This is a genomic window from Streptomyces sp. CB01201, from assembly GCF_002803085.1.
Lineage (GTDB): Bacteria > Actinomycetota > Actinomycetes > Streptomycetales > Streptomycetaceae > Streptomyces > Streptomyces hundungensis.
Genome location: NZ_NNBJ01000009.1, coordinates 282,479 through 340,149, shown reverse-complemented (window position 1 = coordinate 340,149; position 57,671 = coordinate 282,479). Strand labels below are relative to the sequence as shown.

49 protein-coding genes and 1 pseudogene (2 of these 50 running past the window's edge) are annotated in these 57,671 nt (G+C 70.1%); 30 read left to right on the top strand and 20 right to left on the bottom strand.

The features are described 5' to 3' along the window. Positions 1-331, bottom strand: partial view of a sensor histidine kinase gene (locus CG740_RS20620; RefSeq protein WP_234376394.1) — the beginning only. 869 nt of this gene lie to the left of the window's left edge; only the first 331 of its 1,200 coding nucleotides appear in the window; the start codon lies at positions 329-331; the stop codon falls past the left edge of the window. A gap of 188 nt (positions 332-519) precedes the next feature. Between CG740_RS20620 and CG740_RS20615 the strand changes: the two genes are divergently transcribed. Further along, complete coding sequence (locus CG740_RS20615) at positions 520-999, top strand: hypothetical protein (RefSeq protein ID WP_100576644.1); 480 nt, start codon at positions 520-522, stop codon at positions 997-999. Between the two features lie 8 nt (positions 1,000-1,007). On the opposite strand, the gene uvrA is transcribed toward CG740_RS20615, so the two are convergent. Beyond that, on the bottom strand, positions 1,008-3,476 hold the full coding sequence (gene uvrA, locus CG740_RS20610; RefSeq protein WP_100576643.1) for an excinuclease ABC subunit UvrA: 2,469 nt from the start codon (positions 3,474-3,476) through the stop codon (positions 1,008-1,010). Between the two features lie 322 nt (positions 3,477-3,798). Between uvrA and CG740_RS20605 the strand changes: the two genes are divergently transcribed. Then, the gene (locus tag CG740_RS20605; protein ID WP_376214033.1) at positions 3,799-4,239 is read left to right on the top strand and encodes a DUF7144 family membrane protein; all 441 of its coding nucleotides are present in this window, start codon (positions 3,799-3,801) and stop codon (positions 4,237-4,239) included. Between the two features lie 15 nt (positions 4,240-4,254). On the opposite strand, the gene CG740_RS20600 is transcribed toward CG740_RS20605, so the two are convergent. Then, entirely contained in the window at positions 4,255-5,319 is a 1,065-nt protein-coding gene (locus CG740_RS20600; protein WP_324901133.1) for a serine hydrolase domain-containing protein, read from the bottom strand. A 1,458-nt stretch (positions 5,320-6,777) separates the two neighbouring features. On the opposite strand from CG740_RS20600, the gene CG740_RS41070 reads away from it, so the two are divergent. After that, positions 6,778-7,071 carry a hypothetical protein gene (locus tag CG740_RS41070; RefSeq protein WP_234376393.1) on the top strand — a complete coding sequence of 98 codons (294 nt, stop codon included), beginning with the start codon at positions 6,778-6,780 and terminating at the stop codon, positions 7,069-7,071. A gap of 228 nt (positions 7,072-7,299) precedes the next feature. Here CG740_RS41070 and CG740_RS20585 read toward each other — a convergent pair whose 3' ends face one another. Beyond that, complete coding sequence (locus tag CG740_RS20585; protein WP_100576640.1) at positions 7,300-7,686, bottom strand: peptidase inhibitor family I36 protein; 387 nt, start codon at positions 7,684-7,686, stop codon at positions 7,300-7,302. Positions 7,687-8,918: 1,232 nt separating this feature from the next. Here CG740_RS20585 and CG740_RS20580 point away from each other — a divergent pair. The 3 genes from CG740_RS20580 to CG740_RS20570 all read left to right on the top strand — a co-directional run bounded on the left by CG740_RS20580 (position 8,919) and on the right by CG740_RS20570 (position 15,839). Further along, a complete protein-coding gene (locus CG740_RS20580; protein WP_100576639.1) occupies positions 8,919-10,019 on the top strand; it encodes a helix-turn-helix domain-containing protein in 1,101 nt (366 codons plus the stop codon). Positions 10,020-10,745: 726 nt separating this feature from the next. Further along, the gene (locus CG740_RS20575) at positions 10,746-15,089 is read left to right on the top strand and encodes a golvesin C-terminal-like domain-containing protein (RefSeq protein WP_159030369.1); all 4,344 of its coding nucleotides are present in this window, start codon (positions 10,746-10,748) and stop codon (positions 15,087-15,089) included. A 303-nt stretch (positions 15,090-15,392) separates the two neighbouring features. Beyond that, positions 15,393-15,839, top strand: coding sequence for a peptidoglycan-binding domain-containing protein (locus CG740_RS20570; RefSeq protein ID WP_100576637.1), 447 nt, complete (start codon positions 15,393-15,395; stop codon positions 15,837-15,839). A gap of 156 nt (positions 15,840-15,995) precedes the next feature. On the opposite strand, the gene CG740_RS20565 is transcribed toward CG740_RS20570, so the two are convergent. Together CG740_RS20565 and CG740_RS20560 are read right to left on the bottom strand one after the other, a co-directional pair. Then, positions 15,996-16,811 (bottom strand): class I SAM-dependent methyltransferase, encoded by an 816-nt coding sequence (locus tag CG740_RS20565; protein WP_199846525.1) that lies wholly within the window; start codon positions 16,809-16,811, stop codon positions 15,996-15,998. Between the two features lie 209 nt (positions 16,812-17,020). Further along, positions 17,021-17,431, bottom strand: coding sequence for a DUF3592 domain-containing protein (locus CG740_RS20560; protein ID WP_100576636.1), 411 nt, complete (start codon positions 17,429-17,431; stop codon positions 17,021-17,023). A gap of 137 nt (positions 17,432-17,568) precedes the next feature. On the opposite strand from CG740_RS20560, the gene CG740_RS20555 reads away from it, so the two are divergent. The 4 genes and pseudogenes from CG740_RS20555 to CG740_RS20540 all read left to right on the top strand — a co-directional run bounded on the left by CG740_RS20555 (position 17,569) and on the right by CG740_RS20540 (position 22,148). Then, positions 17,569-18,678 carry a hypothetical protein gene (locus CG740_RS20555; RefSeq protein ID WP_100576635.1) on the top strand — a complete coding sequence of 370 codons (1,110 nt, stop codon included), beginning with the start codon at positions 17,569-17,571 and terminating at the stop codon, positions 18,676-18,678. A 266-nt stretch (positions 18,679-18,944) separates the two neighbouring features. Beyond that, a pseudogene (locus CG740_RS20550) lies at positions 18,945-20,184 on the top strand (ATP-binding protein). Further along, a complete protein-coding gene (locus CG740_RS20545; RefSeq protein ID WP_324901131.1) occupies positions 20,181-21,305 on the top strand; it encodes a tetratricopeptide repeat protein in 1,125 nt (374 codons plus the stop codon). The pseudogene CG740_RS20550 and the gene CG740_RS20545 overlap by 4 nt, the downstream one beginning before the upstream one ends. A 123-nt stretch (positions 21,306-21,428) precedes the next feature. Next, on the top strand, positions 21,429-22,148 hold the full coding sequence (locus tag CG740_RS20540; RefSeq protein ID WP_199846521.1) for a hypothetical protein: 720 nt from the start codon (positions 21,429-21,431) through the stop codon (positions 22,146-22,148). Between the two features lie 267 nt (positions 22,149-22,415). Here the strand turns inward: CG740_RS20540 and CG740_RS20535 are convergent, their stop codons facing one another. Further along, entirely contained in the window at positions 22,416-22,874 is a 459-nt protein-coding gene (locus tag CG740_RS20535) for a MarR family winged helix-turn-helix transcriptional regulator (protein ID WP_100576633.1), read from the bottom strand. 118 nt (positions 22,875-22,992) lie between these two features. Between CG740_RS20535 and CG740_RS20530 the strand changes: the two genes are divergently transcribed. The 4 genes from CG740_RS20530 (at position 22,993) to CG740_RS20515 (ending at position 25,227) form a co-directional block, all read left to right on the top strand. Continuing rightward, positions 22,993-23,325, top strand: a complete 333-nt coding sequence (locus CG740_RS20530) for a rhodanese-like domain-containing protein (protein ID WP_100576632.1) — start codon at positions 22,993-22,995, stop codon at positions 23,323-23,325. Positions 23,326-23,380: 55 nt separating this feature from the next. Continuing rightward, on the top strand, positions 23,381-23,959 hold the full coding sequence (locus CG740_RS20525; RefSeq protein ID WP_100576631.1) for a YceI family protein: 579 nt from the start codon (positions 23,381-23,383) through the stop codon (positions 23,957-23,959). A gap of 220 nt (positions 23,960-24,179) precedes the next feature. Further along, a complete protein-coding gene (locus CG740_RS20520; RefSeq protein WP_100576630.1) occupies positions 24,180-24,374 on the top strand; it encodes a hypothetical protein in 195 nt (64 codons plus the stop codon). Positions 24,375-24,786: 412 nt separating this feature from the next. After that, positions 24,787-25,227, top strand: a complete 441-nt coding sequence (locus tag CG740_RS20515; RefSeq protein WP_100576629.1) for a DUF6228 family protein — start codon at positions 24,787-24,789, stop codon at positions 25,225-25,227. Between the two features lie 290 nt (positions 25,228-25,517). Here the strand turns inward: CG740_RS20515 and CG740_RS20510 are convergent, their stop codons facing one another. Then, positions 25,518-26,237, bottom strand: a complete 720-nt coding sequence (locus CG740_RS20510; RefSeq protein ID WP_100576628.1) for a hypothetical protein — start codon at positions 26,235-26,237, stop codon at positions 25,518-25,520. 37 nt (positions 26,238-26,274) lie between these two features. Further along, the gene (locus tag CG740_RS20505; RefSeq protein WP_159030368.1) at positions 26,275-26,634 is read right to left on the bottom strand and encodes a DUF4190 domain-containing protein; all 360 of its coding nucleotides are present in this window, start codon (positions 26,632-26,634) and stop codon (positions 26,275-26,277) included. 141 nt (positions 26,635-26,775) lie between these two features. Here CG740_RS20505 and CG740_RS20500 point away from each other — a divergent pair, with 141 nt between their 5' ends. Next, entirely contained in the window at positions 26,776-27,483 is a 708-nt protein-coding gene (locus CG740_RS20500; protein WP_100576626.1) for a hypothetical protein, read from the top strand. A gap of 186 nt (positions 27,484-27,669) precedes the next feature. Here the strand turns inward: CG740_RS20500 and CG740_RS20495 are convergent, their stop codons facing one another. Both CG740_RS20495 and CG740_RS20490 read right to left on the bottom strand, forming a co-directional pair. After that, positions 27,670-27,894 (bottom strand): hypothetical protein, encoded by a 225-nt coding sequence (locus CG740_RS20495; protein WP_100576625.1) that lies wholly within the window; start codon positions 27,892-27,894, stop codon positions 27,670-27,672. A gap of 26 nt (positions 27,895-27,920) precedes the next feature. Next, positions 27,921-28,340: a winged helix-turn-helix transcriptional regulator gene (locus tag CG740_RS20490; RefSeq protein ID WP_100576624.1), complete on the bottom strand. Its 420-nt coding sequence runs from the start codon at positions 28,338-28,340 to the stop codon at positions 27,921-27,923. Positions 28,341-28,440: 100 nt separating this feature from the next. Between CG740_RS20490 and CG740_RS20485 the strand changes: the two genes are divergently transcribed. Further along, positions 28,441-29,304: an alpha/beta fold hydrolase gene (locus tag CG740_RS20485; protein WP_442802838.1), complete on the top strand. Its 864-nt coding sequence runs from the start codon at positions 28,441-28,443 to the stop codon at positions 29,302-29,304. 164 nt (positions 29,305-29,468) lie between these two features. Here CG740_RS20485 and CG740_RS20480 read toward each other — a convergent pair whose 3' ends face one another. Then, complete coding sequence (locus CG740_RS20480) at positions 29,469-29,864, bottom strand: winged helix-turn-helix transcriptional regulator (protein WP_100576623.1); 396 nt, start codon at positions 29,862-29,864, stop codon at positions 29,469-29,471. 155 nt (positions 29,865-30,019) lie between these two features. Here CG740_RS20480 and CG740_RS20475 point away from each other — a divergent pair, with 155 nt between their 5' ends. The 5 genes from CG740_RS20475 to CG740_RS20450 all read left to right on the top strand — a co-directional run bounded on the left by CG740_RS20475 (position 30,020) and on the right by CG740_RS20450 (position 37,268). After that, the gene (locus tag CG740_RS20475) at positions 30,020-30,760 is read left to right on the top strand and encodes an alpha/beta fold hydrolase (RefSeq protein ID WP_100576622.1); all 741 of its coding nucleotides are present in this window, start codon (positions 30,020-30,022) and stop codon (positions 30,758-30,760) included. A 294-nt stretch (positions 30,761-31,054) separates the two neighbouring features. Next, complete coding sequence (locus CG740_RS20470; protein WP_234376392.1) at positions 31,055-32,242, top strand: outer membrane protein assembly factor BamB family protein; 1,188 nt, start codon at positions 31,055-31,057, stop codon at positions 32,240-32,242. A gap of 576 nt (positions 32,243-32,818) precedes the next feature. After that, positions 32,819-35,188 carry an ABC transporter ATP-binding protein/permease gene (locus tag CG740_RS20465; RefSeq protein WP_234376391.1) on the top strand — a complete coding sequence of 790 codons (2,370 nt, stop codon included), beginning with the start codon at positions 32,819-32,821 and terminating at the stop codon, positions 35,186-35,188. An 11-nt stretch (positions 35,189-35,199) separates the two neighbouring features. Next, positions 35,200-36,252 (top strand): hypothetical protein, encoded by a 1,053-nt coding sequence (locus CG740_RS41935; protein ID WP_442802837.1) that lies wholly within the window; start codon positions 35,200-35,202, stop codon positions 36,250-36,252. Continuing rightward, the gene (locus tag CG740_RS20450; protein ID WP_100576620.1) at positions 36,252-37,268 is read left to right on the top strand and encodes a serine/threonine-protein kinase; all 1,017 of its coding nucleotides are present in this window, start codon (positions 36,252-36,254) and stop codon (positions 37,266-37,268) included. Before CG740_RS41935 ends, CG740_RS20450 begins: the two co-directional genes overlap by 1 nt. Before the next feature lie 12 nt (positions 37,269-37,280). Here CG740_RS20450 and CG740_RS20445 read toward each other — a convergent pair whose 3' ends face one another. Beyond that, entirely contained in the window at positions 37,281-38,582 is a 1,302-nt protein-coding gene (locus tag CG740_RS20445; RefSeq protein ID WP_100576619.1) for a streptophobe family protein, read from the bottom strand. A gap of 162 nt (positions 38,583-38,744) precedes the next feature. Here CG740_RS20445 and CG740_RS20440 point away from each other — a divergent pair, with 162 nt between their 5' ends. From CG740_RS20440 to xdhC, 4 genes are all read left to right on the top strand, one after another. Beyond that, positions 38,745-40,118, top strand: a complete 1,374-nt coding sequence (locus tag CG740_RS20440) for a DUF6777 domain-containing protein (RefSeq protein ID WP_234376390.1) — start codon at positions 38,745-38,747, stop codon at positions 40,116-40,118. A 348-nt stretch (positions 40,119-40,466) separates the two neighbouring features. Next, positions 40,467-41,987 carry a xanthine dehydrogenase small subunit gene (locus CG740_RS20435; protein WP_442802836.1) on the top strand — a complete coding sequence of 507 codons (1,521 nt, stop codon included), beginning with the start codon at positions 40,467-40,469 and terminating at the stop codon, positions 41,985-41,987. Beyond that, the gene (gene xdhB / locus CG740_RS20430) at positions 41,984-44,395 is read left to right on the top strand and encodes a xanthine dehydrogenase molybdopterin binding subunit (protein ID WP_100576618.1); all 2,412 of its coding nucleotides are present in this window, start codon (positions 41,984-41,986) and stop codon (positions 44,393-44,395) included. The genes CG740_RS20435 and xdhB overlap by 4 nt, the downstream gene beginning before the upstream one ends. A 1-nt stretch (position 44,396) precedes the next feature. After that, on the top strand, positions 44,397-45,206 hold the full coding sequence (xdhC, locus tag CG740_RS20425; protein ID WP_100576617.1) for a xanthine dehydrogenase accessory protein XdhC: 810 nt from the start codon (positions 44,397-44,399) through the stop codon (positions 45,204-45,206). 21 nt (positions 45,207-45,227) lie between these two features. Here xdhC and CG740_RS20420 read toward each other — a convergent pair whose 3' ends face one another. After that, positions 45,228-46,403, bottom strand: a complete 1,176-nt coding sequence (locus CG740_RS20420; RefSeq protein WP_100576616.1) for a hypothetical protein — start codon at positions 46,401-46,403, stop codon at positions 45,228-45,230. A gap of 162 nt (positions 46,404-46,565) precedes the next feature. Then, a complete protein-coding gene (locus CG740_RS20415; RefSeq protein ID WP_100576615.1) occupies positions 46,566-47,381 on the bottom strand; it encodes an ABC transporter ATP-binding protein in 816 nt (271 codons plus the stop codon). A gap of 268 nt (positions 47,382-47,649) precedes the next feature. Here CG740_RS20415 and CG740_RS20410 point away from each other — a divergent pair, with 268 nt between their 5' ends. Both CG740_RS20410 and CG740_RS20405 read left to right on the top strand, forming a co-directional pair. Then, complete coding sequence (locus CG740_RS20410; protein ID WP_100576614.1) at positions 47,650-48,339, top strand: FadR/GntR family transcriptional regulator; 690 nt, start codon at positions 47,650-47,652, stop codon at positions 48,337-48,339. A gap of 240 nt (positions 48,340-48,579) precedes the next feature. After that, complete coding sequence (locus CG740_RS20405) at positions 48,580-49,677, top strand: LacI family DNA-binding transcriptional regulator (RefSeq protein WP_100576613.1); 1,098 nt, start codon at positions 48,580-48,582, stop codon at positions 49,675-49,677. On the opposite strand, the gene CG740_RS20400 is transcribed toward CG740_RS20405, so the two are convergent. From CG740_RS20400 to CG740_RS20390, 3 genes are read right to left on the bottom strand one after another with little or no spacing between them, the layout of a single operon-like run. Then, positions 49,661-50,371 carry a sulfite exporter TauE/SafE family protein gene (locus CG740_RS20400; RefSeq protein WP_100576612.1) on the bottom strand — a complete coding sequence of 237 codons (711 nt, stop codon included), beginning with the start codon at positions 50,369-50,371 and terminating at the stop codon, positions 49,661-49,663. The two genes, CG740_RS20405 and CG740_RS20400, sit on opposite strands and share 17 nt — an antisense overlap. Beyond that, complete coding sequence (locus tag CG740_RS20395) at positions 50,368-51,807, bottom strand: amidohydrolase family protein (protein WP_100576611.1); 1,440 nt, start codon at positions 51,805-51,807, stop codon at positions 50,368-50,370. The genes CG740_RS20400 and CG740_RS20395 overlap by 4 nt, the downstream gene beginning before the upstream one ends. Further along, positions 51,804-53,105, bottom strand: a complete 1,302-nt coding sequence (locus CG740_RS20390; protein WP_100576678.1) for a uracil-xanthine permease family protein — start codon at positions 53,103-53,105, stop codon at positions 51,804-51,806. The genes CG740_RS20395 and CG740_RS20390 overlap by 4 nt, the downstream gene beginning before the upstream one ends. 366 nt (positions 53,106-53,471) lie before the next feature. Here CG740_RS20390 and CG740_RS41560 point away from each other — a divergent pair, with 366 nt between their 5' ends. Continuing rightward, positions 53,472-53,594, top strand: a complete 123-nt coding sequence (locus CG740_RS41560; protein ID WP_267895416.1) for a hypothetical protein — start codon at positions 53,472-53,474, stop codon at positions 53,592-53,594. Between the two features lie 244 nt (positions 53,595-53,838). Here the strand turns inward: CG740_RS41560 and CG740_RS20385 are convergent, their stop codons facing one another. Continuing rightward, entirely contained in the window at positions 53,839-54,528 is a 690-nt protein-coding gene (locus CG740_RS20385; RefSeq protein ID WP_100576610.1) for a DJ-1/PfpI family protein, read from the bottom strand. A 99-nt stretch (positions 54,529-54,627) separates the two neighbouring features. Here CG740_RS20385 and CG740_RS20380 point away from each other — a divergent pair, with 99 nt between their 5' ends. Beyond that, positions 54,628-55,596, top strand: coding sequence for a GlxA family transcriptional regulator (locus CG740_RS20380; RefSeq protein ID WP_100576609.1), 969 nt, complete (start codon positions 54,628-54,630; stop codon positions 55,594-55,596). Between the two features lie 43 nt (positions 55,597-55,639). Here the strand turns inward: CG740_RS20380 and lysA are convergent, their stop codons facing one another. Next, positions 55,640-56,926, bottom strand: coding sequence for a diaminopimelate decarboxylase (gene lysA / locus CG740_RS20375; protein WP_100576608.1), 1,287 nt, complete (start codon positions 56,924-56,926; stop codon positions 55,640-55,642). 138 nt (positions 56,927-57,064) lie between these two features. Here lysA and CG740_RS20370 point away from each other — a divergent pair, with 138 nt between their 5' ends. Beyond that, positions 57,065-57,671: the beginning of a helix-turn-helix domain-containing protein gene (locus CG740_RS20370; protein WP_100576607.1), read on the top strand. 1,025 nt of this gene lie beyond the right edge of the window; 607 of the gene's 1,632 nt are visible here — the first part of the coding sequence; the start codon lies at positions 57,065-57,067; the stop codon falls past the right edge of the window.

Genomic DNA, 57,671 nt, shown 5'->3' with positions numbered 1-57,671 from the left:
GCACGGCCGGTGTCGCGCCGAGCACGAACAGCACGACCACCATGGCGGCGCGCCCCCGTCGCAGCGCCGACGGTCCGTACCAGGACGCCAGGACGCAGCCGATTCCGTAACAGACCACAAGGGCGATGGCGAAGGAGATGACCAGGGGAGCCCCGGTGCTCCGCGCGATGTCCTCGGCCCGTGCGATCAAGGTGAGGGAGGCCAGCGCCATGGCCGTGGCGAGGGCCACGCGACCTCGGCCGTGGGCTCGATGGCTGTCCGGTTGATCCTTCCAGAAGCTCCAGTCCGGCCACTGGCCTGCGGAGAACTCGTCCGGATCGCGTGTGCTCACATCGATCACTCTAAGGTCCGGCGGCCACCAGGGGCGTACAGGCGTACAAACGGCGGCCCGGGAAGGGGTGCGGGGTTCATGGAGGAAGCGTGGCCCCTCAGTGTTCGACGCGCCAGGAGGGATTGTCACCCGGTCATGCATGACAAATGGCATGGGCCTGCTCGGCGGGCCGACGCTGTAATGAAGTCATGTTGCACGCGAAGAAGATCCAACGGTTGGGCCAGGAGTACACGCTGACCGAGGACGGCCGACCGCTGACGACGTTCTCGTTGCGCAGAGGCCGCATCGGCGCACGGTTCACGCTGGGCGGCGCCGACTACCTCGTCCGCACCCACCGTTTCAGTGGTGTCTACGAACTGCTCGAAGCCGACGGCACCGTTGTCGCGTCCACCGACCGGGTGCGCCGGAGTTGGAACATGACGTGCCGCGAGCGGGTCATCCCGTTCCGTCGGACCGCCGCAGCGGACCGGGCATACACCATGATCGGGGACGATGGAGAGCCCGCCGGCACGCTCCGCCGCACCGGCCACGCCCACTCCGAGACCACCGCCGATCTGCCGGGCCTGGAGCTCGTCCTTCAGGTCTTCGCACTCGTCGTCGTGCTGCTGCGCAGGCGGCGCAGGCGGACAGCGGCGGCGGTCCGCTCCACGGCCTTCGCAGGTGGCTGACGCCGCGGTCAGGAGCGCGCGAGCCGGGCCGCGAGATAGGGGGCGGTCGCGCTGCGGCGGGCCTTCGCCACCTTGGCGGGTCGGCCCGCCGCGACCACTCGGCCACCCGCGTCGCCGCCGCCCGGCCCGAGGTCGATGACCCAGTCGGCGATGGCGATCGTGTCCAGGTCGTGCTCCACGAGCACAACCGTGTTGCCGGCGTCGACCAGCCGGTGCAGCTGACGCAGCAGCAGCGCGATGTCCGAGGGGTGCAGCCCTGCCGTCGGCTCGTCGAGCAGGTAGAGCGCGTGCCCACGGCGGGCCCGCTGTAGCTCGGTGGCCAGTTTGATGCGCTGCGCCTCACCACCGCTGAGTTCCGTCGCGGGCTGGCCCAGCCGTAGGTACCCGAGCCCCACCTCGCGCAACGTTTCCAGACTGCGGGAGGCGGCCGGCACGGCGGACAGGAACTCCGCGGCGACGTCGACCGACAGGGCCAGCACCTCCGCGATGTTCTTGCCGCGGTAGGTGACTTCCAGCGTCTCGGCGTTGTAGCGGGCGCCCAGACAGGTCGGGCACGGCGCGTAGGTGCCGGGCAGGAACAGCAGTTCCACCGCGACGAACCCTTCGCCCTGGCATGTCTCACACCTTCCTTCAGGCACGTTGAAGGAGAACCGTCCGGCCGAATAGCCGCGCGCCCGGGCCTCGTCCGTCGCCGCGTACAACTTCCGCACGGCGTCGAACATCCCCGTGTACGTGGCCAGGTTGGACCGGGGAGTCCGGCCGATGGGCCGTTGGTCTACCCGGACCAGCCGGTCGAACGATTCGAGGCCGGACGCGCCCTGGACGTCGACCTCAAGCCGCGCCTCGTCGGGCTCCTCGGGTACGAGTCCGAGGTGGCCGCGGACGACCTCGGCGAGCACCTGCGTCACGAGCGTCGACTTTCCGGAACCGGACACGCCGGTCACCGCCGTCAGCACGCGGAGCGGTACGTCGACGGAGACGTCGTGCAGATTGTGGCGGGAGACGCCGTGCAGGCGCAGCCAGCCCTGCGCGGTCCGCGGTCGGTGGTCGAGCGGCTTGGCGCGCCCGAACAGGTACTGGCCCGTGGCCGACTCCCCGACCCCCTCAAGCCCGGCGACCGGGCCGCTGTACAGCACGCGTCCGCCGCCCTCGCCCGCGCCGGGTCCGATGTCGACCACCCAGTCGGCCCGCCGTACGACGTCCATGTCGTGCTCCACGACGAACAGCGAGTTGCCCGCCGTCTTGAGCCGGTCCAGCACGTCGAGCAGCGGTTCCGCGTCCGCCGGGTGCAGGCCCGCGGAGGGTTCGTCGAGGACGTAGACGACGCCGAAGAGCCCCGATCGCAACTGGGTGGCGATGCGCAGGCGCTGCGCCTCGCCGGGCGACAGGGTCGTCGAGCGGCGCCCCAGGCTGAGATACCCGAGGCCCAGGTCGAGCAGTACGTCGACCCGCGCGACCAGGTCGCCGCAGATCCGGACCGCGACCTCGGTCGTCTCCCCGGACCGGGCGGTCGACGTGGTGGCGTCGGCCTTGGACCGCTCCGCGGCGGGCCGCAGCAGCGCCACGAGCTCGCTGAGCGGCATCGCGTTGATCTCCGCGATGGAACGTCCGGCGAAGGTCACGGCGATCGCCTCGGGCCGCAGTCCGCTGCCGTGGCACTCGGGGCAGGGCACACTCCTGACGAACCGCAGCGCCCGGTCGCGCATCCTCTCGCTCTTGGAGTCGGCAAGGACGTGCATGACGTGCTTGCGGGCGCTCCAGAACTTGCCCTGATAGCCGTAGTCGATGCGGTCCTCCTCCGGCTCGATGTACACGGAGGGCTGATCGTCGGTGTACAGCAGCCAGTCGCGGTCCTTCTTCCTGAGCCTGCGCCACGGTCGGTCGATGTCGATCCCCAGACCGCTGACGACACTGCGCAGGTTGGCGCCCTGCCAGGCGCCCGGCCAGGCCGCGATCGCCCCCTCGCGGATGCTCAGGGACGGGTCCGGGACCAGTAGATCCTCAGCGACGTCGTGCACGAGGCCCAGCCCATGGCACTCCGGGCAGGCGCCGGCCGCCGTGTTGGGTGAGAACGACTCGGCTTCCAGCCGTGCGGCCCGGGGCGGATAGGTGCCGGCGCGGGAGTACAGCATCCGCAGCAGATTGGACAGCGTCGTGAGGGTGCCGACCGTCGAACGCGAGCTGGGTGCCCCACGGCGCTGTTGCAGCGCCACAGCCGGTGGCAGCCCGGTGATCTCCTGGACGTGCGGTGCGCCGACCTGTTGCAACAGCCGCCGCGCGTACGGCGCCACGGACTCGAAGTAGCGGCGCTGGGCCTCCGCGTAGAGCGTGCCGAAGGCGAGCGAGGACTTGCCCGAACCCGAGACGCCGGTAAAGGCGACCATCGCGTCGCGCGGCACGTCGACGTCGATGCCCCGCAGGTTGTTCTCACTGGCGCCCCGGACATGCACGAAGGGGTCGCTCGCGTCCGTGTCCATCATTCCTGGTTACCTGATCGCGCCGGGAACCGCGCGTTGGGCGCGATCACGGGCTCTCGCGAAAGGGAGGCCACGGTTGCTCGGGTGGTTGCTCAGGTTCGTTGCTCGGGCTTGATGTGCTGGTCAGCGGGAGCAGAGACCGTGGTGAACGGGCTTGAGGACATGCCATGGGGCAGGGGCAGGGGCAGGGGCAGGGGCAGGGGCAGGGGCAGCCGGCACAGGGAGCGGAGCCGGCTGCATCGTGCGAGCCTGGGGGAGTAGTGCCGACAGGCCTACTGAGACTGAGTGGGCCTGAGCGACTCTCCGCACCGTGGAGGCACCTATGGCCGACAACGTGAATCAGCCGCATGCCGGGCGGGCCCGCGACGCGGGGCCGCCCGAATTGCAGTCCGGGTGGATCTTCTTCGCGGCGGTCATGATGATCATCGGCGGAGCCATGGCCATCCTCGAAGGTATCGCCGCCATCGCCAAGGACGACCTGTTCGTGAGGACGAGCAACTATGCCTTCACGTTCAACCTGACCAGCTGGGGATGGATCCATCTCATTGTGGGGATCGTTGTCCTCCTCGCTGGATGCGCACTGTTCTCCGGTGCGCTGTGGGCACGGGTGGTTGGCATCTTCGTCGTCGGCGTGAGCTTGATCGCGCACTTCCTGTGGCTGCCGTACTACCCGTTCTGGTCGGTCATCCTGATCGCCATCGACACGTTCGTCATCTACGCCCTGTGCACGGCGCACCCTGAGCGGGCTGACACCCGCGCCTGACGTCAGAGTTCATGGTCAGGTGGTGCGGCACAGAGCGTGGTCGATGAGGTTGTGCAGTGCGTCCTCCTGGCGGGCTGTGATCTGCGGGTCGGCGGAGCGGCTGTGCGCGGAGACGGTGATTGTGCGTCGACCGTCCGTGGTCGTCGCTGACCGGATGACGTACCCGAAGCCGCTTCCTCCGTGCCCGAGGTAACTGCCGCCGCAGGACAGCGGGGTACTGAACAAACCCAGGCCGTCCCTGGTGCCTGCCGGTTGTCCGCTGTCCTGCGGCACCGGGACCGTGGTCCGCATGGCAGCGAGCTGTGCGGGCTTCAGCAACTGTCCGTTGGCCAGGGCGGTGAAGAAGCGGTTGAGGTCGCGGGCCGTGCCGGTCATCGAGCCGTCGGCCCCGCTGTCGAAGGGACGGTAGGGGATCGTGGTGTCGACCATCGGGCCGTCCTTGGCGAACTGCTGGTAGTTGGCCGTGTGCGGCTGCGGGAGCATGGGCTCTGTGCCAGGGGTGTCGGTGTCCTGCAAGCGGAGGGGGCTCAGGATGCGATCGTGGACCTGCTGTTCCCAGGTGCGGCCCGTGATCTTCTCGATGATCATTCCGGCGAGTAGGTAGTTCGTGTTGGAGTACGCCCAGCGGGTGCCGGCTGGGAAGTCCGGTTGGTGGCGCATGGCCAGCGCGACCAGCTCTTCGGGCCGGTAGGAACGCCACCGGTTGGCGAAGTAGGTCTGGGCGCTGGGCTCGGGGAAGACGTCGTAGACGTAGTCGGACAGGCCGCTGGTGTGCTGGAGCAGGTCGCGGACGGTGATGGTCCGGCCGTCGTTTCCGTTCCCGGACACGACTCCGGGCAGCAGTTGCCCAACCGTCTGGTCAAGGGAGATCCGCTTCTCGCCCACCAGTTGCAGCATGACGGTGGCGACGAACGTCTTGGTGGTACTGCCCAGACGCAGGAAGCCGTCGTCCGGGACCGGGCGATGAGTGACCAGGTCCCCCACCCCGGAGCGGGCCGTGACTGTCCCACGCGGGGTGTCCAGGCGGACCGCTACTCCGGTGACCCCGGTATCCCGCAGCGCGTCGGCGTCACGCTGCACAAGCCGACCCGTGTCGGAAGGGCGTGTCGGAGCCGAAACCGCAACGGATGGGAAAGACGACACGGCCAGCGCGAGCACCGCAGTTGATAGCCACAGACGACGAAAGATCATGACCTGAGGCTAGGAACAACAAGGGGCACCATCCATCCGGGATACGCCCCCTGTGAACGGGGGTCAGCCGGATGGACAAGCGCACCGGGCATCCCGCCTTCCCACAGCTTCTTGATCTCCCCTGGAGCTCGTCAATGTCCGCTGGGGCTGCGAGCCACGATCCCTGCCATGCCTGAGCTCCCAGCGCCTGCGAAAGTCGCCTTGCGGCAGCTGAATGGGGGCGGCCAGGCGGGTGTTGCGGGCCTGGGCACTGGCGAGTGCCAGTTCAACACGGGCCGCCCGGTCCGGCACGGACTGTACTTGTCACCGCTCCGCACTTACGTCCAGGCCCTTCGCTCGCCGACGGGCTGAGGAGGTGATCTGTCGGTAGCCGATCACCGCGCGAACCAAGGCTGTCGACAGGACGGTACCGGCCACGCCGAGGACGCCCCGTTCCGACCACGCGATACCCGGGCCCCGAGTATCGAACGCCCTGATCAGCAGGAAAGGACCAAAGAGGAGCAGAACGAACGTTCGCCAGTTCGTCCACTGGCCCCAGGACTGTCGGAGACTGCCGTCAACGTTCACTGGAAAGATCCAGGCAGCAAACCGCATGGACCTCGATGGCTTGGAATCGTGTGGTTGGACATCAGACATGGAGCAAGTGTCCCAGACGGCACAAATCGGTGAATGAGACGCGAGAACGGTAACTCGCGCAGGCAAGTCCCTACCGTGTGCGTGGTCATGGGCTGCAGGGTGTCCTCCCTCTTGCAGGAGTTGGCCGTTCCGCTCAATTCGCTTCAACTGTCCGTGAGTTGAGTGAATCCAACGGACAACGGACTCAACGCCGAACGCGGAAAACGACGCCCGCTCGCCATCCGGCCCCGAGCGATGTGGTGCGTGACGTCGTGGAGTGGGCCAAGTCGGTGGCAGCCGTGGTGGAGGTCATGGTGTCGCTCGATCACGGCGCCCGGGGCATGCGGTTCGTTGCGGAGGGGCAGACGGCCGTAGCGCCCAAGGAGGCGTACGCGTTGTCGCGGCCGGGGACGGTGAGCGCGTTTCGCGGCACGGCAGGCACGCGGGACGCCTACGATGGGAAACCGCGGGCCAGGTCTCTGAACATCCGTGCATGGGGAGGCAGTTGTGGCTGTGCCGCTGAATGCCGAGGACGGGCACCGTCCGGACTATCCGCCGAGGACTCCGCCTCCGCCCAAGCGGCCCGTCGAGCCACCCCACCCTGACAGCGCCATGTCCAGCGCCGTACGAGTGCGGCCACGGCTGTCAGCGCGGATCGCGAACCGTAGGGCGGCGAACTGGACACTGGAGAACGCCCCTTGGACACCTGCGAAAGCAGCCCGACACGTCACGGTGAAACTGGGAGAGTGGGGCTATCTCCTCACCACGGCCAGGAACGACGACATCACCGCCATGACGGAACTCCTGGCTCGCGCGGCCTTGAAGGACGGTGGCCGACGCATCAGTCTCCACCTGGCCGATCAGGACCACCAGGCCCTCATCCTGCTCTTGTCCCACCAGCACGGTCAGGCGCCGGACGGCGAGGACCTGCTTCGCCAAGTGACAGCTCTCGGGGTGGTCTCCTGCGGGACGGACACCGACCAGACTGACGGCGGCTGCCGGCGGTGGGCGGTTACGGACTTGTAGGCATACGGCCGGGACGGCGGAAGCTGGGCTCTGGCACCTGGGCGTGCGGTTGGCTCCGGGGGGCACCGGCTCAGCGACCCGCAGTGGACCGCCAGTTGATCGCGATGGGGGCACATCGAAGGTGCTGCTGCCTACGCGTTGCCGTGGCCGGCGGTCCTGGATGGGACGCGCGGGGAACGGTCCCTACGTACCAGTCCTCGCGCGGGCCGAGCGAGCCGACTGTGCGGATTACCCGTTGATGACACGGTAGGCGCTGACCCACGCTCCGATGCTGCTGTAGCCGGAACCGTCGATGATGATCGCGCCTCCGGTGCAGTCGTAGTTGTCCCACAGCTCCACCCTTCGGGTGGCAACGTCGGTGCGGGCGGATCGGATCCTGTCGTTCCAGTTGTCGCCCACGTACTTGCACTCTCCTGGGTTTCCGGAGAAGTAGGTGTCCGGACCCGAGAAGCCCGTCGCGGCGAAGGCGTGCCAGGTCGCGGCCGCTGGCCGGGCAGAACCGGTGGAGGAACCGGGCAACGAGTGTGTGACGGACTGAGCGGACGACGGCTGAGCGAGGACGACCGTGCCGGCCAGGGCCACAGCCGTGAGCAGAAGCTTACGTAGGACGGACATGACGTCTCCTTCGACCATGCATAAGGGAGGGTGTCCGCGGTGCGTGGACACAGGGTGCCCGCGGTGCGTGGACACGGTCGGCGGCTGTTGCCGGACTGAGGAGGCCATCCCCGAGGCATGCCCCCTCGAAGCCTGTTTCCCGTTGCCTGGCACGTACGGGAAACGGGAAACGGGCTCCGACGTGCTCGGCGTTTGGGGCCAAGGGGCGCGGTCACGGGCAACCTGGCGGGCGTCCGACAGCGCCGATGTCGAGCGCGGGCACGGCGTAGAAGTGTGGCGATCCACACACCACGCCTCGCTGCCGCAGGTGTTGGGAGTGCGCGCCCAACGCCCGCTGTGGGAATCGTGTTTGTCGGCTGCCTCATGGATTGGTAAGAAGCGCGGGACCGGTCGACTCCGGATCCTGGATGGATCACCGGGGAGAATCCCGGCGCAACCGATGGACGGACCTCCCGGGTTCCAAGGGAAAAGCGATTTCGCCACGCGCCGGAATCGTGCCGCGCATACACATAGGCATCCTGGACTCCATGGGTGACCCGTGGGTGAAGGGTGCGGGGGTGCTGGGACGTCCAGTTGTGCGTTGCGTCGGCGAATCTGCACAATGCGCGGCAGACCCGTCCCGTTACGGTGACTTGCCGGACGTCTCGGCTGAGGGACGACGCTCCGTGGGACGCCCGGGACGTCCCTGGGATGCCCCTCAAGGCTCTGAAGTGCCGGAAATCTACTGCCTACCAGGTCTTCGCCGGTCGCCGTCGGCTCCCGTCCCATGGCAGGGCGACCAAGGGCGCGCGTTTCTCTCCAGCCGTCGAAAGCACTGATCGTGGATCCCGCCCCGAACTCGTCGGCGGCGCACGGATGAAGACGTTCGGATCAGGGCGTCCGGTGGCGATCCGAAGCATTCATTCCCGCCGCCCAACGTAATTCCTTGAGACCCATGCGTAAGCCATCTAGTGGCCCCAGGTGTGAATCTCGGCGCACCGAAGGTCCGAAACCCTGGAAATGCCCGAGGGTAAGCCGGTGCCTGACTCATTTGATTCGGCCGACGCTTGTGCTCACGTTCTTGGTGGCAAGCAAGGGCGGGCAGTCCGTCGCCACGCTCGATGTACCCCCTCCAGGGCGCGGCGGGACCGGCTCCCCAGGTGTCGGGAAACCGTTCGGTGCTGCCTTACTCTTTGGTCCGCGCGATGGCCAGGGGAGTTGCCGTCCGCCGCGAGTCATGACGGGGGTGGCACATGTCCAACCAGGCCGATGCGTCTGCGGACACGCTGGAGCAGCTCTTCGTGGAACTGCGCCGCATCAAGCAGGCGTCCGGGTTGAGCTACGGGCAGTTGGCGGACAGGACGCACTACAGCCGCTCCTCCTGGGAACGCTTCCTCAACGGGAAGCAGCCTCCTTCCAAGGTCGCCGTCGAGCAGTTCGCGGCCGCCACTGGGATCGACCCGCTCCCTCTGCTCGGCTTGCTCGAACCGGTGGAGCAGCCGGCGGCCCGGAGTCGAGAGCTGACCGCGGGCGACGCAGCGGACGCCCTGCCGTCCGCTGCACCGTCGGCCGTCTCCATCGCTCCAGGTTCCTCCGGTGCTCCCGCCGTTCCTGTCGCTCCCGTCCTTCCTGCCGCTTTCGAGTCCGCAGAGGTGACGCGGAGCCCCTTGACGGCACAGGCGCTGGACGCCGCCATCGCGGGGGTGTTGGAGCCTGCCCGTCCAGCTGAGGGCTCGGGCCACCTCACGCGCCGGGCACCGCAGTTGACGCGGGGATTGCTCGCCAGACGCGACATCGCGCCCCGTCCGTCATGGCAGCGCCAGTTGAGGGCCGCGGGTCTCATTTCGGCCGGAGCGGTCATGGGCGCGGTTGCCGCGGTGCTGGCCATCGGTTCGGGATCCGGCGCGCACGTTGGTTCCGCCAATGCCACCGGCGCCCAGGCGTCGAGCCCCGCCATCGACCACGGAGCGTCGGTGGTCCCCGCGGCAGGGAAGGTCGACGTCCGCTGCTCCGGGGACACTTGTCTGCGGCGCGATCCGCAGGCCATGGACTGTCAGTGGGATGCGACCACCGCGCACGACACCTGGCTGCGCGGCATGCACATCGAACTGCGCTACAGCCCCGCCTGCCATGCCGTGTGGGGGCGGATCGAGAACGGTGCCGTGGGGGACGTCGTCACGATCAAGGACCGGACCGGGCTGGAACTGCAAGCCACGATCCGGACTGACCGGGACACCTACACCCAGATGCTCGCGGTCGCCGACGACGCGCCGGCCGAGACCGTGACGATCTGTGGAGCGATACCGAGCCAGAAGCAGGTGGAGTGCTCGCCCAGTTCCCACGTACAGCCCTAGCCCGGCCGCTGCTCCTAATCGCGCCTGCCCCTGTGCCTGCCCCTGCCCCTGCCCCTGTTGCTGTCTCAGCCTGTACGGGGACGGCCGAGGGGGCAGATTCAGGCATGCGCAGGGGCATATCCGGCCCTGGCCCGTCCCTGGCCCCGGCGGCCGGGGCGCGGGCCCTAGACGAGATGCTTCCCGGAGCGCGGGCACCCCGATAAGAAAGCCTCCCGAGCCGCCCAGCTCGCCACGCCAGTAGCGGCGTTGAGGCTGTACGTCGTCCCTTGGTCGTCGCCCCCAGGGCCAACTGGCCACCCCGGGCGGGTGGGTAGCCATCCGCAGGTTGGCCGCACCGTACCGCGGCGCCGGTACCTGCGCCGCTGATAGGCGGGGAGGCGCGGCCCCTTCCGTCCCGGCGTCCGCCCAGACGTCCGTCTCCGGCGTCCGCCCAGACGTCCGTCCCGGCTACCGTCCTGCCTCCGTCTCAGCCCTCCTCAGTCATCGTCTCAGGCCTCGTCCCGTCAACGCCCCTGTTCCCAGGCACGTTTCAGGGACACCCGGGACGGACCAGAGGCGTCGTCACGGGGCTAGCGTGCGGTTCGCTTGAGACCCCGAAGGTGCCGGCTCGGCGCTTCGGGCCTCAACTCCCCCCAGATCAATGGCAGGGCACAGCTCTGCCCTCGTTCGGTGGATCTCCACCGCGTACCGCCAACACGCGTACCCCTTACAACACCGGGATTCCCTTTGAGACTTCATAGACCCACCCGTACCGCCCGGGTGCCGCTGCTCGTGTCGGCAGCCCTCGCCGTGGTGGCCGGGCTGTTGCAGGGCACCGTCGCCTGGGCAGGACAGGCCGAGGCCGGCGCCCCGCCGCCCGCCGGCTCGCAGCCCAACACGGTGGCCCCCGAACAGCGCGCCGACGTGCTCGGCAAGGACTGGAAGAACTCCACCGACCGTGCCTGGACGACGGCAGGCGACTCCACCGGCTTCCACGTGCTGGTCGCGGACGGCAACACCGGCTACACCTGGCGGACGGTGGCCACGTTGTCCGAGCCGGGGCTTGAGACCGATCAGTGGATCGGTAACGCCTGTGTCACCGGATCGGGCAAACGAGCCGTGGCCGTGTACGCGCCCCGGGCGTTCACGAATCGGCCGGAACTCTTCGACCGCGGTGCCTTCACGGCAGTGGTGGACCTGGAGTCGGGGAAGGTGACCAAGCTGGCCCTGAACGCGAGCCTCGCCTACTTCGACCCGGGTTGCGGCGTCGGCGAGAACGCGGTGGTCACGCAGGCGAGCTCCGAAGCGAAGGGTGAGCAGACTCAACTCCAGACGGTCGACGCCACCTCTGGGACGGTTGTCTCCACGCGTACGGTCGACGGCCAGGCGACCTCCGCGATCCCGATGGGCAAGGACGTCGTGGCCGCCGCGGGGCCGCACGTGATCAAGGTCGCGCCGGGCGGCAAGGCGCAGGTCGTCGCGACCACGCACGGGACGGCGACGCGCCTGCACCCGGACGCCGACGGCAATGTCACCTTCCTGGAGCCCGCCCCCGGCGGGACGGTCCACGTCCAGCATCTCCAGGGGCACACCGTCACCACCTTGGCCGAAGGCGGCGCCGGACAGGTCGGCCTGGCCCAGGGCGCGGCCGGCAAGGTCTTCGTGACGGGCCGGTCGAAGTCCGCGGGCAAGCTTCCCCACTCCGTGCTCCGCCTCGCCTCCGCGCCGGCCCAGTCGGAGCTGTCCACGGACGGCAAGCTGGCGGTGGTGCAATCAGCTCCGCAGCACCTCGCGGACAAGGTGGCCTCGCCGTTGCGGGCCGGTACGGGAACCGCCGAGCCCGTTGACATCAAGGCGACGGCCACCGGCGCCGGCAAGCCGCTGGGCTTCACGGTCACCACCCGGCCCACCGCTGCCCAGACCGCCACCGGTGCGAAACCCTCACCGTTGCTCCCGTTCATCGCGGGAGGGCGGACAGCCGTGAAGAAGGCGCTCGTGGCATCGGGGGCGAAGAGCGCGGCTGCCGGAGACAGTGCCGGCGACCCGGTGGACGGGGAGCGGTCCTGCTCGGTTCCGCGCAACGACGTGAACACACAGGTCTACCAGCCGACCCCCGCTCAGGTGGAGTGGGCGGCTGACATGGCCATCCGGGGGCTCCTCACCTCCGACCACATCTCCCGTCCCGCCAACTGGCACAACTCGGGCCTGCCGGCCTGGTCGCCCCAGGGCATGTTCCCGCCGCGCCAAGTGGCGGGCGGCGGCCGGATTCCCGCCCAGGTCATGCTGGGCATCCTGACGCAGGAATCCAATCTCTGGCAGGCCAGCTCACACGCCGAACCGGGGGAGTACGGCAACCCGCTGATCGGCAACTTCTACGGGACCAACATCTATCCCGGGACAACGGGCTACGACCCGAACCGCGTCTGGAAAATCGACTGGGACAAGGCCGACTGCGGCTACGGCATCGGCCAGGCCACCGATGGCATGCGCCTGGCCGGGCACCCCAAGCCGGGCGAGTCGCTGCTGCCTCCCGACCAGCAGCGGGCCGTTGCCCTCGACTACGCCACCGGGATCGCGTACTCGGTACGCATCCTCCAGGACAAGTGGAACGAACTGCACACCGCCGGAACGCAGATCAAGCTCAATGACGACGACGCGGCGCGCCCGGAGAACTGGTTCGCCGCGGTCTGGGACTACAACGGCGGCCTGAACCCGCGCGGCAGCAACGCGGACGACCCTTCCGCCTGGGGCCTGGGCTGGGCCAACAATCCCTCCAACCCCAAGTACCCGATGGACCGTGGGGCGTTCCTGGACAACAACCACTACGCGGACGCCGCCAAGCCACAGAACTGGTCCTACGAGGAGAAGGTGATGGGATGGGGAGCGTTCCCCATCGACACCGGGCACTCCTACGACGACAACGGCAACCTGAACAAGGGCAACACCCACGGCTTCGCCGCGGCATGGTGGGTCAACACCTCCGAGCGCACCTACGGCATCAAGCCGCCGGCCACGACGTTCTGTGACACCACCAATGGATGCGACCCGCTCAACCCTCCCGTGTGCCACACCGTGGCCTGTTACAACCAGCACTGGTTCAACCACGACGTGACCTGGAAGAACTGCGGCACCAAGCCGACGGTCCCCGGCGGCCCGGTCGGCGAGTGCGGCAACGAGTACCTCACCTACAAGACGGTGCGCGGCGAGCCCGGGGACGCCCATCCGAAGCTCGGGCCCTGCGACTCGGGGGCGCTGCCCAGCGGCACCGTACTCGTCGACGACGAACCGGACGGGGCCCCGCAGAATCGCTGCGCCACCCGGGGCTGGTCCAGCAACGGCTCGTTCTCGTGGGAATTCCGTCCCGATGACATGGGACGGTACGAGGCCAAGGAGGACCTGCACCAGATCGGCGGCGGCTTCGGGGGGCACTACTGGTTCTCCCATGCCCGTCAGCCCAACAACTGGGACAACTACCTGACGACCAGCGGTACTTGGACGCCGCACCTCGACGATCACATCTACCGGATTCAGGCCTTCGTCCCCTACCCCTCACACACGACGAAGAGCGCGCACTACGAGATCACCACGAAGGACGGCAAAGTCCGTGAGCGGGTCATCGACCAGTCGAAGGCCAACAACGACTGGGTGACCGTCGGCTACTTCCAGCTGGGGTCCAATGCCAAGGTCTCTCTCACCAACGTCACCGGCGACGCGACCTCCGGCGACCTCGATGTCGCCTATGACGCACTGGCTTTCGTTCCGGTGGCGGGGACCTACGAGCACCACACCTTCGACGCGGCCGCGATCTTCGAGAGCAACCAGAACCTGGACACCGACACGCCCTGGCTCATGAACACCCCCATGCGCACGCGTCAGACCATCTACGACTGGGCGCACTCGCGCACCACGGGCGGCCCGACCTTCGACAGCCGCGGCAGGCTGGTGGGTCTGTCCAACTTCCAGGTGTGCAACAACGCCGTGTACAACGACCTCTGCCTCGGCAGCAACGTGTCCACCGCCGTCAAGGCCTGGGGCGCGGACGTCGAAAAGGCGGGAACGGACCCCAACAACCACCCCTCCCAGTCCGACTGGCTCGGCTTCGCGATACCTGCGCCGCCGGCCACGATCGACGAGCACACCTTCGACGACGACCGCTCCTACAAGATCAGGACACACATCGACACGTCGTACGTCGTCGGTCCGGACGGCAAGATCATTCCAGGGTCCGAGGAGTTGAAGGACTCCGGCAGAACAGGAAACACCGAAATCGCCCCATTCGCGCGGGACTTCATCCAGGCCACGGTCAAGGACTACGGATCGCTCGGCGTCACCCTGCCCGACCTGTCCTTCGACGCCAAGGACGGCAACGTCACCGGTCAGACGACCCATGTCGCCAATCCGCTGGAGACCGGCGTCACCCCCGGCCAGGCGTACCGCTCGGGTCAGCAGCCGACCGCCATCGACTCCACCGGCACATGCCTGACCACCAAGTACGTCAGCGGCGGCAGCATCGGCTACCGGCCGCTCGATGAAGCGCCCAACACCGACGCCCAGATGAGTGCGTGGGTGGGCAAGCTGAAGAGTCTGGCGGACCAGCGCTCGATCCCGGCCGAGGTCGCGGACACGGCCGGCGACATCTACAGCCTGTTCTTCCGCAAGCCGGCACTGGACAGTGGTGGCAACCCGCAGGGATCGCTGTTCAACATGGCACCGCCGATCTGGCAGAACGTCAGCATGGGCTTCTGCGCCGGCGGAACGGTCAAGTCCACCGCCGCGGCCAACATCGACGACACTCCGGCCACAGGGCTCGTGTACCAGAGCTACATGCCCAATCTGTACCTGTACCTCGACGGACACATGGTCGACCAGAACGGGCGGCCCGCGAACGGTCCCGTCCAGCGCGGAGACTTCCGGTCCTTCTCCAACCTGCCGCTGGGCGACGATCACCACACCGGATACGGATCCTGCGGCACGGAGGTGAAGGGGAACGGAGGCAACCCCTGGAGCCTCAAGGCCGTACCCTCCGGCTTCCCGGGCGGCACCCCCAGCATCCCGATGTTCTGCGACGACGGGAGCCACGCCAGCTCCTGAACCCGATCCGGCGGGGTCCGCGCCCGCGGACCCCGCCGAGCGATGCCCCCGCAGGCATCTTCCCTGCCGTCCTCCCCTTCCTGCCGTCCTCGCCGTCCCTGGGACGCGGTGAGGGAAAGCGGCGCCGATGTGGGAAGAACGGGCGCGGAGGCTGTGCGGTGGTGTCCCGTCAGTTGGTGGGACGGGCGGGACGGCTGGGACGGGGTGGGAGAGGGGCGACGGCGGTCGGTGATGCGTTGTTAGCTTTCGGTCGTCGCCCTCCGGCGGCCCGTACCGACGACGTCTTTCAAGGGGAACCCAGCCATGAAGCGCCTACTCGCCAGCTTCGCCGCCATCGCCACGATCACGCTCAGCGCGGTCGCCACCGGAGCCACGCCGGCGTCTGCCGCGATGCCGGTCTGCTCCAGCTTCGCCGGGTACACCGACGCCGCCGGCTACGTGACCGTGGTGCCGCTCGACGCAGCCCAGAGCAACTTCTGTTCGTTGCAGGCGGGCAACCGCGGCGAGAGCGTCCGCGCGCTCCAGCAGACCCTGAACGGGTGCTACTACGACGGAGTCACCCGCCTGGCCGAGGACGGCGACTTCGGCCCCGCAACCACGAAGGCCCTCAAGCGGGCACAGCAGATGGCGGGCGTTACCGCGGACGGCGTCTACGGTCCGAACACCCGCGACGCGATCCGCTGGTACTGGAGCCAGAACTGGCAGCCGCGCTGCCTGCGTCTGAGCGCCGCGCCGCAGCCGGTGCGCTAGGGCATCTCCCGCGCGCCAAGGTTCTGGCGAGTCCGGGCTCGTCGACGCGCCGGTCTCCGCTCGTCTCTCCGGCCAGTTGGAAACCGAGTCCAAGATGCGCCTCCCCGGGCCGTCGACGAGTCCGCCGTGTTGCCGCTGCCGCCGTCGGGGAGGCGGCTATCGGCGGACCGCGGAGATCAATCCGCCCGGTCCTTCCTCGTGCTGTGGCGGGGTGCTGATCGGGCGGCCATAGGCGGCGGCGCGTTCACGCAGGGTGTGGCCGGCGGCCTTCCAGCCGTGCCCGGCCAGCCAGGCCACCGGGTCGTCGGGCATCTCCGAGACCCACAGGGACGCCGCCGATCCAGGCGCGGCGCCCGCTCCGAAGCGCTCAAGCACGCCGCGCGAGCCCAACGTCAGCCCCAGCCAACTGCCGGCCGCCGACTGCGCGCCGATCCGGGCCAGCAGCAACTCGACTGCGTCCTCGGGCAGGTAGATCAGCAGCCCTTCGGCGATCCACACGGTCGGGGCGGCCGGGTCGTGCCCTGCGGCGGCTAGCGCGCCGGGCCAGTCCTCCCGCAGGTCCACCGGGACGGTGATCCGCTCGCACCGGGCGACGGCGCGCTCCTCGCGCAGCACCGAGGCCTTGAAGTCCAGTGGCGCGGCAGTGTCGACCTCGAACAGCCGGGTGCCGTCGGGCCAGTCCATCCGGAAGGCCCGGCTGTCCATCCCGGCGCCGAGCAGTACAACCTGCCGCACCCCGGACGCGGAAGCCTGCCGCAACAGGTCGTCGAGGAACTTGGTCCTGATGACGATGGAGAACGCCACGGCCCGCCGACGCCGTTGCGCGGCCTCGTCGTCGGCGAGACCCGGCGAGTGGGGCCACAGGCCGCCGGCGGCGGCGAAGGCTCGTGCCAGCGGGTCGCGGAACAGCGGGTCCTCCCGCCCGGTCTCCAGCGCCCGAACCCGGGCCACCCCTACCGCCGTGGCCCACACTCCCGACGGCTGCACCCGCTCCTGCTCATCAGTCACCACGCCAGCCTAGACGGCCGATTCCCCGGCTCCGGATGAGGGGAGCGAGCTGAGGACATCTCGGCAAAGGATGACGGGACGCAGGCAGCCTCGTCGAAGGCCGAATGCACAGGCTGCGCACCACCGTAGTGAGCCGACAGGCGGCCCCTTCCCTTCCCTGCGGGAAGCGGAACTCAGTATCGAAAGTACGCCCAGAGCAATACCAGGCCGACGAGCGCGAACGAGCCGGTGATCATGATGCCGAACAGCTGGCCGAACAAGGGGGACCAAGCTCCGCCAGAGCCCATGACCGTCGCGGTACGTGCGGGGTTTTCCGGGCGATACCGGACCGTGAGCGAGTCGCCTTCAGCGAGCAGCAAGACGTCTTCCTCGAATTCCACGTACTGGCCCTCAAGGGTGGTGAAGCCATGCACGTGATGCCATTGAGTGCCACTGTCCGAGCTGTCCGTGGAATAGCGGCGCACACATCGACCCTCCACGGCTATGCCGCTGAACACCGAGCGCAGCCGGTTCACCAACTGCCATGACAGATAGGCGCATCCACCGCCGGCCAAGACTATGAGCAGGATCCCCGTGAGAAGCATTCTGACAGACTATCCACCGCGATGAATCACCCGCTCCGCACTCTGCGACCAGGCGCTCGGAGGGAGAGAGGTGGGTGTAGGTGTGCGTCGCAGGACACACGTGTTTGGGGGAGTTTCCCGACGGAGGAGGGGGCGACGTGACGATGGAACGGGCCGGGCAGGACGAGCGTGCCGAGCAGGCGGTGCTGGACGCGCTCGGGGCGGTTCTCGGCGCGGTGCCGCCGGCCGGCACGGGCTGGACCGACGGGCTCTGGGACCTCTATGAGGTGTATGAGGAGAGCCGGTCGGGGCGGGGCGAGCCGCCTGAACTGACCGCCGAGCAGTCGGCCCGGTTCGCGTCCCAGTGGCGTCGGCAGGAGCTTTCCGGTGAGGTCCGTGGGCTGGTGGGGGAGTTGCGCGAGCGGGCGGAGCGGGGGCGGGTCGTGGCGCCGGCCGCCGCGGCCGGTCTCGCTGTTCGGCTGGTGCGTGCCGGCCTGGCCTCGCATGAGGCAGTGAACCTGTTGTCGGGGTTCGGGGCCCCGCACGGCGAGCGGGGGCTGCTCGAACTCGCCCGGGACCGGGAGATCAGTGAGGGGGACAGGCTCTGGGCCCGCGAGCGGCTGTTCGCGCTGCGCCGGGACGGATACCGTGCCCGGGGTCTGCTGGTGGCAGACGGCGAGGAGCCGTTGCTTCCGGCCGCCGCGCGTGCCCTTCCCACCGGGATCGGGGGCGCCCTGGCCCTTCCGGTCGATGCTGTTCAGGCCCGTGCGGCGCTGGAGGCTCTGCTGCTGTCGGCCCCGCTGTCCTCGCCGGAGCCGCCGCCGGAGTGGACAGCGGGTTGGGACGGACTTGACGAAGGGGACGAATACCGTCCCGACTGGCTCGAAGTCCGTCTGCTGGTACGTGAGTTGATGCCCACGGCGCGGAAGGTCACCCAAGAGCGAATGGCCGAGGCGGAGCGGGAGTGCGTGCCGCTCGGCCTCGATGGCGGTGAGGGGGAGTTCGCGGCACTCTGGGCCACCCGCCTCGCCGCCTGGCTGGCAGGCGAGATCTTCGACGCTCTGAGCCGCGATCCCGATCCGGCGGCCCTGGCTCCCTGGTCGATGGACCTCGCCGAGCGGTACGTGCGGCGCGGCATGGCCGCCGAGGACGCCCACGCCTTCCTGCGGCGGACCGAGGACAAGGTGCCGTACAGCAGGCTGGTACTCCTGCGCCTCACGACCGAGACCTCCCATGCGTCGGCCTTTTTGAACCGGCCGGAGCGGTGAAGGCGAACAGCGTCGCGACGAGGAATACTGCCCCCCAGCAAACTCTTTGCGGCGGTGTAGTTGATTCCCTAAGCGGCCGTGGTAAGCCCCGGCTATTCGATATTCCGGGTCGCCGGAGACAACCGGCAGGAGTCACCATCCCGCTCGAAAGCGGATAGCGGGCGGCTGGATGGCGGATTGTCGCCTGCGGGCCCGGGACAGACGGGTGTCATGCTGACCGTAGAGTGGCCGCATGTCTGAGGTCTCCCCTGATCCGTAGCTTGCGTATGGCCGTTGAGGCGGCGCCCGACGACGTGCCGTTGCGGTTGCACTTGGGTAGCTTGCTCCTGGACGCCGGACAGTCACACGCCGCGATCATCGAGGCGGCCGTCGCGCTACAGCGCGTGCCCGGAGATGGCCAAGCCAGAGCGCTGATGGCACCCGCACTGGGGGAGGGGCCTGCTGACGGGACTCCCGTGCGCGAGCTTCCGCTGGTTGCGTCAACTCCGGCCACGAACAAGGGCGTTGATGGTACGTTCAACTGGGACGCCGCCACCGACCAGGTCAAGGACGTGATTCCACCCCGCTTCGTCGAAGCACCCCTTGCCACCGACGGCAGCGGCGACCCCGGCGAGTCCCCCGCCTGGGAGGTGGATGCGCCGGGCACGGTGCGTCTCGCCGACGTGGGTGGCATGCAGGACGTCAAGGACCGCCTGGAGGCCGCGTTCCTCGCGCCGCTGCGGAACCCGGAGCTGCGCAAGCTGTACGGCAAGAGCCTGCGCGGGGGTCTCCTTCTGTACGGGCCGCCCGGCTGCGGCAAGACGTTCGTGGCACGCGCCGTGGCGGGTGAACTCGGTGCGAGATTCCTGTCCGTGTCGGTCAACGACGTGCTCGACATGTGGATCGGCAACTCCGAGCGGAACATGCACGAGCTCTTCGAAACGGCCCGCCGACAGGCCCCCTGTGTCGTGTTCCTCGACGAGCTGGACGCCTTGGGCGGCAAGCGCAGCCGCACGCAGAGCGCAGGCATGCGCAACACCGTCAACCAGCTCCTGACCGAACTCGACGGCATCAACGCCGCCGCCAACGAGGGCGTCTTCGTGCTCGCCGCGACGAACGTCCCCTGGGACGTGGACATCGCCCTGCGCCGCCCGGGCCGCTTCGACCGCACCCTTCTGGTGCTGCCGCCCGATGCCCCGGCACGCGAGGCGATTCTCCGCTACCACCTGCGCGAACGCCCCATCGAGAAGGTCGACTTGGGCAAACTCGTCAAGCTGACCGAAGGCCAGGTCCGGCGCCGATCTCGCCCACCTGTGCGAGTCCGCGGCCGAGACGGCGCTCCTCGACTCGGCACGCACCGGTGTCGTCCGCATGATCGGCATGAAGGATCTCCTGGATGCCGCCAAGCAGACGACGTCGTCGACCGAGCCATGGTTCGCCTCGGCGCGCAATGTCGCGATGTACGCCAACGACGGCGGCATGTACGACGACCTGGTCGCCTACCTCAAGAAGCGGCGGATGCTGTGACCGAGCTGCACCCGACGGTCGAACAGGCCCAGGCCCTGATCGATTTCGAACGCTACGACCAGGCACTGGCGCTGCTCGGGCGCCGCGTTGCCGAGGACCCCGACGACGTGCGCGCCTGGGTCAAGATCGGCTACTGCCGCTTCCACACGGACGGTCCGAAGCAGGCGCTGGAAGCAGCCGACGAGGCTCTCGAAATCGCCCCCGAGGACTACGGGGCGCTGATGCTGCGTGCTCAGGCGATGACGGACGACGAGGGCTGGCTCAACGTCGAACCCGTACTGCGTGAGGCGGTCCGGGTCGCACCTCACGATTCCTACGCCCGGGCCATGCTCGCGGACGCCGTATGGCGAGTCGCGCTGGTCCGATTCGCCCTCGCAAGAGGCGGCGCCGGGAAACTGACTGCCGCCGATGCCGATCGGGTCTCCCGAGAGGCGGCCGACCTCGCGATGGAGGCACTGCGTCTTGGTCCCGAGGACATCTACGCCCACGAGGTCGCGCAACGCATCGCGTCCGCCAGCGGCAATGAGACCGTTTCCGATCAACTCGACGAGGCCATCCTCCGTATCGATCCCACCCACTTCGAGGCTGTCGCCCGGCAGACGAAGAAGGCCGCCCAAGCGCCGGGCGTGAGCGCCGCTCAAGCCGCCGAGCTGTACGCGGACGCGCTTGCCGCTCACCCCGAGTCCCCGTCCATGCAGCAGCCACTCGACCAGGCCACCTACCGCCTCCTGCGGGGCACTCGATGGCTCGCGCTGCTCTGCCTCATCGTGCCGGCCGCGATGATCAACCTCTTCCCTTCGGATGACCAGCCTTCACCCGAGCTGCCCCTGCCCATCGGCCAGCGCCTGTGGTCCATCGTGATCATGGCCGCGATCTGGGCCTTCGGGGCCTGGCGTCGCTACCGCAGGCTTCGAACCGGCACGCGGCTCAACCTCCGCTCGGTGATACGACGCGGCCGCTGGGCCCGCGTCGTCGCCGCCCAATCGGGCTGGGCCATGGCCTGCGCCCTGCTGATGGCCGGTTGCCCTTGGACAGACCTGTCCGGACCTCGACTCCTGTTCTGGGCGGGGCTTGCTCCCATGGCGGCCACCATTTGGTTCGACAGGAACAAGGCCCGCTAGGCAGTTTCCTGGCGACCCTGGCGGTTGGGTAACCCCGCGTGAGCACGAGTCGAGGCCGCTTGTGTAGGGCGACTGGAACCGCTTTTGATCGGACCACTTCGGCACGTTTGTCATACTCCTCATATGGAGATGCAGGCGATGGAGGATGCACGGCGTTGGCTCGCCGAGCGGGGTGTTGTCGAAGTCAATGATGGGTGGGTCGACAGCGAGGCGGGGCGTCCGCTCACCGCCAACGAGGTCGCACACTCATGGGCTTGCGAGGTGTTCAGGGACGAGAGCCTGGACCGGGTGGAGCAGGCCCGCTTGGCGTTCGGCCTGCTGGATCTGCTCGACGACTACTGGGTTACGTGCGAACTCCGATTCGCGGACCGCGGCGCGATGGGGCCACTGCCCGCCGACGTTCTGTGGGACGGCTATCGCCGACGGCTGGAAGCGGAGCGGGACCCCGAGGCCATCAGCTACTCGCTGTGGGCCGACTGGTTCGAGGATCGCGACACCAGCGCGGCGGCCTTCAACGAGGTGCTCGGGAACGACGTCGAGCGCATCGTGCCCGGGGCGCCAGACGCTCTGGTTCGTCGCGCCGGTCGAGTCCTGGCCTCCTCAGGCCCCGTGCCTTGGGACGCCAAGCAGAAGGCGTATGACGCAGCCGTGCGCCTCCCCACGCTGCACGGGCCGCTGTTCCAGGGTCTGTTGGCCAGCCATCACGATGTCTACGGCGACCTGCAACCGACGGCCGCGCTGACCCTTCTTGAGCAACTGGATCTCCCCGCGGACCTCCCAGATCTCGTGGAACTCCGTTCAGTGGTGGGGGAGTTGGCAACGGATTCTGGGGCCAGTTGTTGATCAGTCGGTTCGCGAGTGTGGAAGGGGGCGGCGGCCCTGCCGAGTGACTGAGGGGAGCACGGGGCGGCCAGCCGCCCGTCATACGCGGAGCCGCGCGTGTGACCAGCTCTTGCAAGTGACCCCGTACCCGGCCCGCTGGCGCTCCCCAAACGTCACCCTGTCGAACTCGGGCCGAGCAGAGTGCCGCAGTGGCGTGCGATCACGAAGCGCGCCGCAGGAGGGAGGGCGCGTCCCCGCCGCCAGGGATGCGCCGCGATACTGCTCGCCTCACTCCCAGCGGACCTCGTCCCCGCCTTGGTCCGCGACCTTGTGCAGGGCCTCCGCGATCACCATCGCGTCCTCGTCCGACAGGTGCGTGGAGAAGTGCCGGCGGATGCTGCGCAGGTAGATGGGGGCGGTCGCGCGCAATGCCCGGGCGCCCTCCTCCGTGATCGCCGCCCACGACACCCGCTTGTCCTGAGGGTCGGCGGACTTGGTCACCAGGCCGGCCCGCACCATCTCGTCGACCAGGCGGCTCACCCGCGTCCGGCTCAGTACGACGCGACTCGCCACCTCCTGCATCCGCAGCCCGCGCTCACCTGCGGCTTTGAGCTCCAGGAGGACGTCGTACCACGTCAGGGGGACGCGGCCGTCGCGCTGGACGTCGCTTTCGATGGCGCGCACCGCACTGTTGTGCGCGAGGAGCAGAGCCCGCCAGGCCTCAAGTTGGTAATCCCGCTCAGTCACGGCTCCAGTCTAATGCCTGTTGCATGCGTGCGCACGCACTGATTAGAGTGTGTGCGTACGCACTCATTAACGGTGTGGCGCCCTCGGTGTTCGCACCGATCACTTGGAGGTTGACGGCATGGCGATTCAGAACCTTGGCCGTGACGAGGTCAAGCGCAGGATCGAGGCAGGCGGGGTCAAGGTGGTTGAGGCCCTGCCCGAGTCGTACTACAAGGAGGCGCACCTGCCGGGCGCGCTCCTGCTGCCGCACGACGAGGTGGACGAGCGCGCCCCGGGCGTGCTGCCCGACAAGCAGGCCGAAGTGATCGTCTACTGCGCGAGCAGCAGCTGCGCGAACTCGGGGATCGCGGCCAGGCGTCTGGACGAGCTGGGTTACGCCCACGTCTACACGTACGAGGACGGCAAGGAAGACTGGCAAGCCGCGGGTCTGCCCACCGAGTCCGGCGTCTGAGCTTCACGGCCCGACGCGCGCCTCGAAGTCAAGGGACAGAGATGGGACAGGGACGATGACCAGTAACGCAGCAGCACCGACTCGTATCGTGGACGGCGTCGAACTCCCCGCCGCCGGGGCCTGGAAGGTGGACCCCGGGCACGCTGAAGTCGGCTTCATGGGGCGGCACTTCATGCTCACCAAGGTGCGTGGCCGGTTCACCGGCGTCGACGCCACGCTGCACATCGGGGAGCGGCCCGAGGACAGCAAGGTGACCGCGGTGATCGACATGGCCTCGGTGGACAGCGGCGACAAGACGCGGGACGACCACCTGCGCTCCGGTGACTTCTTCGATGTGGAGAGCCACCCGAAGGGTGTCTTCACTTCGACGGCCGTGAAGTGGGACGGGAAGGCCGGCAAGCTCACGGGTGACTTGACGATCAAGGACGTGACGCGCTCGGTCACGCTCGATGTCGAGTACCTCGGCCATGCGCGCGACCCGTGGAACAACGACCGCACGGTGTTCTCGGCCCGGGGGAAGATCAACCGCGAGGACTGGGGCCTGACATGGAACATGGCCCTGGAGACCGGAGGCATCCTCGTCTCCAAGGAGATCGAACTGTCGCTGGAGATCGAGGCGATCAGGGAGGTCTGATCCGCTGAGCCGACCTCTGGCGGCTGGGCTGTAACGGCCGGACCTCGGATGCGCTGCCGCGCCGGGGTCCGGTCGGTATGCCCCTGCGGCGTACCTTCGGCGCGGTCGGCAGTCTGCCGCCAGGGCCCGCGCGGTCCGTCGCCGGCGGCCCGCAGCCCACCACCACGCGCCCGCGACCGTCGACGGGCGGCACGCGCCCTGCCGCCGCGGCCCGCGGCCAATGATTGACCCCGCGAGACCCGACCTGACTCTGCGCCGCGCCTTCTGGGCGCAGGGCCGCTGCACCTCCCTGTGGCACGTCATCTTCGACATCGCCGAGGAGATGGGCGCGGTGGACATCGACGCCGCTCGCCGGCGCGCTGGACAGCGGCTCGGCGCGGGCGGCGATCATGGCGCGGTACGAGGCGGCTTGTGACGGCCGCGTCACCTGTAGCCCGCATGTGTTCCCGCACGACGGCACGAACAGAGCCAACCCCGGAATCGAGGCCTCCTGGGAGAACGGCGGCTTCGGCACCGGCTACCCCGTCATCGACAAGGACGGCCCGGAGATCTACGCGGACCGGCTGAACCATGCGGCCGGGTCGTGCCGGATTCGGGGGACAGGGGGCCGGGGAAGCCTGACTAGCCGCCATCGCCGTGCCCGGCCGTGTGGTGACCGACCACCAACTCCACCCGGGCGCGGCTGACGGCTGCGCGGTGCATGCTCGGCATTCGCCGCCACAGTGGTCATCAAGGGTTCACGGTCGGGGGAGGGGAGCAGGGGGGCTGCGGACGGAGCCCGGAAATGCCGGTGCCGTCGGCGACAGGGTGTCCGTATCCTTCGGCGGGTGAGTGTGATCGATGGTGTTCCAGGCCAGGTCGAGGTCGAGGTCGTTGTGCGCGGGGTGGGGGAGTTCGGTCCCTCTGTCCGGCTGTTCGATTGGTCGCGGGCGGACGAGTACGGGCTCGCCTTCGCTGTCGAGGCTGCTGATGACGGCTTGCGTGCACGGCTTGAGACGGTCACGGTGACCGTCTGGGACAACATGGGCGAGTTCTTCGATGGCCTGGCGCGCGATCTTCGTGGTTGGGAGGGCGAGCGGGTGTGGGGTCGCAACAACCTGGTGGTGACAGCGACGTTCGGCTCGGGTGGCCACGTGCATCTGAACTGGACGCTGCGGTCTGGCTCTCTCCCAGGCGACTGGCATGGCACCGTGACGACCGTGATCGAGGCCGGTGAAGGTATGAAGGCCGTAGCGGGAGGCCTGCGGGAGTTCCTGCGTGAGGAGTAGGTCCCGCCTGGCCACGCCGGGCCGGCCCCGGTCGGCCGGTGAAGGTCCGGTGTGAGACCGCTACCCGGGCCCCGGTCCAGCTCAAAGGGCGCCGCCGGGCCCATACACGCATGCCCCCGACCGGCCGGTGTGCTCGGGGAGGGCCCCGCCGGGACATCCCGCCAACTTTCGATCCTGCGCTACACATAGCCATACACAAACTACGTCCCGTGGCGGCGGGCCCGTCACCCGCGGAAGCCGTCGCGGCCCACGATGCCGCCCCGGCGGGAGACTTCGTCCTGAACGATCAGTTAGTCCTGCCGCAGGACAGCCAACGCGAAGGCCAGTCGGCGGTCCAGCCAACTCGCCTGCGGGATGTACGACTTGATGCCCTGGGTGTGGCCGGCGGTCAACGCGACCTCGTCCTCCGCGCACCAGGTGACCGGCTTGGTCGGACGTACGTGACTGCGGCTGTCCGCCGCCGTGGCTCCTGCGATGACGGAGTCGACGACGCCTGCGACGAGGCCGTCAGCACCCCGTACGGTGGCGTCCCTGCCACGCGCCGCGATCTGCTTGGCGCCACCTCTGGCCCAGTGGTAGCGGGCCACGATGTCGGGGTGCCCCGGCTGCCGCAGCCACCAGCCGTGCTGCACCGTGCGTTTGGCTGCCCCGGTCCGGAACACCAGGCCCAGCTCCCGCCCTGCCTGGTCCCGTACCGCATACCGCTCACCGCTGCCGCTGCCGCTGCCGCCTCCGCCGCGCACGGGCGCGATGGTGCACAACAGTTCTTGGGCTCGGGTGGCGTCGTACAGCTCGTACGAGCGGACCTCCGGGGCGCGTTGCTCGACGAACGCGGCGGCGGCGAAGTACCGCACCCCATCGAGAGTCACCGACATGCGCACCGCGCGCCGCCCACTCAGCCCCTTCTGACGGACGGCGGCCGGGCGCACCACCTCTCCGACCACGAAGGGACCCTCCGTGTCCCAGGGCACTGGGGCGATCTGCGGTTCCTCCCGCTTCCTGCCGAACACGGCGATCTCCTCCCCGACTCCCTTTCCTGTGGCGGGTTCAGCGCAGGGCTTCGAAGAGCAGGGCGAACCCGGCGAAGACCCCGACGGCCACGAGCATGACAAGCCCCGCGTACAGCGAGCACACCCACCCCGCCAAGATCGAGGCGAGCGCCCACCACCGGCCCGGCAGACGGTGGCGCCTGGCCCGCCGACGGGCCACATGACCCGAGATGATCGCCGTCCACGCGGACAACTCCACCAACACGAACCAGCCGGCCGTCGCCGGCATGTAGAAACTCGCCGCAGACGCCCACATGCTGCCGCTCGCCACGACGACCGCCACCATGGCCGCGCCCATACTGATCCCGGCAGCCCGGTTCTCCGGCTGTATCCGTACCTCTTCCACCACGTCAACCACGGTGCGCAGCCTAACAATCGCCGCACATGGTGGGAGTGGGGCCCTGGACTCCTCACCCCCGCAAGGCTGTTGTGGACTTGAGCGACGATGCCGATCGACCGAGACACCTGACCCACGGGCGCCCGTCGATAGGCTGGGGGCATGAAGTTCCAGCGCAAGGCGGGCGAGCCCAAGGAAAAGACAGAGATATCGGGCTTCGAGGAAGAGTCCTCCGGCTTCGAGTTCGAGATGCGTCGCTACTCGACGAAGGCGGAGTGGGGCGTCGAAGGCATCGCCGGCCGATTCGGCAGGGTGGTGACGAGCCGCACCAAGTACAGGCGGCGGCGGAAGAACGACTCCCCCGGTCTCGAAGTGCGTCTCCAGGGTGACCACATGCCGGCGACCGTCTATCGCGTCCTTGTCCTGGGCGATGACTTCCGGGAGAAGACTTCGCTGACCGTCGACGGCGTGCCTGTCGCCTTCGACTACAACCGCCGTGCGATCCGGTCCCGTTCGAGGGCTTTGCGGATCACCTATCTGGACCGCTCGTATCGGTATACGGTGCTCCACCTCCGCCGGGAGTTCGTCCTGGAGCGTACGGGGGTGACGGCCGTCCTTGAGGTGCTCAAGGACGGCGGAGGAAGGAAGGGGAGTCCCCGGCTCCGGGTGGCCACGACCGGAGATGTGGATGCCGTCGACATCGCGCTGGCGGTCATCCTGCACGATGTCGACACCAGCGCCCTCACATCGTTCGGCGCGGCCCTCGCTTGCGTGGGTGCCGTGTCGGACGTGCTGGATTCCTATCCGCGGCGTTCCAAGGGGGCCGCCGACTACAGCCACTCCTCCGATGCCTCGGACTCCTCCGACTGAGGCGACACCTCTGTCGTCGTCGCTGGCGGTCGTTGCGATCAGTGCCGTATCGGTTGGCGCCAGGCACCGTCCGGCGGAGCACGTGACCCGGATCCGGAAGGCATCCTGCCTGGCCCCAGTTGGCCCCAGTTGGCCCCAGTTGGCCCCGGTTGGCCCCGGTTGGGACCGGTTGGCACGACAGCCCTTTCAGTTCTTACGGGTGCGGTGGGCCGTGGCAACGAGTCCGCTGGGCAGCTCCGGGCCCGCGCATGCGTAGTCGATCAGCGGGTTCCGGTAGGTCGTGTTCGCGAGTTCCGGCGCCAGGGCGATCAGCACACTCAGGTCGTCGGACGAGCCGGACAGACGTGTGCGGTAGGTGGCCGGATGCAGGCCTGTGGATGCAGACCTGTAGATGCTGACCGCGGTGGCCATCGGTGTGGGGCGCGGGACCGGCCGGCCTATCCCTCATCGACCCCGTGGTCGCTGGCTTCGTTGGCGCGATCGATCTCGGCCATGTGCTCCTCCGCCCAAGTCCGCAGTCCCGCGAGCGCGATTTCCAGGGACAGGCCCAGTCCGGTGAGTCGGTAGAAGACCCGCGGTGGCACGGTCGGTTCGACCCGGCGGGACACCAGCCCGTCGCGGGTCAGGTTTCGCAGCGTCACGGACAGCATCTTCTGGGAGACGCCGGGCATTCGGCGTCTCAGCTCCGCGAAGCGCACCTCGTCCGGTGCGGCATCGGCCAGCGTCTTGACGGCCATGGACGTCCACTTCGTACCGATGCGGTCCAGCAACTGCCGTGTCGGGCACTGGGGGTCGAACAGATCGCCGCGTACCCCGCGGTCGGCGCCCCGGGCTCCGCGGGTTCCTCGGGTGGTCACCTGTGGCTCACCACCTTCCCTGAAAGTGCCGTCTGGGAAGCAGCCGGACAGTTACTTATCGTTCTGTGGTCACCAATGGTAACCAGCCGGAGGAGCCATCATGCCCCTGCCCGACGCCCCCGCGCACGAACTGCGCCGCATCGCGACGAATGGCGTCCAGCTCAACGTCGCCATCGCCGGGGACGGCCCCGCGGTTCTGCTGCTGCACGGCTTCCCCCACACCTGGCAACTCTGGAGCGGCATCATGGGGCGACTGGCCGGGCGGTACCGGGTCATCGCACCGGACCTGAGAGGCTTCGGCGACAGTGCGCGTGCTGTCGACGGTTACGACGCCGGCACCCTCGCCGCCGACGTCGAAGGACTCCTCGACGCCCTCGGCGAGGCCTCGGCAGCGGTGGTCGGCATCGACGCCGGCACGGCTCCCGCCGTCCTGCTCGCGCTGCGCCGGCCCGGCCTCGTCCGCCGCCTGGTCGTGATGGAAGCACTGCTCGGCCGCCTGCCCGGAGCCGAGCACGTCGTCGCGGGTGGCGTCCCGTGGTGGTTCGGTTTCCACGCCGTCCCCGGCCTCGCCGAGACCGTCCTGGCCGGCAACGAGGCCGCGTACATCGACTGGTTCCTCGACTCCGGGACCCCAGGGCGAGGAGTACCCGACGGCATCCGCGCAGCCTTCATCCACGCGTATACCGGGAGCGAGGCCCTGCGCTGCGCGTTCTCGTACTACCGGGCCCTGCCCACCAGCGCACAGCAGCTCCAGGACGCCGCCGCGACGGCGCGGCTGACCATGCCCACCATGGCCGTCGGCTCTCACCCCGTCGGCCCCGGGCTGGAACGCCAACTCCGTCCCCTTGCAGATGACTTGGTCGGACACCACCTCCAGGACTGCGGCCACATCATCCCCCTCGACCGCCCCGACGCGTTGTTGGCGCTCCTTGCTCCCTTCCTCGCCGCAGATCTGCCGAAGTGAGCCGACGCATGGCCGGAGGGCGCCCGACGGCTCCGACCGTTGTCGTGGGGCGCCGTGGTCCAGGTGGGGCGCCGGCGGCCGCGGCGTTCACGCACGCGCTCGCACGTCGCGTAGGGACACGGTGGTCGGCTGGATCCGGGTGCTCCGTCGTCTTCGGAGTGGCGTCAGGCTCGCGGTGTGTCGGGGCGGGTGTCGTACGCGGTGCGGGCGGCGCTGATCTGCGTGAGGTGCGCGATGCTCCACTCCAACAGGGGTGCGGTGGCTTCTCGCAGGGTCCGGCCGATCGGAGTGAGTTCGTAACTGACGTGCGGCGGCATGACGTTGTGGACGGTCCGGGTGAGGATTCCGTCGCGTTCCAGGCCGCGCAGAGTGACGGTGAGCATGCGCTGACTGATGCCGTCGACGGCCCGCTTGAGTTCGGTGAAGCGGCGCGGCCCCTGGCTGAGATGGCGCACGACCAGCAGTGACCACTTGTCACCCACGATGCCGAGCACTTCACGGGCCTGGCAGGGGTCCTCCGGAGCTGTCGGCCGCTTCGCGTCGCCCGCTGTTCCGCTCATGGTTACCTCCACAGAACCGAGGCACCTGAATGTGCCGTATTGATCGTGGTGTGTCGGGTACAGCACGATGATGTCGGTTCCTGAACCGTACCGGGGCACGGACAGGAACCGAAAGGTCTGCGCGCCCCACCATCCCAAGAGAAGAAAGGCCTGTCATGTCAACTTTCCTGCTGGTACACGGTGCCTGGCACAGCGGCCGGTGCTGGGAGCGGGTGGTCCCCTTTCTGGAGTCGGCCGGACACCGCGTCTTCGCGCCCTCGCTGACCGGGTACGGCGACAAGGCGCACCTGCTCGGACCTGAGGTGGGACTCGACACACACGTCGAGGACGTCGTGAAACTGATCCATGAGGAGGACCTGACCGAGGTGGTGCTGGTGGGCCACAGTTACGCGGGGTTGGTCGTCTCCTCGGTGGCCAACGAGGTACCGGAACGGATCGCGCACCTGGTGTACCTGGACGCGATGGTCCCGGAGCACGGCGAGAGTGCGGTCGACGTGCAGCCCATGACTCAGAACCTGATCGACTCGGCCGCCCGGTCCGCCACAAGCTGGCGCATTCCCCCGCTTCCCGAAATGCCTCCGCCCTACGGTCTGTTCGGGGTCACCGACACGGCGGACATCGTCTGGCTGCGCACCATGCTCTCCGACCAGCCGGTGCGCTGCCTCCAGCAACCGGTCCGACTGGACAACCCCGCTGTGGAGTCGGTCCCGCGCACACACATCCACTGCGTCACAAAGCCGGAAGGCATCGTGCGGCGCCCCGTCCCCACGACGCAACCCAATGGCAGTCCGGCGCGGGTACGGGAACTGCCGACCGGACACGACTGCATGATCACCATGCCGGCGGCCCTGAGCGAATTGCTGCTTGAATCCGCCCGAGGCGGTACCGAAGCATAGAATTCCACGACCGGACGGCCGCGCCGGATCACGTTGGTTGCGTGAGTCCCACCGCCGCCGCCGGCACCGCACCGACGTGGCTCTGTTGCCCGAGCCGTAGACGTGGCTCTGCTGCGTGGGCGGCAGAAGTGGCCCAGGTGTCGAGGGGGTTGGTGGCTCGGACGGGTAACTCGCTTAAATCCAGAGGCATTTGGCGCAGCTCTCGGTAACCATGGTGCTTCGCATCACGAAGCGCCGGATCGACGGCGCCTCGTGCGCATCGCTGTGGCGGTGCCGGACGATGGGAATGTTCCAGTGAATCTGCGAAGAACCGTCACCGTGCTGCTCAGTGCGGCCCTGACGGCTGCCGCGCTTGTGACCCCGGCCGGGGCGCAGACGGCACAGACCGGGGTTTCGGTCACCTACCAAGTCAATGCCAGGCACGATGGCACCCTGGTCGACTCCACCGTGGGCGCGCCGCCGCTCGATCGGAAGTGGTCCCGCGATCTGGGTGGGAATGTCTCGTATCCGGTCGTGGCGGGCGGGCACGTTTTCGCCACCGTCGCCTCGCCGAACGGATATGGCACCCGGCTCTACGCGCTGAACGCGGCGACCGGCGAGGATGCCTGGGCCCCCGTGGACCTCGGCGGCACCTACTGGTGGTCGGCGCTCGCCTACGGCGGTGGCCGGCTGTACGCGCAGAACTTCGACGGCGTCCTGACCGCGTTCAACCCGGCCACGGGCAAGAAGATCTGGAGCGTAACGCTGCCCGGCCAGTCCTCGTTCACCTCGCCGCCCACCTACTCCGGCGACACGGTGTACACCGGTGGCGGCGGGTCGGGCGGCACCCTGTTCGCGGTGGACGCCGCCACCGGTGCGGTGTCCTGGGCGCAGCGGGTCGGCAACGGGGACAACAGCTCACCCGCCGTCTCGGCCGGCGGGGTCTACGTCTCGTACGCCTGTGAGCAGACGTACGCCTTCGACCCGAAGTCGGGCGCTCCGCTGTGGCACCACGACACCGGCTGCTCCGGCGGCGGTGGCCGGACACCGGTCCTCGCCGACGGCGGCGTCTGGGTGCGGGACGACGCCGGGGCGGCCCCCGCGGTCCTCAACGCCGCGGACGGAAAGGTGCGCGGCACCTACGAGGCCGGCGGCTGGACACCGGCTCCTGCCTTCGACGGCCACCAGGGCTACTTCGTCGACGGCGGCGTCCTCCAGGAGCGCCAGAGCCGCACCCTTGACGCGCGCTGGAAGTTCGAGGGCGACGGGCACATCACGACGGCACCGATCGTCGTCAACGGCTACGTCTACGTCGGCTCGCGGACCGGTCGGCTGTGGGCGCTCAACGGCGCCACGGGGCAGGCCGTTTGGTCCACCGACGTCGGCGCGCCCATCAACGCGCCCGACGAGCACAACGTGTCCCAGCCGCTGACGGGACTCGGAGCAGGTGGCGGCCTCGTGGTGGTTCCGGCCACCAACCTGCTGACCGCGTACGGGCGTTGAGGCCGAAGGCTCCGAGTTTGCGTCTTGCGGTTCTGACGCTCATCGAGTCGTAGGGAGACCAGTTCAGTTCTAGCGTGTGCCGGGCAGAGGCTGTCGTGCCCGGCACACGCTGGGTACGGCTGTGAAGACGGTGGGCAAGAAGCGCCGGGGCAATGAGGGCGCCGTACGGTCACGACGTCGCAGCGACGGAAGTGGGTGCGTGAGGGCGGCCTAGGGAAGGACGACTGCTCAGACTCCTGATCTCACGGCCGTGATTCCCTGGCGAGCCGGTGCCTGGATCCTGTGGCGGTGGGCAAGGCTTCTCCGCCGACTGTTCATTGAGTGCGGAGCCGGCCCGCCTCGGTGGTGGTCAGACCGCTCACCGGGGTGTTCGCCGGATGCTGGGCGGCCTCCGTGTGATCAGGCGATCCGACTCGGGACGTCCGTGACCGCCCCGCAGGCCGTGAGGGCGCGGTCACGCCCACCGGGAGGGTGCTTGGTCGACTGCCTGTCCGCGCGAGGGGACTGCCGCGTCGAGATGGCCGCCGTCGTCCCCGGCCCAGGCGGAAAAAGGGGTGAATGGGTAGAATTCGGGTTGTGGGAGAGCGGCGGGCAAGTGCGGCGACTGCGCCCGAACTCGTCCTGGAGACGGACAACGGCTCCACGGTGATGAGTCCGAGCCGGGAGTATCACGTGGGGCGCGACCCCTTGAGCGACATCGTCTTCGACGACGCCCGCGTCTCGTGGCACCACGCCGTCCTCCACACCCAGCTCGATCACTGGACGATCGAGGACGAGCACAGCACCAACGGCACGTACGCCGACGGGCGGCGCATCCAGGAGTGGGACATCGGGCCGGGCAGTGTCATCCGTTTCGGCAATGTCACGGACGGCCCCTGTGCCGTGCTCGTCAGCCGTGCTGATCCCGAACCGGTCGCCGCCGAGCGCCCCTCCTCCGTCAGCATGCCCTCGGCCACGGGCACCTTCCGGCAGCCGACGACGGTGCGCCCGTTGCCCGACCGCACGGTCCGTATCGGTCGCGCCGACGACAATGATGTGGTCATCGACGACCTGGTCGTCTCCCGTCGGCACGCCGAGCTGCGAGTCCTCGCGGACGGCACGTACGAGATCGTCGACCTCGGCAGCCACAACGGCACCTACCTCAATGGACAGCCCGTGTCCCGCGCCGCGGTCGTGCCGGGGGACATCGTCGGCGTTGGCCGCCGCGCGTACTGCCTCGTGGGCGAGGAGTTGCAGGAGTACGTCGACACGGGTGAGGTGTCGCTCGACGTCCAGGGCCTGACGGTCACCGTGGACCGGGGCCGCAAGACCCTCCTCGACCACGTTTCCTTTCCTGTGGGCGAGAAGTGTCTGCTGGCCGTCGTCGGGCCCAGCGGCGCGGGGAAGTCCACCCTGCTCAACGCCCTCACCGGACTGCGCCCCGCGGACGGCGGCACCGTCCTCTACGACGGCCGCGACCTCTACCGCGACTACGCGGAGCTTCGGCAGCGCATCGGTCTCGTACCGCAGGACGACATCCTGCACGCCCAGTTGACCGTGCGGCGCGCCCTCGGATACGCCGCCGAACTCCGCTTCCCCCAGGACACCGAGAAGGCGGAGCGCCGGGCCAGAGTCAGCGAGGTCATCCGCGAGCTCGGCCTGGAACAACGTGCTGACCAGCCCATTCACAGCCTCTCCGGCGGTCAGCGCAAACGCGTCAGCGTCGCGCTCGAACTGCTGACCAAACCGTCGCTGCTCTTCCTCGACGAGCCGACGTCCGGGCTCGACCCCGGCATGGACCGCTCGGTGATGCACATGCTGCGCGGCCTCGCCGACGACGGACGCACGGTCATCGTCGTGACGCACAGCGTGCTCAGCCTCGACGGGTGCGACCGGCTCCTGGTGCTCGCCGCGGGCGGCAGGATCGCCTACTACGGACCGCCGCGGGACGCGCTCCCGTTCTTCGGCTTCACGCAGTGGCCGGAGGCGTTCGAAGCCTTCGAGGGGGACCGCGACCGGGACTGGGCCCGCGACTACCGGGAATCGGCGTTCCACCAGCAGTACATTGCCAACTCCTCCGCGCAGCCGTTCCCCGGACCCCTCGCGCGGACCGGCGCGGCCGCGGCCGCGCCCTTCGCGCCGCCGCCGAAGGCGCAGAGCTGGGGGTCCCAACTCCGCACCCTGGTAAGGCGATACGCGGCCGCGCTCGGTGCGGACCGGACGTTCCTCGCGATCATGATCGCGCTGCCGTTCGTGATGGGCGCCATGGCGCGCGCCCTCGCCGGAAGCAGGCTGACGCAGGAGACGGCGATGAACGCGCTGCTCATCCTCTGCGTGGGCGGAGTCCTGACCGGCGCCGCCAACGCCGTCCGGGAGCTGGTCAAGGAGCGTGTCATCTACCGACGCGAACGGGCCGTGGGGCTCTCCAGATCGGCGTACCTGATGTCCAAGGTCGTCGTACTGGGAACGATCACCGTGATGCAGGCCGTCGTCCTGACCCTGGTGGCCCTACTCGGTGTCGACCTCAACGCACCCGGCGGGAAAGGCGTGCTCCTGCCACCGCTGGCAGAGGTCACCTTGGCGGTGGCCCTGCTGGCGTTCACCGCCATGATGCAGGGGCTCCTCGTATCGGCCCTGGTGCGCAAGGAGGAGGTGACGATGCCCCTGCTCGTGCTCCTCGCCATCGTCCAAGTCGTGTTCTGCGGCGCACTCCTCAAACTGCACGGGGTGCCCGGCGTCGAGCAGCTCGCGTGGCTCGTGCCGTCGCGCTGGGCACTCGGTGCCATGGCGGGGACCATCGGCCTCGGTCGGATCGTCCCGGGGGATCTGACCACCGACCCGCTGTTCGGGCACTCCGCGGGTGTCTGGCTGCTCAATATGGGCATGCTGGTCGCCCTCTCGGTCGTCTTCGGATTCGCGGTCGCGAGGTTGTTGCGCCGCCACGAACCCGCCGTCATGCGGAAGTAGGAGCGTCTGCGATGACCACTGCGGACTTCCGTCCCACACATGTCGTTCCCCAGGTCGGGCTGCCCGCCTGGGAGGCACCGGACGTGAACCGTCCTACGGCCCCGCTGGACGCGCTGCTACCCGTGCAACTCGTCGACCGGCTCGGTGACTGGGGCCGGATCGTCTGCGCCAACGGATGGTCGGCATGGGTCGACGGCCGGCTCCTCGTCGCGGTGCCGCAGGACCCGCCGGGCGCGTCCGGGCCCCTGACCCGGACGGCCGACCCACGCCCGCTCCTGGCCAGGACCGAGGACGCCGTAGCCGGCTACCGGCGAGCCGCGGAGGATCTGGCGGGCGGCAGCGCCGACGGGGAGGCCTTCCGGCGCCGCACGCGCGGACTGCGGGTCGGGGTGGTCGTGGACGGCGAATCGGTGTGGCTGTACGACACCGAACACGAGCGGTGGGTGTATTGCGACGGGGCGCGGCTCAGTACGTACGCGACGGGCGAGGGGCCGAGCGTCGTGGGGCGCGGTGGTGGCGACGGGGAGACCGCGGTTGTGGAGGGTGATGCTGACGGGGGTGCGGGGGCTGGGGGCGTGCGTGTCGGCGGCGGGGCGGGGCCGGGGGAGACGCGGGTGGTCGAGGCGGCGGCGGCCGGGTCGGGGATGGCGCGTGCTCCGGTCGGGGAGGCACCGGATCGGCGCGGTCCGGGTGCGCTCGGCGCGAATGCCGGCGGCGGGGCGGGGCCGGGGGAGACGCGGGTGGTCGAGGCGGCGGCGGCCGGGTCGGGGATGGCGTGTCCTCCGGTCGGGGAGGCACCGGATCGGCGCGGTCCGGGTGCGCTCGGCGCGAATGCCGGCGGCGGGGCGGGGCCCGGGGAGACGCGGGTGGTCGAGGCGGCGGCGGCCGGGTCGGAGGAGGCGCCGGAGCCGACGCAGGTGGTCGAGGCCGATCCGGGGCAGGCTCCCGCCCCGAGTCATGCGCGGCCCGCCTCGCACGGTGGGCGGCCCGCCCCGCTCCTCCCTCCCGAGACGGCCGATCCCGATCCCGACCCCACTCCGCCGCTCCGGCGCGGTGACGGCTGATGGCTCCCGCACCGGGGGAGCCCGGCCCGAGCCCGCACTCAGGGCGGGCCTCCGAGCTGATCGGGAAGCGGATCGCGGGCTACCGCGTGGAGGCCGAGATCGGCAGGGGCGGCATGGCCGTCGTCTACCGCGCCCACGATCTGCGCCTGGACCGGACCGTCGCGCTCAAGCTGCTCGCCCCCGAACTCGCCCGCAACGACACCTTCCGGCAGCGCTTCACACACGAGTCACGCGTGGCCGCCGCGATCGAGCACCCGCACATCGTGCCGGTCTTCGAGGCGGGGGAGACGGAGGGGGTGCTCTACATCGCCATGCGATACGTCCCCGGCCGCGATCTGCGGTATCTGCTCGACCACGCGGGCCCGCTCTCCGTCGCGGCCGCCCTGCGCATCGCCACCCAGGTCGCGTCCGCGCTCGACGCGGCACACGACCACGGCCTGGTCCACCGCGACGTCAAGCCCGGCAACATCCTCGTGGCCAAGGGCACGGACAGCGACCACCCGGAGCACGCCTACCTCACGGACTTCGGCCTCACGAAGAAGTCGCTCTCGCTGACCGGATTCACGACCGTGGGCCAGTTCGTCGGGACCCTCGACTATGTGGCCCCGGAGCAGATATCGGGCCGCCCGGTGGACGGCCGATGTGATGTGTACAGCCTCGCCTGTGTCGTGTACGAGACCATGGCGGGCGGGCCGCCGTTCCAGCGCGACGACGACATCGCCCTCCTGTGGGCCCATCAGTACGACGAGCCGCCCCGCCTGACGGAGAAGAGGCCCGGTGTCGCCGCTGCCCTGGACGCGGTCCTCGCGCAGGCGCTGGCCAAGAGCCCCGAGGACCGGTTCGGCTCCTGCCTCGAATTCACCGCCGCGCTCCGGGCCGCGGCTGCGGGAGACACCGCGACGGGCCACGCTCCGACGCGGGTGGACCGCGCCGTCCTGGGAGCGACGGCCGATCCCGGCGCGCCTCCCGAGCCGCCCCGCTGGGCCCGGCCGGTCTTCCGGGACCTGGCCGGCTGATCCGCGCCCGGCTCAGGTGGGGCCCGCCTCCACTTCGCCCCGCCGGTGGATCCGCCGCGCGAACAGTCCGCCGAGGAACCCCGAGACCAGGCCCCAGGCCACCGCCAGGACCAGGGCCCGCCACAGCTGGGGCCGCAGCTCCACCAGGCCGGACAGGCCGCCGCCGATGTCCCCGATGCCGAGGAGGGAGAGGCCGTAGTGGGCGGACACGCCGGCGAGGAGGCAGACGGCGAGCACCGTGAGAGTCAGCGCCACGGCCATGTGCACGGCGTGCTGCCAGGCCCGCATCCGCTCCGGGGATCGGGCCGCCATCACGAACGCGGCACCGAGCACCAGGACCGCCGCGACGACAAGCAGCCACCACACCCGGCCGTCGTGGTCGGCGAGCGTGTTCAGGCTGAGCGTGGTGTTGTCCGGTGTGCGCAGCACGGCGCCGAGGACCTTCGGCATGGGCAGCCCGAACGGTCCGTCCACCCGGCCCTCCCAGGACGCGCCGAGGCCGAGGGTCAGGGCGAGCCAGACGAGGTTGGGCAGCCCGAGCAGCAGTACGGCGAGCGTCTCGGCGGCATGCCCACGCGTCACCACCACGACGAGGCCGACGACGAAACCCACGGCGACGTACGACAGCAGGAGAACCACCATCGCGAAGGCCGCGGGGCGTACAGACTCCTGGAAGCGCAGCAGGCGCCCGGGGAGCGGCGCCCCGCGCGATACGAGCAGCACCACGGCGAGGACACCCGCGAGCCACAGCAGTCCGAAGACCAGGGTCAGCGGCACGTCGGCCTCGAACCCGACCTTGGGCGAGGAGTCCGTGAGGCCGCCGATGACGCCCGCTGGGCCGTTTCCGAGCGCGATCGTGAAGTGGTGCCGAGCCAGCAGGCCGAGGCCGGTGAGGAGCAGGAGCCAGAGCACAGCGATCCGGGCTGCCCAGCCGGCGAGTTCCTTCGCGTCGGCGACGGCCCGGTGCCGCAGCGGCCGGAGGAATCCGGCGCCGATCGCCAGAGCCCCGGTGAGGGTGACGGAGAGCGGGAGCACCGAGAGTCCCGCATTCGACTCGGCGATCACCCCGGCGTCACCGGAGAGCTGCACCGAACCGCCGACCGCCATCACGACGACGGCCGCGACGACGCTCGGGAATGCCCCGTCGGGCAGGTCGGCGGCGCCGGCGGCCCACAGGCCGAGCCCGGCGACCACGGCCATGGCAAGCAGGGAGGCCAGCACGGCCACCAGAGCCTGGGGCCAGCCGTGGGGGGCCCGTCGGACCCGGTCCGCGCTCGGGGCCGCTGTCCGCCGAGGAGGTGTCTGCTCGCTCACGTTGTCACGCTAAGCAGCGTCGGTCCGGCTTGCCCGTTGGTGGGGCCGACCGCGTCAGCTTGCGGCCCCTCGGGAGCAGAGGCACACAATAAACGTGTAAGGGAAGAAACCGTACGCCGCAGATCGTCCCACGCCAGATCCCCTACGCAGGGAAGAGTGTTCGTGAGCGTCGAGCCGCCGTCATCAGGACGCCCCTCAGGACCGCCTTCGGGCCCGCTCTCGGGCCCCCCGCAGCCGAGCCCCTCCGGGCCGGGCGACACCGAGGCGGGCGCGACCCGTGCCGGCTCGGCGCCGCCTCCGGAGGCGGGGCGGCCGTCGGGGCCGCCGAGCGGTGGCGGGCGCGGCGACGGGCCCGCGGGGCCGGACGGCGGCTCGGGTGCGAGCCCCGGGCAGCCCCGCCCGTGGTGGAAGTCCGCGCCCCGCGTCGCGGCGATCGCAGCCGTCGTGGTGGCGGCGGTGGTGCTGGCCGTCGTCCTCACGCGCCCCGGCGGCTCATCGGAAGCCGGCGGCGAGGTGTTTCTCCAGCCCGCGGGAAAGGCTGGGCCCGACCCCTTCACCCCGTCGACGGCCCGCCTCGACTCCGTGGCGCCTTCCCCCAGCGCGCTGCCGAGCGCATCGGCTGCGGCCAATGTGACGCGCGGTGCCGACGGCGCCGCACCCGGTCTCTACGGCGGAACGCGGAACGCCAGCAGCTGCGACGTGCAGAAACAGATCAGCGCTCTCCAGAAGGACCCGGCCAAGGACAAGGCGTTCGCTTCCGTGGTCGGCATCCAACCGTCCGGCGTCCCCGGCTACTTGCGCGGGCTCACGCCCGTGCAGCTGCGGTTCGACACCCGCGTGACCAACCACGGCTACCGCGACGCCGCCCCCACCAGCTACCAGGCCGTGCTACAGGCCGGAACCGCGGTACTCGTCGACGACCGGGGCGTGCCACGCGTGCGCTGCGCCTGCGGCAACCCGCTGCTCCCGCCCGTCGCCGAGAAGGGCACACCGAAGCGAACCGGAGAGGCGTGGCCCGCGTACCGGTCCTCGGACGTCGTGGTCGTGGCGCCCGCCGCGCGGACGGTGAACAAGTTCGTCGTGTACGACCGGGACAGCGGCGGCTGGTTCGAACGGCACAAGGGCGACACGGGCGCCGGCGACACGAGGACGAAGCCGCCGGTGACGGCCCCTCTGTCGCCCCCGTCCGACTCGCCGTCCACCGACAAGTCCCCCTCGACGGACAGCCCGTCGCCGTGTGATTCGTCCGCCACCGGCACATCCTCGGCGGGACCGTGCCCGCCCGCGTCGGTGTCCCAGTCCGCCCCGTCCTCCTCGCCCGCCACGGAGCCTCCCTCCTCGCCCGCGACGGAGCCCCCTTCCTCGCCCGCGACGGAGCCGGCCTCTTCACCCGCTTCGAAGCCGGCCTCTTCACCCGGCACGCGGACACCCTCCTCCTCGACTGCCACGCGGCCCCCGTCGTCGGCCACGGAGAAGCCGCCGGCATCGTCCGAGCCCGCACAACCGCCCTCGTCCTCCGGGACGGGACACTCCTGACCCAGGAGGCGCCGACGGGATCATGCGTCGCTTCCGGAAGCCCGGCTCTTGACCTGCGTGGGCACAGCAACTACCTTGCGGTGACTATCGGCCAGAATCACGGAAGGAGGCGACCCGCGGATGCACACCAACTCCGATCTCGGTCGCCTCGCCCAGCACGCGGCCTGGACTCCGGGCCGGATCGCCCACGGCTGCTGAGCTCGCCGCTCCGGCGTGTCCTGCGGGACACGCATCTGGTTTCACCCCCTTCACCTCTCGTCTTCCGGTACGCCCTTCCCGGGTGCCGTTTCGCGCGCCTGCTTCGACCCGGCGTGACCGAACACAGAAAGCTGCCTCACATTGGCCCACATGACGAATCGGACCGAACCCGTACCGAAGTACGAACCGGCCCTGGTGGCACCGCAGTTGACGGTCAACGGTGATGTCATGCCGATCGCGCCGGTTCCGCCCCACACCACGGCCCTCGACTTCCTGCGCGAGCGCGGACTCACCGGCACCAAGGAAGGCTGCGCCGAAGGCGAGTGCGGTGCATGCTCGGTGCTGGTCGCCCGGCCCGGGGTGAACAGGCCCACCGACTGGGTCGCGGTCAACGCCTGCCTGGTCCCGGTCGCGGCGCTCGACGGTCAGGAGATCGTCACCTCCGAGGGGCTGGCCACCGACGGCGGGCCGGGCAGGGCCCCCACCCTGCACCCGGTGCAGGAGGAGATGGCGGTCCGCGGCGGCTCACAATGCGGTTACTGCACACCGGGGTTCGTCTGCAGCATGGCCGCCGAGTACTACCGGCCCGACCGCTGTGCGCATTCCGCCCCCGACTCCGCCGACAGCACGGTCCAAGCGGATGCCGAGCACGGCCCCAACGGCTTCGACCTGCACGCCCTGAGCGGAAACCTGTGCCGCTGCACCGGCTACCGGCCGATCCGGGACGCGGCGTTCGCCGTCGGGGTACCGCACGACGAGGACCCGCTCGCGCGGCGCCGGGAGCAGGCGCCGCCGGTGCCGGTCGCCACCGAATACCTCCAGGGTGACCGTGCGTTCCTGCGCAAGGGCACGCTGGCCGAGACCCTGCGGGTGCTCCGGGAGCGGCCCGATGCCGTGGTGGTGGCCGGCTCCACCGACTGGGGCGTCGAGGTCAACATCCGTTCGCGCAGGGCGAGTTGCGTGATCGCAGTGGACCGGCTTTCCGAACTGCGCGAGCTGCGCGTCGGGTCCGACTCCATCGAGATCGGTGCGGGGCTCACGCTCACGGAGATCGAGCGACGTCTGGACGGCGAAGTCCCGCTCCTGGCAGAGCTGTTCCCGCAGTTCGCCTCCCGTCTCATCCGAAACAGCGCGACCATCGGCGGCAATCTCGGCACCGGGTCCCCCATCGGTGACAGCCCGCCCGTACTGCTGGCGCTGGAGGCGTCGGTGGTGCTCGCCGACGAGGACGGCGAGCGTTCGGTCCCGCTGGCCGAGTACTTCACCGGATACCGGCAGAGCGTGCGCCGGCCCGGTGAACTGATCCGCGCGGTCCGCCTTCCGCGACCGCTGTCGCCGGTCGTGGCCTTCCACAAGATCGCCAAGCGGCGGTTCGACGACATCTCCAGTGTCGCGGTCGCCTTCGCTCTCGACATCGCGGACGGCGTCGTGCGCAAGGCCCGTATCGGCCTGGGCGGTGTGGCCGCCACCCCCGTCCGCGCCCTGGAGACCGAGGCGGCCCTGGAGGGCCGGCCGTGGTCGGCGGGGACCGTCGAGGCCGCTGCCCAGGTGCTGCGGTCCGAGGGCACGCCCATGGGGGACCACCGTGCCAGCGCCGAGTACCGCTCCGCGATGCTCGGCCAGAGCCTGCTCAAGCTGTACGCGCAGAACACCGAGGCGGTGCCGTCATGAGTCAACTGTCCGAGCGTCCCGAGAAGTCCGTCGTCGGCGTTCCGCTGCCGCACGAGAGCGCCGTACTGCACGTCACGGGAACCGCCCTCTACACCGACGACCTGGTGTTCCGCACCAAGGACGTCCTGCACGCCCACCCGGTCCAGGTGATGAAGGCCCACGGCCGCATCACCGCGATCCGTACCGAGGCGGCGCTGGAGGTGCCCGGCGTGGTCCGCGTCCTGACCGGCGCCGATGTGCCCGGTGTCAACGACGCGGGGATGAAGCACGACGAGCCGCTGTTCCCCGACGAGGTCATGTTCCACGGCCATGCGGTCGCCTGGGTGCTGGGCGAGACGCTGGAAGCGGCCCGGCTCGGGGCGGCGGCGGTCGAGGTGGACCTTGCGGAGCTTCCCTCCCTGATCACACTTCAGGACGCGATCACGGCCGAGAGCTTCCACGGCGCCCGGCCCGTCATGCTGTCCGGCGACATCGAGGCCGGTTTCGCCGACTCCGCGCACGTGTTCACCGGCACGTTCCAGTTCTCCGACCAGGAGCACTTCTATCTGGAGACGCACTGCGCGCTCGCTCATATCGACGAGTCCGGACAGGTCTTCGTCCAGAGCAGCAGCCAGCACCCTTCGGAGACGCAGGAGATCGTCGCGCACGTGCTCGGGCTGCACAGTCACGAGGTGACCGTGCAGTGCCTGCGCATGGGCGGTGGCTTCGGCGGCAAGGAGATGCAGCCCCACGGTTTCGCGGCCGTCGCCGCACTCGGTGCCCGGCTGACCGGCCGGCCGGTCAGGCTGCGGCTCAACCGCACGCAGGACCTGACGATGTCCGGCAAGCGGCACGGCTTCCACGCCGCGTGGAGGATCGGCTTCGACGCGGAGGGCCGCATCCAGGCCCTGGACGCCACGCTCACCGCCGACGGCGGGTGGAGCCTGGACCTGTCCGAGCCGGTTCTCGCCCGTGCGCTGTGCCACATCGACAACACGTACTGGATCCCCAACGCCCGCATCGCCGGCCGTATCGCCAAGACCAACAAGGTCTCCAACACCGCCTTCCGCGGCTTCGGCGGGCCCCAGGGCATGCTGGTCATCGAGGACATCCTGGGCCGGTGTGCACCTCAACTCGGCCTGGAGGCGAGAGAGTTGAGGGAGCGCAACTTCTACCAGAAGGGTCAGTACACGCCGTACGGGCAGCCGGTCACCCAGCCCGAGCGGATCTCCACGGTCTGGGAGCAGGTCAAGCGGAATGCCGCGGTCGTCGACCGCGACCGGGAGATCGCGGCCTTCAACGCGGCCCATCCGCACACCAAGCGAGCGCTGGCGATCACCGGCATCAAGTTCGGCATCTCGTTCAACCTCACCGCCTTCAACCAGGGCGGCGCCCTGGTGCTGATCTACAAGGACGGGTCCGTCCTGATCAACCACGGCGGCACCGAGATGGGCCAGGGCCTGCACACCAAGATGATGCAGGTGGCCGCGACCGCCCTGGGGATCCCGCTGCACAAGGTGCGGCTCGCCCCGACGCGCACCGACAAGGTGCCCAACACCTCGGCCACCGCGGCCAGTTCGGGCGCGGACCTGAACGGAGGCGCGGTCAAGAACGCCTGCGAGCAACTGCGTGACCGCCTGGTGCAGGTCGCCGCCACCCAGTTGGGCGTGAACGCCCGCGACGTACGCATCACCGAGGGCGTCGCCCGCGCCCTGGGCACCGAGCGGGAACTGCCCTGGGACGATGTGGTGCGCACCGCCTACTTCCAGCGCGTCCAGCTGTCGGCGGCCGGCTACTACCGGACGGAGGGACTGCACTGGGACGCGAAGGCGTTCCGCGGCGCGCCGTTCAAGTACTTCGCCCATGGCGCCGCGGCCACCGAGGTGGAGGTCGACGGCTTCACCGGCGCGTACCGCATCCGGCGCGTGGACATCGTGCACGACGTCGGCGACAGCCTGTCTCCGATGATCGACATCGGCCAGGTCGAGGGCGGCTTCGTGCAGGGCGCCGGCTGGCTGACGCTGGAGGATCTGCGCTGGAACACCGACGACGGGCCGCAGCGCGGTCGGCTCCTCACCCAGGCGGCCAGTACGTACAAGCTGCCGAGCTTCTCGGAGATGCCCGAGGAGTTCAACGTCACGCTGCTGGAGAACGCCCCCGAGGAAGGCGCGGTCTACGGCTCCAAGGCCGTGGGTGAGCCTCCGCTCATGCTGGCGTTCTCGGTGCGCGAGGCGCTGCGGCAGGCCGCCGCCGCGTTCGGACCGGGTGCCACCAGCGTCGAGCTGGCCTCGCCCGCGACCCCGGAAGCGGTGTACTGGGCGATCCAGCCGGCCCGGCAGGGGGGAGCCCACGCGTACCGCGACGAACCCGACGCGTCGGTGGTGGCCAGCGCGACCCGAGTCGGCACGGAAGCGCTCAGCGGTGCCTGACATGACGTGGATCGCCGCGGTCGCGGGGTTGCGGACACGCCGGGAGTCCGGCGTGCTGGTGACCGTCGCGACCGTGCGCGGCCACGCCCCGCGGGACGCCGGCGCGAAACTCGTCGTAGGGCGCGAGCGGACATGGGGCTCGATCGGCGGAGGCAACGTCGAGGCCGTCGCGATCGACCGGGCACGGGAGATGATCGAGGCCGGCAAGCCGGAGCCGGAGCTGCTCGACTTCGCCCTGAACGACAAGGTGACCAACCAGCACGGCGTGCAGTGCTGCGGCGGTACGGTCTCGGTGCTGCTCGAACCGCTCCCGGTGGTGAACGCGGTGGCGATCTTCGGCGTGGGCCACGTCGGTTTCGAACTGGCGCGCATTCTGGCCCGGCAGGACCTCGACCTGCACCTGGTCGACAGCCGGGCCGACACCCTCAGCGACAAGCGGCTCGGCGTGCTGGCGGACGCCGTGGCGCAGGTGCATGTGCATCACACGCCGCTGCTGCCGGAGGAGGTGCTGGAGGAACTGCCGCGGGGCACCCACGTCCTGATCATGACGCACGACCACGCCGAGGACGCCGCACTGTGCGACGCCGCGCTGCGCACCTCCCACCTCGGCTCCATCGGGTTGATCGGATCGGCGGCCAAGTGGGTGCGGTTCCGCAGCCGTCTCGCCGCGGAGGGCGGTCACGACGAGGCCACCATCGACCGGATCAAGACACCGATCGGGCTGAGCTGCATCACGGGCAAGGAACCGGCGGTCATCGCCCTGAGCGCCGCCGCCGACCTGCTCCGCTCCTTCGAGGCGGAGGGCAGCTGATTCCGTCCCGGTCGGCCGGGTTCACATCCCCGCCGCCCCCGCCTGCGGTGGCACGTGCAGCGCATGGAGAAGTGGCGCGACGAGGGTCCGCGCGGTGGCTCTCATCTCGGCGGCCGCTTCCCCGCCGGCGAGCCCGGGGCGAAGCGGGAAGGGGAGGAGCCACCACCCGTCGCTCCGGGGTGCGGGGGCGGTCGCGGTGGTCCACGGACCGGACAGGTCGGAGAAGAAGCGGTCGGACAGGGCATGCATCTTCAGGTGGACCTGGTACAGGAGGTCCAGCGGGAGCCGTGCCGCAGCGACGTTGAAGCCCAGACGCAGAGGTGACCGGCAGCCCTCAAGGCCCCAGTAGGTGGTGGGCTCCAAACAGACGGCGAGTCCCGACCACGCGGTGCCGAACCCCTGGCCGTACCAGTCCCAGAGCTCCGAGGACGGCAGCACCGCGGTCCTGCTGGGCGCGTGCCATTGCGGGGCGTGCGCGGTGCCCAGTTCCTCGGCGACGATCCGGCACAGTACCCGTGTGGTGTGCAGTGCCTTGCCGAACGTGGCTCCCAGGCCGCCCGAGGTCAGCTCCTCCGGTGTCCAGCCCGGCAGCTCGTCCTCGAACTTCGCCACGATTCCCTCCAGTTGGTGCAGGTCCGACGACATCGGCCGGTCGGTCTCGGGGACGGCGTCGCCGAGTCGGGCGAGCAGGCTCGGCCAGGACGTGACGCCCATCCGGCGGTCCTCGGCGAGCGCGAGCCACTCGACCCCGGCCGGGTCCGGCCGCCACGCTTCGCCCGGGGAGGACTGTCCGGCCGCCGCCGTTCTGGCGGCCAGTTCGTCACGGAGGCGGGGAATGCGCGGGGCGGGACACACGAACAGGATCGAGCCCCCCTTCTCCAATGCCCTGATGTATGCGACCGGTTGACGGGGTGTCAGAGGCGCACCGAACTTCCCCTCGATCGACAGCCACGTCTTGCGGTCGGCCTGCCCGGCGATGTCCACACGACCACTGGTCTCCCCGTCGGACACCTCGCTGGTGAACCTGATCCAGTCCCGTGCGTCATCGGGCACCGCATCCGTCGCGAGGAGGGCGATCGCCGCCGCTCGCGCGGCGGGGTGCCGGGTCAGAACAAAGCACAGGGCTTCGGTGACCAACGTCTCCGGGTGCGGCGCCCTGAACCGCTCGGCCAGATGCGCGAGTACGGATGCGTTCATGGAGACCTCCCGGGACGTTTCCAGCCGCACGATAGCCCGGCCGGATCTCGGACGGATCAATTCCGTGAGAGACCCCAAGCGGTCGACGATGCGGGGGTGTTCACCTCTGGGCCCCTGACAGTCCCGGGCGGCGCCGCACCGGCAACGCGCCCGCAGCCGGGGCTACGGCACGGGCGGGCGGTGGGCCCGGACACTCCACCGGCCGTCAGAGCGGGTGAGCCGCATCCGGTGGTCGAAGCACTTGCTGACCTGATCGCTGGTCAGGACGTCTGCCACCGGACCGGAGGCCAGGCAGCGTCCGTCCCGCAGCAGCATGGCGTGCGTCGTACCGGGAGGAAGTTCCTCCAGGTGGTGGGTGACCAGCACGGACGACAGCTCGGGATGGGTCTGCTGGAGTGTGTCGACCCGCTCGATGAGCTGTTCCCGTCCCGCGACGTCCAGACCGGTCGCGGGCTCATCCAGCAACAGGAGCCGTGGACTTGGCATGAGCGCGCGGGCGATCAGGGCTCGGCCCCGCTCGCCCTGGGACAGGGTGGGCCAGCGCGCCGCGCGCCGCTCGGCCAGGCCGAGCAGGTCGATGAGGCGGTCTGCCAGGGCGACCTGCTCGGGCGTCGGGTGCCGCCGGGGTACGAGCTCGATGGTGTTGGTCAGCCCGGTCAGTACGACGTCCCGGACCTTCAGAGGTGTGCGCAGTCCGTGGCGCGGGTCCACATGGCCGACGTACGAGCGCAGTTGGCGCAGGTCGACCCGGCCCAACTGGTGGCCCAGGACTTCCACGGTGCCTCGGGTCGGGTGGGTGAGCGCGCCCAGGAGGCCGAGCAGAGTGCTCTTGCCGGCGCCGTTGGGCCCGAGCAGTGCCCAGTGTTCGCCGGGCCGTACGGTCAGGGACACGTCGTGGAGGATGTGATTGCCGTCGCGGACCAGATCGACGGCGTCCACGCGCAGGACGGGGGCGGTGGAGGCGGGGGAGTCGATCACAGTGCGGCCCGGCCGATGCGGTGGTCGGTCGCGGACGGGGTGCGCAACGTGGCGAAAGCCTGGGTCCCCAGGGAGGTCATGAGGCAGCACTTCTCTCGGTCAGCCATCCGGTGACCGGCACGTCCCGATACCCGCTGCGGGGTGCCGGTCGGGTCAGGCCCCGCAGCGGCGACCGAGGATGGGAAGCCCGCGCTGCGACATGCCCGGTACAGTAACCACAAGCCAACACCTCAGACAACCTGAGTAGTGAAAGTGAAGGTGAACGCGGATGCCACTGGGCGCACTGCGGCCAACTCCCTTGGTCGAGCAGGCCACTGAGCGGTTGCGCGAGCAGATCACCAACGGAGAGTGGACCGTTGGAACGAAGCTCCCCGGTGAGAACTCACTCGCCCAGATCCTCGGCGTAGGGCGCTCGACCGTACGCGAGGCCCTGCGCACACTGGCCGGCGCGGGCCTCGTGCAGGCGCGCCAGGGTGCCGGGGTCTTCGTCATCGCCACCGAGCCGCAGGAGGACTGGCCCACCCGGCTGCGGCGAGCGGCCGTCACCGACGTGTACGAAGTCCGCGTGCTCATCGAGGTCGAGGCCGCGCGGATGGCCGCGCAGCGCCGCACCGACGACGACCTCGTAGCCCTCGACGAGGCGTTGGCCGGCCGTCGCGGCGCCGCACAGGCGGGCAACGCGGAGTTCGTCGACGCCGACATCGCCCTGCACGCGGCCGTGGTCGCCGCCGCACACAACCCCGTACTGACCGGCCTGTTCGCCGAGTTCGTACCCGTACTGCGTCAAGGGCTCATCGACCTGGTGGAGTTGCTCGACCTGCGGTCCGAGGACCCGAACCACGGCGACGACGCGCACGCCCTCCTCGTGGCGGCCATCGCCCGGGCGGACGCCGAGACCGCCGGGCGTACCTTGCGCGAAGAGCTGAAGCAGACCCTCGAACGCCTCCGGGCGATCTGACGTCGTGTCCGACGCCCCGCCGCACATCCGCCCCGCCGCCGCCAGGGCGTCTGCGGACGGGGCCCGCAGGGGTCGGCCGCGCATGCGGGGGACTCCCGGCTTGAGCGGATGAAGCGTCATGGCGTGGCCGCCCGTCCAGCACCCCCGGCGGGCGGGACGTACCGGGGCAGAGGAACTGAACCGGTGTCGGCGAAGATGGGCACTGCCGTCGCCCGTTCGACCAGAGGAGTGCTTGCGCAGATGCCCGCTTCCGGTTCCGCTTCCGGTTCCAAGCCACCGACGATCGCCGACGTCGCGCGCGTCGCCGGGGTGTCGCGTACGACGGTCTCGCACGCGCTCAACGGTCTGGGCAAGGTGGATCCCCGGACCCGGGAGCGGATCAAGAAGATCGCCCTGGAGCTCGGGTACCGGCCCAACCTGCGTGCGCAGCGGTTGCGTACCGGACAGGCGAAGGCCATCGCGCTGGTGTCCTCCATGCCGTTCGCGGTGGCCGGCGGTCCGTCGCGGCTCGGGTTCTACATGGAGGTGGCCGCCGCCGCCGCGGAGAGCGCGCTCGTCCACGGGTACGCGCTGGTGCTCGTGCCACCCGTGCAGTCGGTGTCCGCCCTCTACTCCCTGGACATCGACGGGGCCATCGTGGTCGAGCCGGATGCCGACGACGTGGCGGTCTCGCAACTGCGCGGGCGCGGGCTGCCGTACGTGGCGCTCGGCCGCCCCGTGGCCGCGGACGACGAGGCGCCGTATGTGGATCTGTGGGGGGACCGGGTGGCGACCGTGCTGCTCACACATCTGCGGGAGCAGGGGGCCAGGCATCCGGCGCTGATCGTGGGGTCGGGGGCACGCCACTCGTCGGTGGACGCCCGTGCCGCGTACGAGCGGATGGCCGCGGAACACCGCTGGGCTCCCGTAGTTGAGGCGTGGCCCGAGACGGGGGGCGAGCAGGGCGCGTACGAGCGCTGTACGGCCCTGCTCGCCGAGCACCCCGAGATCGATGCGATCTGCGCGCTGGTGGACGCCTTCGCGGCGGGGGCGGCGCGGGCCGTCCAGGACAGCGGGCGCTCCATCCCGGAGGACGTCATGGTCGCCACCCGCTACGACGGGCTGCGGGCCCGCACCTGTCAACCGCCTCTCACCGCCGTCGACCTGCACCTGGACCGGGCGGCGTCCGACGCGGTGGAGCTGCTGCTCGCCGGCCTGCGGGGAGCTGCGGCCGCCCCGGCACCGACGGTAGCCCCGGTGCCGACAGCGGCCCCGGAGCCGAATGACGCCCCGGAACCGCCCGCCGCCCCCGCGCCCACCCTGGTCGCGCGCGCATCCTCCCTCAGGGGCCCGCGATGAGCACGGCGCCGGACACCAGGGCGAAGACGAGGACGAACAGGCGCATCCTGCGGGCGTCGATCCGCTGATGCACCAGCCTGCTCAGCCACGCCCCCACGGCGATCGCGGGCAGCAGTGCGGCCGCCCAGCCCAGATCGGCGACGTGCCCCCGGCCCGTGGCGAACAGCAGGACCAGGGAGGCCACTTCGCCCACCAGGAAGCAGGTGGCGACGGTGGAGCGGAGCTCGGCGGGAGGCCGGTGCTGGTAGACCAGCGCGAGCGGGGGGCCGCCGACCCCGGTCGCGGTCTCCGTCAGACCGGTCACCACGCCCGCTCCGACGTAGGCCGCGCGGCCGGGCGCGAAGGCCGGCGCGGCGAGGCTGACGAGCGCCGCGAGCACGGTGGAGACACCGACGAAGAGCCCGATGCTGCGGTCCGGGATGAGCCAGAGCAGCGCAAGGCCGCCCGGGGTCGCGGCCAGCCGGGCCGCCGCGATCCAGCGGGCCCCGCGCAGATCGAGTGATCCGCGTTCACGCCAGGCGACGTACAGGTTCAGCGGGATCATCGACGCGAGGACGAAGACGGGAAGCAAGGAGGGGTCGAGGATTCCGGCCACCGGGGCGACGACCAGCGCGAAGCCGAGCCCGCTGCCGCCCTGGACGAACGCGGCGATGCCCACCGTGACGGCGAGGATCACCAGTGTCTGCGAGGTCACTGTGCTGTACTCCGGTTCTGTGCCGCGGTGTTCCGCACGGTCGTGTTCCGCCCGGCCGTGCTGCGTGCGGTCATTGAGGTGGGGTGTACGCGGACGACGGGCGCCCGGGACACGGCGGTCCGGGCCAGGCCCATGGCACGGCGGACGAGTGCGGGGCCGTCCCAGTCGGTGGGATGACCGCGCCACATCCGCAGGCGGCCGGCCACGAACACGGCGCTGATCTGATCCCGGTTGCCCCTGCGCACCAGCTCCCAGGGCAGGTCCCAGGACAGGGCGAGTTCGGGGGTGGCGACGTCCACCAGGAGGAAGTCGGCGGCCATGCCGGGGGCTACGGTGCCGGTGCGGCCGCCGAGGCCGACGGCGTCCGCACCGCCCGCGGTGGCATGTTCCAGCCAGGTCCAGCCCGCCCCGCAGGACGAGTCACCGGTGGGCAGCCCGTACGCCAGCCGCTGGGCGAACTCGGCGGCATCGGTGAGCCGGAATCCGTCCCCCCGCGTACCGTCGCTGCCGATCCCGAAGCGGACACCGCGCTCGGCCAGGGTGGTGGCGGGGGCGACCGCGTTGCCCTTCCAGGCGCTGGCAACGGGGTTGTAGCTGACGGCCGTTCCGGTGTCGGCGAGCAGCGACACCTCGCGGGGGGCCAGCAAGGTGGTGTGAGCGGCCAGCAGGTGGGGGCCGAGCGCCTTGATGCTGTCCAGGTGCTCAAGTGGCCGGAGGCCGTGCCGCAGCAGGGAGCGTTCGATCGCCGCCAGATGCTCGTTGACATGCATCTGGACCACCGTCCGTGCCTCGGTCGCCAGGCGCCCGGTCGCGTGCAGGGTGGCATCGGTGGCGGCCTCGGGGATGGAGATCGCGAGCGAGGGATGGATGAGCGGGTCGTCGGTGTAGGCGGCCAGATGCCTCTCGGCCCGTTCGAGCACCGCGGCCGAATCGGTGTCCGTACCGGTGTCGTCGCAGATCAACCCGAGGACGCAGCGGACCCCGGCATCCCGTGCGGCGCAGGCGACGACATCGGTGTCCACATCGGCGCGCGTCCCGGCGTCGGTGACGGTGGTGAACCCGCCGCGCAGCGATTCCAACGCGGCGAGTTTCGCCGCCACATAGGCCGACTCCTCGTCCAGGGCGCCTTCCAGGGGCACCCACACCCGGCGGAATATCTCCGAGGGCTCACCGAAGGCGAGGCCCGCGCCGAAGCTCTGGGTGAGGTGGTGATGGCTGTCGACGAAGCCCGGCATGAGCAGGTGACCCGGTAGACGCAGGGCCCGAAGATGCGGATAGGTACGCTCCAGTTCCTCGGTCGGTCCCACCGCCTCGAACGACCCCGCGGAGACGACCACCGCGTACAGCTCCATGACTCCCTCCGGCAGCAGGACCGCGTCGGGGACGAGGAGCAGAGGGCCGCGCGTGCGCAGCCGGTCCTTCGTGAGCTGGTTCATCGGCTGCCTTCGGTGCGCAGATCGTGACGGACGGACAGACGGGCGGCGAGGGCCGGCCCGGCGTGGTGGAAGAGGACGTTGAGGACGGCCGCGACGAACGCGCCGACCGCGACACCGCTTTCGAGGAGGATGCGGACGGTCGAGGGCAGCCCCTGGTAGACGTCGGGCACGAGGATGGGCAGCAGGCCGAGCGCGAGGGCGACGGCGCAGATGAACGTGTTGGTGTGCCGGTCGAGATCGCAGCGGGCGAGCATGTGCACGCCGAGCACGGTGATCACCGCGAACACCACCATGGCGGTGCCTCCGACGACCGGGGCGGGCACGACGCTGATGGCCCGGGTCACCGGAGCGAGGAAGCCGATGGCGATGAGGACGACCCCGGCGGCGGCCGTGACGAAGCGGCTGCGTACGCCGGTGACGCGGACGATCCCGATGTTCTCCCCGCTCGTCACCATCAACGGCATCCCGAACAGGCCGCCGAGCGCCGAGACGAGCGCGTCGCCGCGGATGGTCCTGGGCACAGCCACCCGCTGGTCGATCTCCTTGCCCACCGCCTCGGCGTTGATGACGGTCTGGCCGGTGGCCTCCGCCATCGAGGCCAGGCTGTAGAGCATGAGCGGCAGGGCGGCCAGCACATCGAACTGGGGCGAGCCGAACGGCATGAGCCGCGGTATGTCGACCCAGCCGCCCTGGCCGAGGTGGCCGAGGCTCACGTCCCCGAGGCACAGGGCGAGGACGGTACCGGCGATGAGGCCGAGCATCACGGAGAGCTGACGCAGGACCCCCCTGAAGACCAGATGGAAGACGACCGTGAAGCCGATGGTCGCCATGCCGAGTGCGAGATGGCCCGGATCGGCGAAGCCGGGTTCTCCAGGACGTCCCGTCACCAGGAGCGCCCCGACCTTCACCAGATTGACGCCGACGATCACGATCATCGTGCCGATGACGAGGGGCGGGAAGAACGTCAACAGCCGCGCGAAGAGCGGCAGTACGGCGAAGGTGAAGACGGCGGTGAGGATGACCGCGCCCGCCGCGACACGCAGCCCGTGCTGGCCGGCGATGGAGAGGAAGAGGAGCAGCGGCGCGCCTCCGGGCAGCATGACGAACGGCAGCCGGGGCCCGAACTTCCAGAGCCCCACGGACTGGATCAACGACCCCGCACCGGACAGCACGAAGGCGGCGGACAGCAGGTCGACGGTCAGCCCCGCGTTCAGCCGCAGGGTGGCGCTCATCAGGAAGATGGCGGAGATGGGGGTGGCCGCCATGACCAGCACATGCTGCACACCGAAGAGCACGATCCGGCCCAACGGGCGGGACTCGTCGACGGGGTGCGGCGACCGGTCGCCGGATTCCGTACGGGCGGGGTTCGCGGAGGACGAGTCCCCTGCCTCGGTCCGGGACGCGGCTGCGGGCGTGTCCCCGGAACCCGTACGGGAGGGGGAGGCGGAGGCCGGATCTGGGGCTGTGACTCGTTCGGGGACGGCGGGCGGGGAGCGGCGGGGACGGGACACGTGCGAGCTCCGTTCGGGTCGCGTGCGCGGAATTCAGCCGTGGGCCGGCCCGGACGGGAGCCATATACGATCGGCCAAATCGATTTGGCCGTCAGTATGGGGAGCGCGGAGAAGGAGCGTCAAGGGGTGCGGGCGTGGGGAGTTGAGCCGGGGGTGACAGGAACTTCCCTCCCGCGCGCCCGGCCTGCGGACGAGCAGGCAGCCATGGCGCACAGGCCGTGGCGGGCCGGGACACGCGAACTGGCCCGGCTGCGGGCGGAGTACGACGACCGGTGATGGCCGGTGCGGCTGTCACCCGAGCCAAGACGGCTGCCGCCCCGATGCGCGGCGGGCCTGGCCCGGCTCGGCCGGCCGGTGATGCCGCGCCGGGACGGCCCGCTCGGTGGACCCCTGACCCGAGCGGGATCGTCATGATCGCCCGTGTCGAACGCGCCCTCGCCGCCCGCGCCCCGACCGCGTCCTGCTCCTCCCGGACACGCGGGAGGACTTCGGCCGCGCCGGGGACTTGTCGTACAGACGATCAGGTCGTCAGGCGGGCCAGGAGCGCGGGATGCTCTGCCAGCGCCGATTCCACCATGGACCGGGCATGGGGCTTGAAGAAGTCGAGGTCGGTGGACGCCCAGTCGATCCCGCCCAAGGGCGGCTGCGGGTCGTACTCGATGAGGAGCTGAACCGTTCGGGCGGTCTGCTCGCCCGCGAGGCGCTCCACCAGGTGGAGCGCCATGTCGACCCCCGCCGACACCCCGGCGGCGGTGAGTACGGGGCCGTCCTGGACCCAGCGCTCGGCGACGGGCGTCGCGCCGAACTTGGCCAGCAGGTCGCGGAAGCCCCAGTGAGAGGTGGCCCGACGGCCGTCGAGCAGGCCGGCGGCGCCCAGGATCAGCGAACCGGTGCACACCGACCCGACGACCTCGGCCGTGAGAGCGGCCTTGCGGATCCAACTCAGCAGAGCCTCGTCGGCCAGGGCGGCCAGAGTCGGCTCGGTCCCACCGGGCACGATCAGCGCGAAGGGTTCGGGGACCTGGTTGAACGTGTGGCTCGGCGCCAGCTTCAGCGGAGTGTCGGTGTCCAGGAGAGCGAGATCCTGGCCGACGACGGCCACGTCGAACGAGGGGTCGATCTGCGCCAGCGCGGACAGCACTTGGAGGGGCCCCACCATGTCGAGCGGGGTGATGCCGGGATAGAGCACGAAGGCGAGCGTCTTGGTCATGCCCGCCACCCTCGGTGCCAGGCGGGGGAGTGCCAAGGGCGGACGGCGACCAGGTCGGAATTCTTGGGATACAAGTCATTGCGACATAGGGTCTGGGCCATGGAGGACCGACGGATGGTCCTCGTCGGTTACGACGGGGCCGAGTTGCTCGACATCGCCTGCGTGACAACGAGCCTGACCCTCGCCAACCGGCTCGGCGCCCGGCCCGCCTACGGGGTGAGCGTTGCCACCCCGGGCAACCGCGCGATCGTCTGCGACTCGGGGCTGCGGCTGGATGGCCGGCGATCCCTGGAGCGGCTCAAGGGTCCGCTGGACACGCTGATCGTCTCGGGAGGTCTCGGCCATGAAGCCGCGGCGGACAATCCGCGGATCGTCGGCCATGTCCGCCGCCTGGCCAGGGAGAGCCGCAGAGTGGCCTCGGTCTGTACGGGGGCGACCGTCCTGGCCGCCGCCGGCCTGCTCAACGGCAAACGTGCCACGACGCACTGGTGGTACGCCGAGCAGCTGGCCGCCGCCTATCCGGACGTCACCGTGGATCCCGCGCCGATCTACGTCCGCGACGGACGCGTGTCCACCTCGGCGGGCGTCACCAGCGCCCTGGATCTCACCCTGGCCTTCATCGAGGAGGACCACGGCGCGCAGTTGGCGCGTGCCGTGGCCCGCGGTCTCGTCACCTACCTTCAACGGCCGGGAAACCAGGCGCAGATGAGCATGTTCACCGCCACTCCGGCCCCCACGAACAACCTGGTCGGGCGGGCCGTCGATCACATCGCCGGCCACCTGGCCGGCGACCTGACCGCAACCACGCTGGCAGCGCAAGCCGGGGTGGGCGAACGGCACCTCACCCGCTTGTTCGTCGAGCACCTGGGCAGGACGCCGGGGCGATACGTCCGCGACGCGCGCACCGAAGCTGCCGCCCATCTCCTGACGTCCACCTCGCTGTCCGTGGCGAGTGTGGCCGCGCGGTGCGGCTTCAAGACCGCTGAGACGCTCCGTCAGGCATTCGTCAGCCGCTACGGAATCCCGCCGTCGCGCTACCGGGCGACACAAGGCGGCCCGGCCACCTGACGTATGAGTGCCGGGGCGCGGTGCGCGCTCCCGGCCGCCGCCCTTACGGCAGATCCCGGCGCATCAGATCGGCGTAGGTCTCGCGGCGCACCACGGCGCGGTGCGCGCCGTCGCGGACGAAGACCACTGGAGGGCGGCGCGCGCCGTTGTAGTTGTTGCTCAGCGCATAGGTGTAAGCACCCGTGACCGGTACGGCGATCACGTCCCCGACCCGCGGATCCGCGAGCCGGACACCGACGCTCAAGCTGTCGCCGGACTCGCAGTGCCGGCCCACCAGGTGGCACAACTCGCCCCCGCCGGTCGGACGCCCGGCGACGGCCGCCTCGAAGCGCTGCTGGTACAGGGAGACTTCGAGGTTGTCGCCCATACCGCCGTCGACGGCGACGAAGGTGTGTCCTCCGCCGCGCTTGACGGACACGACCCGGTACAGCGAGACGCCGGACTCGGCGACCATCGAGCGGCCCGGCTCGATGAGGATGCGGGCACCGGCGGGCAGCAGACGCCGGGCGGTGTCCACCACGGCGTCGAGATACGCCTCCACCGTGGGCGGCCGGTCGGCATAGGTGTAGCGGGAGCCCAGACCGCCGCCCAGGTCGTACACGGCGAACTCGCCGAGTTCGGCGACCGCCTCGACGGCCTGGGCGAACGGTGCCAGATCCAGGATCTGCGAGCCGACGTGCACATGGACGCCGTCCAGCCGCAGCCGGTCGCTGGCGCGCAGCCGCGCGATCGCCTCCCGGGCCTGCGCCGGCGACAGGCCGAACTTGGAGCCGTGCTGGCCGGTGGACACGGCCTCGTGGGTGTCGGGGCGGATGCCGGGGATGACCCGGACCAGCACCGCCTGTTCTCCGGTGCTGCCCGCCAGGATCTTCTCCAGCCGGTCGATGTCGTCGAAGTTGTCGACGACTATCGTCCCGGCGCCGGCCTCGACGGCGAGGCGCAGCTCGTCCTCGGTCTTGGCGTTGCCGTGGACGACCAGGCCGGCCGGGTCCGCTCCCGCGGCCAGGGCGAGGGCCAGCTCACCGCCGCCCGCCACGTCGATGCCCAGGCCCTCCTGCGCGAGCAGCCGGATGACGGCGGTGCAGGGGAACGCCTTGGAGGCGAAGACGGCACGGGAGTTCGGCCAACGGGCGGCCAGGCCGTCGGCATACCGGCGGGCGCGCGCGCGGACCGAGGCTTCGTCGAGGACCAGTGCGGGAGTGCCGTAGGACTCGGCGAGTTCGGCCGCCGCTACGCCGCCGATCACCAGCGCGCCGCTCCCGTCCCGGGCGGTCCCGGGCGGGAACAGCCCCAGCAGTTCCCGGCTTTCGTATGTCTGCGTCGCTGCCATCCGCACTCCTCGTGCCGCTCATCGGTCCCGCTCTGCTGCCATCCTTGCGCTCCGGCCCTTCCGGATCTTCGTTGACAGCATCAATGACGAGCTCCCAGACTTGACGCACACAACAGTCCTTCGAGTCGGGGGTGCGGCATGCGGGAGTCCGGAACGCGGGAGTCCGGAACGCGGGGGCACCCGTCCGTCCGCCAGCTCGTCGACAACATCGGGCCGGCGCTGCTGCGCCTGGTCCAGGAAGGGACCGGTGGCGGCGGACCGCTCACCGACATCGTGATCCACGCCCCGGGTGCACCGACACAACTCGGACCCGGATGCGTGGTGCTCGGGGTCGGCGTGACCACCGAGGCCGAGCTGTGCGAGCTGACCGCGGCCATGCGCCGGGCCGGCGCGCACGTGCTGGCGCTGAAGGCCCCGGTGCCGCCGTCGGTCGACGACACACCGACCATCATCGAGGTCAACCGCGACGCGTCCTGGATGCACGTGGCCACGACCGTCCGTGAACAGCTGCTGGAGTACGCGAGGATGCGCGTACGCTCGGCCGACAGCGGCGCGGAGCTGTTCGCCCTGGCGAACGCCGTCTATGAGGCCGTCGGCGCCCCGGTCACCATCGAGGACCGCTTCTCCGCGCTGGTCGCCTGGTCGGAGGGCCAGGACCGGACCGACTCCGAGCGGATCGAAACCATCCTGGGACGGGCCGTGCACCAGCGGACCCTCGCCGAACAGCGCGAGCGCCAGGAGTTCG

Excerpts from the sequence above, each read along its gene's own strand:
- CG740_RS20615 (WP_100576644.1), top strand. The coding sequence starts at position 520 with ATGTTGCACGCGAAGAAGATCCAACGGTTGGGCCAGGAGTACACGCTG.
- uvrA (WP_100576643.1), bottom strand. The coding sequence starts at position 3,476 with ATGGACACGGACGCGAGCGACCCCTTCGTGCATGTCCGGGGCGCCAGT.
- CG740_RS20605 (WP_376214033.1), top strand. The coding sequence starts at position 3,799 with ATGGCCGACAACGTGAATCAGCCGCATGCCGGGCGGGCCCGCGACGCG.
- CG740_RS20585 (WP_100576640.1), bottom strand. The coding sequence starts at position 7,686 with ATGTCCGTCCTACGTAAGCTTCTGCTCACGGCTGTGGCCCTGGCCGGC.
- CG740_RS20580 (WP_100576639.1), top strand. The coding sequence starts at position 8,919 with ATGTCCAACCAGGCCGATGCGTCTGCGGACACGCTGGAGCAGCTCTTC.
- CG740_RS20570 (WP_100576637.1), top strand. The coding sequence starts at position 15,393 with ATGAAGCGCCTACTCGCCAGCTTCGCCGCCATCGCCACGATCACGCTC.
- CG740_RS20560 (WP_100576636.1), bottom strand. The coding sequence starts at position 17,431 with ATGCTTCTCACGGGGATCCTGCTCATAGTCTTGGCCGGCGGTGGATGC.
- CG740_RS20540 (WP_199846521.1), top strand. The coding sequence starts at position 21,429 with ATGGAGATGCAGGCGATGGAGGATGCACGGCGTTGGCTCGCCGAGCGG.
- CG740_RS20530 (WP_100576632.1), top strand. The coding sequence starts at position 22,993 with ATGGCGATTCAGAACCTTGGCCGTGACGAGGTCAAGCGCAGGATCGAG.
- CG740_RS20525 (WP_100576631.1), top strand. The coding sequence starts at position 23,381 with ATGACCAGTAACGCAGCAGCACCGACTCGTATCGTGGACGGCGTCGAA.
- CG740_RS20520 (WP_100576630.1), top strand. The coding sequence starts at position 24,180 with ATGATTGACCCCGCGAGACCCGACCTGACTCTGCGCCGCGCCTTCTGG.
- CG740_RS20500 (WP_100576626.1), top strand. The coding sequence starts at position 26,776 with ATGAAGTTCCAGCGCAAGGCGGGCGAGCCCAAGGAAAAGACAGAGATA.
- CG740_RS20495 (WP_100576625.1), bottom strand. The coding sequence starts at position 27,894 with ATGGCCACCGCGGTCAGCATCTACAGGTCTGCATCCACAGGCCTGCAT.
- CG740_RS20485 (WP_442802838.1), top strand. The coding sequence starts at position 28,441 with ATGCCCCTGCCCGACGCCCCCGCGCACGAACTGCGCCGCATCGCGACG.
- CG740_RS20480 (WP_100576623.1), bottom strand. The coding sequence starts at position 29,864 with ATGAGCGGAACAGCGGGCGACGCGAAGCGGCCGACAGCTCCGGAGGAC.
- CG740_RS20475 (WP_100576622.1), top strand. The coding sequence starts at position 30,020 with ATGTCAACTTTCCTGCTGGTACACGGTGCCTGGCACAGCGGCCGGTGC.
- CG740_RS41935 (WP_442802837.1), top strand. The coding sequence starts at position 35,200 with ATGACCACTGCGGACTTCCGTCCCACACATGTCGTTCCCCAGGTCGGG.
- CG740_RS20450 (WP_100576620.1), top strand. The coding sequence starts at position 36,252 with ATGGCTCCCGCACCGGGGGAGCCCGGCCCGAGCCCGCACTCAGGGCGG.
- CG740_RS20435 (WP_442802836.1), top strand. The coding sequence starts at position 40,467 with ATGACGAATCGGACCGAACCCGTACCGAAGTACGAACCGGCCCTGGTG.
- xdhB (WP_100576618.1), top strand. The coding sequence starts at position 41,984 with ATGAGTCAACTGTCCGAGCGTCCCGAGAAGTCCGTCGTCGGCGTTCCG.
- xdhC (WP_100576617.1), top strand. The coding sequence starts at position 44,397 with ATGACGTGGATCGCCGCGGTCGCGGGGTTGCGGACACGCCGGGAGTCC.
- CG740_RS20420 (WP_100576616.1), bottom strand. The coding sequence starts at position 46,403 with ATGAACGCATCCGTACTCGCGCATCTGGCCGAGCGGTTCAGGGCGCCG.
- CG740_RS20410 (WP_100576614.1), top strand. The coding sequence starts at position 47,650 with ATGCCACTGGGCGCACTGCGGCCAACTCCCTTGGTCGAGCAGGCCACT.
- CG740_RS20405 (WP_100576613.1), top strand. The coding sequence starts at position 48,580 with ATGCCCGCTTCCGGTTCCGCTTCCGGTTCCAAGCCACCGACGATCGCC.
- CG740_RS20395 (WP_100576611.1), bottom strand. The coding sequence starts at position 51,807 with ATGAACCAGCTCACGAAGGACCGGCTGCGCACGCGCGGCCCTCTGCTC.
- CG740_RS20385 (WP_100576610.1), bottom strand. The coding sequence starts at position 54,528 with ATGACCAAGACGCTCGCCTTCGTGCTCTATCCCGGCATCACCCCGCTC.
- CG740_RS20380 (WP_100576609.1), top strand. The coding sequence starts at position 54,628 with ATGGAGGACCGACGGATGGTCCTCGTCGGTTACGACGGGGCCGAGTTG.
- lysA (WP_100576608.1), bottom strand. The coding sequence starts at position 56,926 with ATGGCAGCGACGCAGACATACGAAAGCCGGGAACTGCTGGGGCTGTTC.